The sequence below is a fragment of the Oceanobacillus salinisoli genome, from assembly GCF_009733865.1.
Lineage (GTDB): Bacteria > Bacillota > Bacilli > Bacillales > Amphibacillaceae > Oceanobacillus > Oceanobacillus salinisoli.
In genome coordinates this window covers 1-57,506 of record NZ_WOFB01000023.1, presented here as the reverse complement: position 1 = coordinate 57,506, position 57,506 = coordinate 1, and the positions used below count along the sequence as shown (strand labels likewise).

At 37.4% G+C, this 57,506-nt stretch carries 46 protein-coding genes, 1 pseudogene and 1 riboswitch; of the genes and pseudogenes, 31 read left to right on the top strand and 16 right to left on the bottom strand.

The window, feature by feature from the left end:
- Positions 1–649 precede the first annotated feature (649 nt).
- The 16 genes and pseudogenes from GMJ66_RS16225 (at position 650) to GMJ66_RS16150 (ending at position 24,669) form a co-directional block, all read left to right on the top strand.
- Entirely contained in the window at positions 650–1,426 is a 777-nt protein-coding gene (locus GMJ66_RS16225) for a 2-keto-4-pentenoate hydratase (RefSeq protein ID WP_156291365.1), read from the top strand.
- A gap of 18 nt (positions 1,427–1,444) precedes the next feature.
- Positions 1,445–2,236 carry a 2-keto-4-pentenoate hydratase gene (locus GMJ66_RS16220; protein WP_156291364.1) on the top strand — a complete coding sequence of 264 codons (792 nt, stop codon included), beginning with the start codon at positions 1,445–1,447 and terminating at the stop codon, positions 2,234–2,236.
- 22 nt (positions 2,237–2,258) lie between these two features.
- Positions 2,259–2,453, top strand: a complete 195-nt coding sequence (locus tag GMJ66_RS16215) for a 2-hydroxymuconate tautomerase (protein ID WP_156291363.1) — start codon at positions 2,259–2,261, stop codon at positions 2,451–2,453.
- 1 nt (position 2,454) lies between these two features.
- Positions 2,455–3,927, top strand: coding sequence for an aldehyde dehydrogenase (locus tag GMJ66_RS16210; RefSeq protein ID WP_156291362.1), 1,473 nt, complete (start codon positions 2,455–2,457; stop codon positions 3,925–3,927).
- Between the two features lie 234 nt (positions 3,928–4,161).
- Positions 4,162–5,172, top strand: coding sequence for a helix-turn-helix transcriptional regulator (locus tag GMJ66_RS16205; protein ID WP_197046745.1), 1,011 nt, complete (start codon positions 4,162–4,164; stop codon positions 5,170–5,172).
- 74 nt (positions 5,173–5,246) lie between these two features.
- Positions 5,247–5,912, top strand: a complete 666-nt coding sequence (locus tag GMJ66_RS16200; protein ID WP_197046744.1) for an LptM family lipoprotein — start codon at positions 5,247–5,249, stop codon at positions 5,910–5,912.
- Positions 5,913–6,038: 126 nt separating this feature from the next.
- Positions 6,039–8,597, top strand: a complete 2,559-nt coding sequence (locus tag GMJ66_RS16195) for an AAA family ATPase (RefSeq protein ID WP_156291359.1) — start codon at positions 6,039–6,041, stop codon at positions 8,595–8,597.
- A 1-nt stretch (position 8,598) separates the two neighbouring features.
- The gene (locus tag GMJ66_RS16190) at positions 8,599–8,772 is read left to right on the top strand and encodes a hypothetical protein (RefSeq protein WP_156291358.1); all 174 of its coding nucleotides are present in this window, start codon (positions 8,599–8,601) and stop codon (positions 8,770–8,772) included.
- Positions 8,769–9,032, top strand: a complete 264-nt coding sequence (locus GMJ66_RS20950; protein ID WP_197046743.1) for a 5-methylcytosine restriction system specificity protein McrC — start codon at positions 8,769–8,771, stop codon at positions 9,030–9,032. Before GMJ66_RS16190 ends, GMJ66_RS20950 begins: the two co-directional genes overlap by 4 nt.
- Positions 8,993–9,625, top strand: a complete 633-nt coding sequence (locus GMJ66_RS16180; protein WP_197046742.1) for a 5-methylcytosine restriction system specificity protein McrC — start codon at positions 8,993–8,995, stop codon at positions 9,623–9,625. Before GMJ66_RS20950 ends, GMJ66_RS16180 begins: the two co-directional genes overlap by 40 nt.
- A 448-nt stretch (positions 9,626–10,073) precedes the next feature.
- Positions 10,074–12,467: a DNA phosphorothioation-dependent restriction protein DptF gene (gene dptF / locus GMJ66_RS16175; protein ID WP_197046741.1), complete on the top strand. Its 2,394-nt coding sequence runs from the start codon at positions 10,074–10,076 to the stop codon at positions 12,465–12,467.
- 2 nt (positions 12,468–12,469) lie between these two features.
- Entirely contained in the window at positions 12,470–13,840 is a 1,371-nt protein-coding gene (dptG, locus tag GMJ66_RS16170) for a DNA phosphorothioation-dependent restriction protein DptG (RefSeq protein ID WP_156291354.1), read from the top strand.
- The gene (gene dptH / locus GMJ66_RS16165; RefSeq protein ID WP_156291353.1) at positions 13,821–18,995 is read left to right on the top strand and encodes a DNA phosphorothioation-dependent restriction protein DptH; all 5,175 of its coding nucleotides are present in this window, start codon (positions 13,821–13,823) and stop codon (positions 18,993–18,995) included. The genes dptG and dptH overlap by 20 nt, the downstream gene beginning before the upstream one ends.
- A gap of 449 nt (positions 18,996–19,444) precedes the next feature.
- Positions 19,445–19,939 carry a hypothetical protein gene (locus tag GMJ66_RS16160; protein ID WP_231514963.1) on the top strand — a complete coding sequence of 165 codons (495 nt, stop codon included), beginning with the start codon at positions 19,445–19,447 and terminating at the stop codon, positions 19,937–19,939.
- A gap of 591 nt (positions 19,940–20,530) precedes the next feature.
- Positions 20,531–22,232: pseudogene (locus tag GMJ66_RS16155) on the top strand (McrB family protein).
- The gene (locus GMJ66_RS16150; protein WP_156291352.1) at positions 22,204–24,669 is read left to right on the top strand and encodes a restriction endonuclease-like protein; all 2,466 of its coding nucleotides are present in this window, start codon (positions 22,204–22,206) and stop codon (positions 24,667–24,669) included. Before GMJ66_RS16155 ends, GMJ66_RS16150 begins: the two are co-directional and overlap by 29 nt.
- A 416-nt stretch (positions 24,670–25,085) precedes the next feature.
- On the opposite strand, the gene GMJ66_RS16145 is transcribed toward GMJ66_RS16150, so the two are convergent.
- Positions 25,086–25,424, bottom strand: coding sequence for a winged helix-turn-helix transcriptional regulator (locus GMJ66_RS16145; protein WP_156291351.1), 339 nt, complete (start codon positions 25,422–25,424; stop codon positions 25,086–25,088).
- Positions 25,425–25,543: 119 nt separating this feature from the next.
- Here GMJ66_RS16145 and GMJ66_RS16140 point away from each other — a divergent pair, with 119 nt between their 5' ends.
- The 4 genes from GMJ66_RS16140 (at position 25,544) to GMJ66_RS16125 (ending at position 28,897) form a co-directional block, all read left to right on the top strand.
- Positions 25,544–26,602 carry an LLM class flavin-dependent oxidoreductase gene (locus GMJ66_RS16140; RefSeq protein ID WP_156291350.1) on the top strand — a complete coding sequence of 353 codons (1,059 nt, stop codon included), beginning with the start codon at positions 25,544–25,546 and terminating at the stop codon, positions 26,600–26,602.
- A gap of 25 nt (positions 26,603–26,627) precedes the next feature.
- Positions 26,628–27,683, top strand: coding sequence for an LLM class flavin-dependent oxidoreductase (locus GMJ66_RS16135; RefSeq protein ID WP_156291349.1), 1,056 nt, complete (start codon positions 26,628–26,630; stop codon positions 27,681–27,683).
- Positions 27,684–27,697: 14 nt separating this feature from the next.
- Entirely contained in the window at positions 27,698–28,264 is a 567-nt protein-coding gene (locus GMJ66_RS16130) for an NADPH-dependent FMN reductase (RefSeq protein WP_156291348.1), read from the top strand.
- A gap of 300 nt (positions 28,265–28,564) precedes the next feature.
- On the top strand, positions 28,565–28,897 hold the full coding sequence (locus tag GMJ66_RS16125; protein WP_331279693.1) for a winged helix-turn-helix transcriptional regulator: 333 nt from the start codon (positions 28,565–28,567) through the stop codon (positions 28,895–28,897).
- Between the two features lie 289 nt (positions 28,898–29,186).
- Here GMJ66_RS16125 and trpB read toward each other — a convergent pair whose 3' ends face one another.
- On the bottom strand, positions 29,187–30,353 hold the full coding sequence (gene trpB / locus GMJ66_RS16120) for a tryptophan synthase subunit beta (RefSeq protein ID WP_156291346.1): 1,167 nt from the start codon (positions 30,351–30,353) through the stop codon (positions 29,187–29,189).
- A 515-nt stretch (positions 30,354–30,868) separates the two neighbouring features.
- Here trpB and GMJ66_RS16115 point away from each other — a divergent pair.
- Positions 30,869–31,792 (top strand): Rpn family recombination-promoting nuclease/putative transposase, encoded by a 924-nt coding sequence (locus GMJ66_RS16115; RefSeq protein ID WP_156291345.1) that lies wholly within the window; start codon positions 30,869–30,871, stop codon positions 31,790–31,792.
- Positions 31,793–31,926: 134 nt separating this feature from the next.
- Here the strand turns inward: GMJ66_RS16115 and GMJ66_RS16110 are convergent, their stop codons facing one another.
- Positions 31,927–33,057, bottom strand: coding sequence for a CAP domain-containing protein (locus GMJ66_RS16110; protein ID WP_231514961.1), 1,131 nt, complete (start codon positions 33,055–33,057; stop codon positions 31,927–31,929).
- Positions 33,058–33,478: 421 nt separating this feature from the next.
- Here GMJ66_RS16110 and GMJ66_RS16105 point away from each other — a divergent pair, with 421 nt between their 5' ends.
- The 3 genes from GMJ66_RS16105 (at position 33,479) to GMJ66_RS16095 (ending at position 36,989) form a co-directional block, all read left to right on the top strand.
- Positions 33,479–34,342, top strand: coding sequence for a TetR/AcrR family transcriptional regulator (locus tag GMJ66_RS16105; protein ID WP_156291343.1), 864 nt, complete (start codon positions 33,479–33,481; stop codon positions 34,340–34,342).
- A gap of 21 nt (positions 34,343–34,363) precedes the next feature.
- Positions 34,364–35,785, top strand: a complete 1,422-nt coding sequence (locus GMJ66_RS16100) for a DHA2 family efflux MFS transporter permease subunit (RefSeq protein WP_156291342.1) — start codon at positions 34,364–34,366, stop codon at positions 35,783–35,785.
- 406 nt (positions 35,786–36,191) lie between these two features.
- Positions 36,192–36,989 carry a VLRF1 family aeRF1-type release factor gene (locus GMJ66_RS16095; protein ID WP_156291341.1) on the top strand — a complete coding sequence of 266 codons (798 nt, stop codon included), beginning with the start codon at positions 36,192–36,194 and terminating at the stop codon, positions 36,987–36,989.
- A 240-nt stretch (positions 36,990–37,229) separates the two neighbouring features.
- Here the strand turns inward: GMJ66_RS16095 and GMJ66_RS16090 are convergent, their stop codons facing one another.
- Complete coding sequence (locus GMJ66_RS16090) at positions 37,230–38,183, bottom strand: nucleoside hydrolase (protein WP_156291340.1); 954 nt, start codon at positions 38,181–38,183, stop codon at positions 37,230–37,232.
- A 194-nt stretch (positions 38,184–38,377) separates the two neighbouring features.
- On the opposite strand from GMJ66_RS16090, the gene GMJ66_RS16085 reads away from it, so the two are divergent.
- Positions 38,378–39,856: a protein adenylyltransferase SelO gene (locus GMJ66_RS16085; RefSeq protein ID WP_156291339.1), complete on the top strand. Its 1,479-nt coding sequence runs from the start codon at positions 38,378–38,380 to the stop codon at positions 39,854–39,856.
- Between the two features lie 107 nt (positions 39,857–39,963).
- Positions 39,964–40,668 carry a hypothetical protein gene (locus GMJ66_RS16080; protein WP_156291338.1) on the top strand — a complete coding sequence of 235 codons (705 nt, stop codon included), beginning with the start codon at positions 39,964–39,966 and terminating at the stop codon, positions 40,666–40,668.
- A gap of 74 nt (positions 40,669–40,742) precedes the next feature.
- Here GMJ66_RS16080 and phnE (GMJ66_RS16075) read toward each other — a convergent pair whose 3' ends face one another.
- The 8 genes from phnE (GMJ66_RS16075) to GMJ66_RS16040 form a co-directional block, all read right to left on the bottom strand.
- A complete protein-coding gene (gene phnE, locus GMJ66_RS16075) occupies positions 40,743–41,549 on the bottom strand; it encodes a phosphonate ABC transporter, permease protein PhnE (RefSeq protein ID WP_156291337.1) in 807 nt (268 codons plus the stop codon).
- 14 nt (positions 41,550–41,563) lie between these two features.
- The gene (phnE, locus tag GMJ66_RS16070) at positions 41,564–42,379 is read right to left on the bottom strand and encodes a phosphonate ABC transporter, permease protein PhnE (protein ID WP_156291336.1); all 816 of its coding nucleotides are present in this window, start codon (positions 42,377–42,379) and stop codon (positions 41,564–41,566) included.
- Positions 42,372–43,154 (bottom strand): phosphonate ABC transporter ATP-binding protein, encoded by a 783-nt coding sequence (gene phnC, locus GMJ66_RS16065; RefSeq protein WP_156291335.1) that lies wholly within the window; start codon positions 43,152–43,154, stop codon positions 42,372–42,374. Before phnC ends, phnE (GMJ66_RS16070) begins: the two co-directional genes overlap by 8 nt.
- A gap of 97 nt (positions 43,155–43,251) precedes the next feature.
- Positions 43,252–44,358, bottom strand: a complete 1,107-nt coding sequence (locus tag GMJ66_RS16060; protein WP_156291334.1) for a phosphate/phosphite/phosphonate ABC transporter substrate-binding protein — start codon at positions 44,356–44,358, stop codon at positions 43,252–43,254.
- A gap of 262 nt (positions 44,359–44,620) precedes the next feature.
- Positions 44,621–45,796, bottom strand: a complete 1,176-nt coding sequence (locus tag GMJ66_RS16055) for an aminotransferase (protein WP_156291333.1) — start codon at positions 45,794–45,796, stop codon at positions 44,621–44,623.
- On the bottom strand, positions 45,793–46,296 hold the full coding sequence (locus GMJ66_RS16050; RefSeq protein ID WP_156291332.1) for an Lrp/AsnC family transcriptional regulator: 504 nt from the start codon (positions 46,294–46,296) through the stop codon (positions 45,793–45,795). The genes GMJ66_RS16055 and GMJ66_RS16050 overlap by 4 nt, the downstream gene beginning before the upstream one ends.
- A 787-nt stretch (positions 46,297–47,083) precedes the next feature.
- Entirely contained in the window at positions 47,084–47,584 is a 501-nt protein-coding gene (locus GMJ66_RS16045) for a hypothetical protein (protein WP_156291331.1), read from the bottom strand.
- Entirely contained in the window at positions 47,581–48,057 is a 477-nt protein-coding gene (locus GMJ66_RS16040) for a hypothetical protein (RefSeq protein ID WP_156291330.1), read from the bottom strand. The genes GMJ66_RS16045 and GMJ66_RS16040 overlap by 4 nt, the downstream gene beginning before the upstream one ends.
- Before the next feature lie 275 nt (positions 48,058–48,332).
- Between GMJ66_RS16040 and GMJ66_RS16035 the strand changes: the two genes are divergently transcribed.
- The 5 genes from GMJ66_RS16035 to pabB all read left to right on the top strand — a co-directional run bounded on the left by GMJ66_RS16035 (position 48,333) and on the right by pabB (position 55,316).
- Positions 48,333–50,012 carry an ABC1 kinase family protein gene (locus GMJ66_RS16035; protein WP_197046746.1) on the top strand — a complete coding sequence of 560 codons (1,680 nt, stop codon included), beginning with the start codon at positions 48,333–48,335 and terminating at the stop codon, positions 50,010–50,012.
- Between the two features lie 350 nt (positions 50,013–50,362).
- Positions 50,363–50,510: riboswitch (cyclic di-AMP (ydaO/yuaA leader) on the top strand.
- Between the two features lie 87 nt (positions 50,511–50,597).
- Entirely contained in the window at positions 50,598–51,254 is a 657-nt protein-coding gene (locus GMJ66_RS16030) for a potassium channel family protein (RefSeq protein WP_156291328.1), read from the top strand.
- Positions 51,255–51,270: 16 nt separating this feature from the next.
- Positions 51,271–52,641, top strand: coding sequence for a TrkH family potassium uptake protein (locus GMJ66_RS16025; RefSeq protein ID WP_156291327.1), 1,371 nt, complete (start codon positions 51,271–51,273; stop codon positions 52,639–52,641).
- 304 nt (positions 52,642–52,945) lie between these two features.
- On the top strand, positions 52,946–53,536 hold the full coding sequence (locus GMJ66_RS16020; RefSeq protein WP_156291326.1) for an anthranilate synthase component II: 591 nt from the start codon (positions 52,946–52,948) through the stop codon (positions 53,534–53,536).
- Positions 53,537–53,570: 34 nt separating this feature from the next.
- Positions 53,571–55,316, top strand: coding sequence for an aminodeoxychorismate synthase component I (gene pabB / locus GMJ66_RS16015; protein ID WP_156291325.1), 1,746 nt, complete (start codon positions 53,571–53,573; stop codon positions 55,314–55,316).
- A gap of 300 nt (positions 55,317–55,616) precedes the next feature.
- Here the strand turns inward: pabB and GMJ66_RS16010 are convergent, their stop codons facing one another.
- From GMJ66_RS16010 to GMJ66_RS15995, 4 genes are all read right to left on the bottom strand, one after another.
- Complete coding sequence (locus GMJ66_RS16010; RefSeq protein ID WP_156291324.1) at positions 55,617–55,907, bottom strand: hypothetical protein; 291 nt, start codon at positions 55,905–55,907, stop codon at positions 55,617–55,619.
- Between the two features lie 181 nt (positions 55,908–56,088).
- The gene (locus GMJ66_RS16005; protein ID WP_156291323.1) at positions 56,089–56,424 is read right to left on the bottom strand and encodes a hypothetical protein; all 336 of its coding nucleotides are present in this window, start codon (positions 56,422–56,424) and stop codon (positions 56,089–56,091) included.
- Positions 56,425–56,597: 173 nt separating this feature from the next.
- Entirely contained in the window at positions 56,598–56,918 is a 321-nt protein-coding gene (locus GMJ66_RS16000) for an ABC transporter (RefSeq protein ID WP_231514959.1), read from the bottom strand.
- A gap of 289 nt (positions 56,919–57,207) precedes the next feature.
- Positions 57,208–57,506 (bottom strand): DinB family protein (locus GMJ66_RS15995; protein ID WP_197046740.1); only part of this gene is annotated, 299 nt, incomplete at its 5' end.

Sequence of the window (57,506 nt, the reverse complement as noted above, 5' to 3'; positions counted from 1 at the left end):
AAAAAGGTTTTATCGCTCATAAACGGGGGAGGAGCGCTCATAGATAAGAATTTCCGCTCATAAAAGGGTGGGAGCGCTCATAAATAAGAATTTCCGCTCATAAAAGGGAGTAGCGCTCATAAATAAGAGTTTCCGCTCATAAACGGGTGGGGAGCGCTCATAAATAAGAGTTTCCGCTCATAAAAGGGAGTAGCGCTCATAAATAAGAGTTTCCGCTCATAAACGGGTGGGGAGCGCTCATAAATAAGAGTTTCCGCTCATAAAAGGGAGTAGCGCTCATAAATAAGAGTTTCCGCTCATAAACGGGTGAGTGGCGCTCATAAAAGAAATTTTCCGCTCATAAACGGTGGAGTAGCGCTTATAAACAAGAATTTCCGCTCATAAAAGGGAGAGGAGCGCTCATAAATAAGAATTTCCGCTCATAAACGGGTGGGAGCGCTCATAAATAAGAATTTCCGCTCATAAGAGGGTGAGGAGCGCTCATAAATAAGAATTTCTGCTCATAAACGGGAGAGTAGCGCTTATAAACGGGAGAGGAGTGCTCATATATAAGACTTCCCACTATCGTAGTAGGCTCCAACATTACTTAATGTTAATCCCGAGTATATATCAATTCAGCGAAAAGCCAAAATTTAAAAGGAGGGTATACATGACTGTACAAGAGGCAGCAACTAGATTGTTGGAAGCGGAAAAATCGAAACATGTTATTCAGCCTTTAACAGAAACGTATCCAGGTATAACCGTAGATGAGGCTTATCATACGCAATTGGAATTTATTCAACGAAAAGTAGACGAAGGAGCTATTATTGTAGGAAAGAAGATTGGAGCTACCAGCAAAGCGATTCAAAATATGTTTGGTGTAAACCAACCAGATTATGGTCATTTACTTGATGACATGATGTATGTGGAAGGAGAAGTGATTTCATTAAAAGACTTCATTCAGCCAAAAGTAGAATTTGAGATTGCTTTCAAGTTAAAAAAAGATTTAAAAGGGCCAAATGTGACGGTTATGGATGTACTCGAGGCCACAGATTATATCGCTCCGGCTATTGAAGTGATTGATAGTAGAATTGCGAACTGGGAAATTAAGTTTGAAGACACCGTAGCAGACAATGGATCGTCTGCAGCAGCCATTATTGGAGGAAAACCAGCTAAGTTAGATGGTATCGACCTCACTCATATTGGCATGGTTGCTTATAGAAATGGTGAAATGATAGATTCTGGTGCTGGGGCTGCAGTTTTGGGGAGTCCATTACGTTCTGTAGCTTGGTTAGCTAATTCATTAGGGAAGTACGATGTTTCCCTTCAAGCTGGTGAAATTGTATTATCTGGTGCGTTAACTAGTGCGGTGGAAATAGAGGATCAAGATACATTCACAGCGGAGTTTGACCATATCGGAGCGATAAGCGTTACATTTAAACGCTAGAAAGAAAGAGGTGAGATTATGATAAAGACAGATGTAGTAGATGTCATTGCCAAGGAACTATATGATGCTGAAAAAAATAAAACAGCGGTAGATAAATTTGTGGATCAATATCCTGAATTAGATGAAGCATTAGCATATCAAATTCAAGATAGATTAGTAGAGATGAAAGAGGAAGCTGAACAGACAAAGCGAGTTGGATGGAAACTAGGACTAACGAGTAAGGCGAAGCAAGAAATGATGGGAGTGCATGAGCCATCTTATGGAGTATTACTTGAAAGCATGCAATTAAATGAAGGCGAGCCCATTTCCATTTCCCCATTTATTCATGCCAAAGCAGAACCTGAGATTGCGTTTGTTTTAAATAAAGAATTAAAAGGGCCACATGTTTCGGTAGCAGACGTATTAGCTGCAACAGCATATGTAGCACCAGCGATTGAAATCATTGATAGTAGATTTTATGGATTTAAGTTTACGTTGGCAGATGCAGTAAGTGATAACTCTTCGTCATCGAAATTCATGATTGGGGAACGTTTCTACAATCCGGAAAATGTAGATTTAAGATTAATGGGATTTGTATATAGGCAAAATGGCGAGGTTGCAGCAACTGGTGCTGGGGCAGCCGTTATGGGGCATCCAGCAAGGGCGGTTGCCTGGCTTGCTAATAAACTGTATCAAGTTGGGAAGAGTCTCAAGCCTGGTGAAGTCATTTTAAGTGGATCTCTGTCTGCTGCATTAGAAATCAAACCAGGAGACCAATTTACGGCAAGTTTCGATGGAATTGGTTTCGTTCAAGCAGTTTTTACAGAATAAATTTAGGAGAGGGGAAGAACAGATGCCACTCATTCAAGTGAATATTTTAGAAGGAAGATCTCCGGAAAGAAAAGAGCGGTTTATTCGGGAAGTAACGGATTTAGCGTCTGAAATTTTTGATGCACCAGAGGAAAATGTACGAGTGATGATCAATGAGATGAAAGCAGAACACTGGGGGATTGCTGGTGAATCGGTAAAGAAACGGAGGGAAAAGTAAGATGACAAATGTGAAAACAGATGTGAAAGAAATCGGCCTATACATTAATGGAGAATATGTACCTGCTAGCGACGATCATACCTTTGAAGTCATGAACCCGGCGAACCAGGAATTGATTGCCCGTGTTAGTGAAGCGACAGAAGAAGATGTAGACCGGGCTTGTCGTGTTGCAAGAGATGCATTTGAAAATGGTCCATGGGGGCAAATGACGGTAGAAGAGCGTGCCGCCAAACTTAGAAAAATGGCAGATATCATTCTGGAAAGAAAAGAAGAAATTGCTCGTTACGATGCCATGGATGTTGGCAAACCATATGAAGCAACGGTAAACCATGAAGTGGCACGGGCAGCAAATAATATCCGTTTCTTCGCGGACTTTGCGGAGAAACAAGGTGGAGAAGCTTATCCAATGGGTGAATCGTACATCAATTATACAAGATATGAGCCGGTTGGTGTTGCCGCCTTAATTACACCTTGGAACGTTCCTTTCATGTTAACGACTTGGAAGCTTGGACCATGTTTAGCTGCTGGAAACACAGCTGTGATTAAGCCAGCTGAAAACACGCCATTATCCGTTTCATTACTTGGAGAAATTGCCAAAGAAGCAGGAATTCCTGATGGTGTCGTAAACGTTGTGCAAGGTCAAGGTGGTGTGGTAGGTAACGCACTTACTACTCATCCGGAAGTAGATTTGGTTTCTTTCACTGGTTCTACTGCTACAGGTAAACGGATTTTAAAGAGTGGTGCAGATACGCTGAAAAAGGTTTCCTTTGAACTTGGTGGGAAAGCGGCAAATATTATATTCGATGATGCCAATCTTGAGAAAGCGATTCCTGGTTCGATACGTGCAGCATTCTTTAACTCCGGTCAAGTATGTCTTGCTGGATCAAGAATTCTCGTTCAGCGTTCTATCCTAGACGAATTTTTAGAGAAATTTAAGCAAGCAGCACAAGCTCTGAAAGTAGGAGACCCACAGGAAAAAGGGACAGATATGGGGCCCCTGGTTAGTGAAGTTCATTATAATAAAGTAACGAGCTACCTTGATATTGCAAAAGAAGAAGGTGCCACGTTAATTAGTGGTGGAAAACGTCCAGACCTTCCTGAACATGTACGTAATGGTTTCTATCTCGAGCCTACGATTTATGTACACGATAATCCGAAATCTCGTATTTGCCAGGAGGAGATTTTTGGACCGGTTGTCACGATTATTCCTTTTGACACGGAAGAAGAAGCTCTTCAAATTGCAAATGACACAGACTATGGATTAAATGGTGTGGTTTGGACCGAAAATCTGCAAAAAGCTCACCGCATTTCTCACGGCGTTCGCGCTGGTACGATTTGGGTTAACTGCTGGTTCGTCCGTGACTTGCGCGCCCCATTCGGTGGATTCAAGAAGAGTGGTATGGGTAGAGAAGGTGGCCATCATAGTATGGAATTTTTTACGGAAGCGAAGAATATTTGTATTGCATTGAATTAGATAAAAGACCGGTTCTTCTAAATTGTTTAGGGGAACCGGTTTTGTTATTTTGGAAAGAGCTCTCCTGTTTGTTGAGTGTACTTTATAAAGCCGAATAAAAGATTGTATTCGTAAGTATTGCTTTTTTCAACACTAGTAATAAGAACATTTTCGTTATTTCATACTACTGATTCTGTTAAACTTATAATCAGGAAATAGTTTGTTTAATCTCGTATGATATGGGGGAGCGATTCAATGGCAGAAATAAAAAAGTCCGAACGTATCCTAGGTCTAATTCATGTCTTAACTAAATACACAGATGAGGAAAATGAGTTAACTGCTCGTGATATTCTTGATCGATTACATGATGAGTTTGATGATACTGTAGAGTTTCATGAAAGTGCAATAAAAAGGGATCTAAGGGAATTAGAGGATTCCAGGTATATTGATTTAATCGTGAATAATGAAGGCGATGGTTTGCCAAAGTATTACAGCTATCAAAATCGGCTTTTTGAGATACAAGAGCTTCGATTATTAATGGATGCGATTTCATCCGCCAGATTTATTACGAAAAAAGATAAGGAAAATATGATTGCCAAAATTAAGAAGCTGACCAGTCATTTTTTAGCTAAACATTTGGAGAACCAAATACATATCGAGGAATTTGCAATTGGTGAGGCCAGACAAGTGAAGTATACCGTATTTACGCTGCACCATGCGATTCATGAAAAGCGAGTTATTCGGTTTAAGTATGGAAGGTACAATGTGAAGAAGGAGTTTGTTCTAAGTAATAATGGTGATCCGAGGGAAATTCATCCTTATGGTTTAATTTGGAAAAATGATTATTACTATTTAATCGGAAAATATGAGCATAAGGATAGTTTGATACATCTAAGGGTGGATCGAATGCTGGATGTCCAAATCACAGATCAGAACTTTCAAATGATAGAACACTTTGATATCACGGAATATGTAAATAGAGTATTCAATATGTTTACAGGTGTGGAGAAGGATTTAAAGGTACGTTTCAGCAACCGATTAATTAATGTCATCATTGATCGGTTTGGAAAAAATGTATCGATTGAACGAGATGGGGAAGATATGTTTATATTGCGGACGAAAGCCATTATCAGTGATGGATTAGTCGGGTGGCTGCTGAATTGGGGGAGTGACGCTCAAGTGATTGACCCTCCAGAACTCGTACAACAGATGAAGGAAGAAAGCAGAAAACTGCATGAAATGTATAATGGTAATGAAGGACCTTAACAAAAAATGTTGGGGTCCTTCTTATTTTTCGTACTATACTTTTACATAGAAAAATAAAGAAAGGGGATATGAAATTGAAAAAATTTATTTTACTGTTGATGGCAATCGTTTTAACATCTGTACTTGTAGCTTGTGGAAGTGAAAGTAGTGAGGAAGAAAACAATGAATCAGCAAATGCTGCCGGGGAAAGTCAGGAGGAATCAGTTGAAAGTGGTGAGGATTCCGAAGCTGAAGCTGAAGGAGAAGAGTCTAATTCAGAGGAAGCTGCGGATGAAGGTGATGTTTTAGAAAGTGATGTTGGAACATTAAATGTTGTTAAGAAAAATAAGGACATGGAAGAAGTATTCACTAGCGGACCAATGGAAATCTCCATCCTTGGTGTGCAAACGGCAGATTTGGAACCAAGTGAGTCATATGGTGAATTCTTTGACAATAAAGACAAAGTAACCATCGTAACTGTTGCGATGAAAGCAGAAAATACTTCAGAAGATACCATCTCCATGTATCCGAATCAAGCAACTTTAACGACAAATGCTGGAGATCAAGTGGATGCAGATTTATGGTTATCCGATAGTGTTGGCGGGGAATTCTTTGGTCCAACGAAGAAGGAAGGGGAGGTTATCTTCCAATTAGATACTCCGGCAGAGGAAATTGAATCAATTAAGCTTATTATCAGCGGGGCACATGATGAGAACTTTGAGACGGTTGGGGAGGATTTGCAGATTGAGATAGAATTGTAAAAATTAGGGGTGTACATTCATTTGTACACCTTTGCCTTTCCTTTCTTTTCAATAGAGTGATACTGACTTACAATGGAGTAAGGAAAAAAGTGAAGCGTTGTCAAAATTATCGAAAAGGATGATTCTATGAAAATTGAAGAAATAAAAACCAAAATGCTCCAAAGTAATTACATAGATATTGCATTCAAACGGTACTTAGAGTTCAAGAAAACACCTTCTTATGAGGAAAAATACAAATTTGAAATATTATCCGAACTAAATGTATGGATGCAAAATCAGGAGATTACTGCAGAATCGGTTCTGGAAATTGCCTTGAAACTACAAAAGTCCAACCCTACTAGTGGTAGTTTTGTGCATTGGAGCAATATTGATCATTTGGTGAAATTTGCAGAGGCAGAACCAGAATTAGTAGGAGAATTATGGAATAAGTTATTTGATTTCAATATTTCGTTAACAGATAGAATTGAATCATTTAGAGAGGCTGGAAAAAAGTTTAATCCTAAAATATCCTTAGGTGCACCATTATTTGGCTATATATTTGCAGCCTACGATGCTTCAAAATATCCAATATATAAGGAAGAGATATTCAAGAGTATTAAAAAATCATATGGAATCGATAATAAACTAGGTTCAGTTGGACAAAATTATGCGGATTATATGACAATTTGTGAAATTGCATTAACCCATTTAAGTGAGGAGCATAGAGAAATAAATATGCTTGATATTCAAGACTATTTCTACTGCAGCACAACGTATAATAAAATAATTGTTGAGAGCGGTGTAGAATTTATTTATGAAATGGCAAAGCAATTATATAATTTTAAGGAAAATCCCGCATTACTCCTAGAAACTATTAAACATTATGACCGTAAGACATTAGAGGTAATTCGAGATATATATCGTAACTCAGAAAAAGTAAACCTTATAAGATTTAAATTAATTGATAAGATAATACAAGGAATCTCGGTTACCATAGATGATTTGGAGGAAATTAAGGAAGAAGTCAATAATAAGTATGAAACGAACATCCTAAAGTCTTGGAATAATTTTACTATCATGTTTCAGCTTTTTTATCACTTTAGAAAATTTAAAGTGCATGAAGAATTGAGTAAAATCCATGAGAGCATTCGGAATTTTGATGAGCTCAGTGAATTTGAATTTGTGGAAGATAAAGTGCTGAATGGATTTAGCTGGAATCAGAATTTTGGAGGATCCGAATGCTGGCTAGCGGTTTTTGAAAAGAAATATGGTTCTCATAGAAGTGCTCCTCAGTTATTTGTGAGTATTTCGGAAGCAGGGATACGTTATGGACTGGGCTATGGATTTGACCATGCACAAAGAGGGAATCAGTCAAATCTTACTGTTTGTGAAGATATAGACAACTTTATTTATGAAGATTTTTGGGAGAAGTTTGTAGCAGTTTCTAATTTGTTGTACTTGAATGATGAGATAGATCCATTCAATGGTCAAGACTTGTTTAGTGTTAATCAATGGAATGAACTACTACAAAATAAAGATATTGTTAAAGAGAATGATCTCGAATATTTATTTGCGATGCATGAGCTAGGTGGAGAAGCAACAGCTACTCAATTAGCTCAACGATTAGGTAAACATCCTTCGTCATTTAATTCACCTGTTGTTAACCTAGCAAAGCGTATTCAAAATGAAACTGGGGTTCCTATTCCACAGCGACGAGATACTGGTGAAAACCAATACTGGCATTTATTATTTAATGGCGAATCTATTGGTTCAAATTTTAAATGGAAATTGAAAGAAAATTTAAAGGAAGCAGTTGCATTAAATTATGAGAACCATGAAGATGAAAGTGCACGTATAGATCCTTATACAAAACAAGATTTCCTAAATGAAGTATTTATGGGAGAAGATCAATATAATCAAATGGTCAACTTGCTGAAATACAAGAAAAACATCATTCTTCAGGGGCCTCCCGGGGTAGGGAAAACATTTGTTTCCAAGCAATTGGTATTTTCTTTAATGGGAAGAAAGGATGAATCAAGAGTGGAAATTGTACAATTCCATCAATCTTATTCCTATGAGGATTTCGTAATGGGATTTCGTCCGAATGAAGACGGTGGTTTTGCTTTACAGTATGGTGTTTTTTATGAGTTCTGTAAGCGTGCAGAGGAAAATCCAGGTGAAGATTTTTATTTTATTATAGATGAAATTAATCGTGGGAATCTGTCTAAGATATTCGGTGAATTGTTCATGTTGATTGAACGTGATAAACGTGAAGAATATGTTACGATGGGATATTCGAAGGAAAAGTTTACAATTCCAAGTAATGTTTATATCATTGGAACAATGAATACTGCCGATCGTTCTTTAGCACAGATTGAAGTTGCATTACGAAGACGATTTGCTTTTATGACACCTGAGCCGTTATTTAATCAAAAATGGGAACGTTTTATGATGGATAAGAGAGTATCTCAAGCAATTATATCTCGTATTTTAAATTCAATTGAAAAAATCAATAACAAAATTCGCGATGATTTCCAGCTTGGAAGAGATTATGAAATCGGTCACTCCTTTTTTACTACTATTCCAGATGAAGTGGATGAGAATGCATGGTACGAAGCAATTATTGAGTATGAAATTAAGCCACTTTTAGAGGAATATTTCTTTGATCGACCTGAAGAGGTAACTGATTTGCTTGAGGGGATATAAGATGGAGACAACATTTAAGGTTCCTATACGTAATCTATTCTGTATGCTTAGTTATACCAACGATATGCCAGAATTAGTGAAGCAATTTACGGATATAGATGAAGATATCATTACTTTTGATTTTCTCGCAAAACGATTTAACGAAGAAACACAGAAATTGTTGAGAAGAGGTTGATAAAAAATTACATTAGTCATGTGGAGCAGACCAATCGTTTAAGTGGAAGGTTGCTAATGAATGAATCGATGCCACTGATTATGGAGAAAAAGCCTGTTGTTGTTTGCGAGAAGGACGAATATTCCAGTGATATTTTATTAAATCAGATTATTAAGGCAACGTTGGAATATATTTATCAAAATCGTTTTGTTCATGAAAAAATAAGAAAGGAAAGCTATTATTGTGGGATCAACTTCCCGGAGTGTCCTCAATTAGTTTAACGAGAGAAATGTTTATTCGCTTGACATTTAACCGTTTAAATATCCATTACAAGTCTATGATTCATTTAGCTAGGTTATTTCATGAGTTGAAATTGTTATCACATAAACATGGGAAATGGAGTCTATTTTCTGTAGAATTAGAAGATAGTGCATTGAATAGTATCTTTGAGAAATTTCTGTTGCGCTTTTATCAAATGGAACAAAAGCAACATAGAGTATGGTCGGAAAGGCTGCATTGGAAGTTGGAAGGAAATTCTTCTTTCCTTCCAACTATGCAGACGGATGTTTCTATGTTGCATAAAAATAAACAAGAGAAGATTATTATCGATGCGAAATTTTATAAAAACATGTTTCAAGAGCATTTTGGCAATCAATCATTCCATAGTCATAACCTGTACCAATTGTTTACGTATTTGATGCATCAGCCAGAAGATTTAAGTATAAGAGGAATATTAATATATCCGTATAATGGGTATCTCGTGAATGAAACGTATCAATGGAATGGGCGTGTTTCAATAGAGGTGGTTAGTTTAAATTTAGGTGATGCTTGGGGGGAGATATATAATCGGTTGAAGAGGTTAATTGAAAGGTAATGAAACCTTTAAGAACAAAAATTTAAGGCTTGTGTTTATTTTTATGGTTACAAATGAGCACTGGTTTTTATATGGATGAGATGAAAGAGATAAATGAACAGGAAATAGTTTAATTATATTAGAGGCTATCCTTTTTTGTGGGGTCTCTTTTTGTTGTTTATTTTTAAACTATACAAATAAGTGGAGAAGTAAAGTATGCATATAGTTCATAGAGTGGCAGCGATTAGAAATTAATGGTTAGTAATTGGTTATTATGAATTAATTTTTTGTCATGATATAGAATTATCAAATACAACAAGTGAAGAAACGACAATATTCTACAATGTCAAAATGTACCTTTATGCTTATAGTAGGTCTTTTGTTATAATTGTAATTATATGAAGAAATATGTGGTTTTCGGAAATATATGAAGATAAATACATCAACCACACACAGAGGTGAGAAAGATATGTCAGATTCTACATTTGACTTTTTACAAGAACTAGATGCAGAGCTCGTACAAATTGGACGCAGTATCGAAAAGATATTTTATGAAGATCCACATGGTGTTTTAATTAAGAGCCGTTTATTTGCGGAACATATGTCGAAAACTGTAGCTGAGTATGAAGATCTTCATGAATTAAAATACTTAAAGCAAGTAGATCGTGTTTCACAACTTGATAGAGAAGGGGTTTTTATTAAAGAAGTTGCTCGTTCCTTCGATACCATTCGAACTACAGGGAACCGTGCTGCACATTCAAGTGCACAGGGAGACCTTGAGTTAGCTTTAAAGATACATAAGAATTTATTTAAAATTTCTGTTTGGTTTAGAGAAGTTTATGGGAGCCATGATTTTACAGTACCTAGCTATAGTCATCCTAAAATACAAAAGAATGAAGGTATAGATTCAAGTAAAATTAGTGAACTAATAGAATCAACATTATCCAAACAGCTTGCTAGCATACTTAAAAGTGACAAAAAACAAGAAACAAATGAAGAGAGCGTAGAAGAAGACATTCATGAAGATACGAAAAAACAAGAGAAAGAAATTTCGCAATTACAAGAAGATAAAGCAGTTGATGATGAAGAGGATGATAAAGAATCTATAGAAATGGATAATCTTTTAAATACTTCAGGAAAGCAATTGTATGGGAGTTCACTTTTATATGAGCTATCAAAATTAAAAGAATCTTCTCAGGAAGCGGTAGAAGGTTCTGATGCGTTTAGTTCTTTTAAAAAATACTTACACGTTGATCGTCCTATTCAGCAAGACTTAATAGACACCTTAATGCAAACTGAAAATAAAAATGATAGTCAATTAATTTTTCTTTGCGGAAGTGTGGGTGACGGTAAGTCCCATTTAATTGCCTATATGAATGAAACATTTCCAGACTTAATGGAAAAGTTTACAGTTCATAACGATGCGACAGAAAGTTTTGATCCCCAAAAAAATTCATTAGATACATTAGCGGAAAGATTACGAAATTTTTCTGATGATCAAATTGAAAAATCAAATGAGAAGCTTATTTTAGCTATAAATCTTGGGGTTTTACATAATTTTTTAGAATCAGATTACGTAAAAGAAAGCTATACAAAATTAGCTGCTTTTATTGAGAAGTCCAAAGTGTTTGAGACAGACTATGTATCGGATAATTTCCATGAGTCTCATTTTAACTTGATTAGCTTTTCTGATTATCATCCATACCAGTTAACAAAAGAGGGGCCACAGTCGGATTACTTTACTCGGTTGTTAGAGAAAATTGTACATCCTGATACGACTAACCCTTTTTACGTAGCATATCAACGTGATTTAAAAGAGAAAGTGGAAAGTCCGTTTATGGTAAATTACCGTTTCTTGCAATCAGAATCAGTACGGGAAAAAATATCACAGCTCTTAATCCAGGCAAATGTAAAACACAAATACATTATTTCAACTCGTGCACTTTTAAACTTTATTCATGATATCCTTGTCCCTGCTAACATAGAGGAACATTTAACATCGACATCCGTTATTGAAGATACACAAGTTTTGTTACCCAATATATTGTTTAGTAGTATGGATCGATCGTCGTTATTAAAAGTTATGTCACAACTTGACCCCATCCATATTCGTTCAGGAAAAATTGATCAAATTTTAATTGAGCTTAATAATTCTAATGATATTTCTAAAGTATTTCAAAAATATTTACAATTAGATGGATTAGAAGTTTGGATTGATCAGTTATCTGATTTAGGGGCTTTTTATGAATTAACCATTCCGACACGCCAAGTGTTAAATGCCTCGTTAATTCGTTTTGGCTATTTCTTAGGAAGTAATTTAAAAAAAGTTTATGAAGATGAAACGTATGAAAAGTTTATGAGCTATTTGTATGCATATAATGTCGGTATACCTGCTGGTTTAAAAGACCTTTATCAGGAAACAGAGAACGCTGTATTTGCCTGGAAAGGTGGACCAAAACATAGTTCTTCATATATTTACATTGACGAATCGTTAAGTGCCATGAATATCGCACAATACTTAGAATTAAAACCGTACACGAAGAATTTAATTAAACGGGATGAGGAAATTTTTAACCGCTTTAAAAACACAATAATAGTAGGATTTCAGGACAATAATAAAACAAAGCATGCATTACTAGAAATTGATTATCCACTTTATGAAACGATTTTAAAGGTTTTACAGGGATACAGACCTAATAAGAAGGATAAAGAGGATGCTATTCAATTTTTGGAATTTGTCGATAAATTAATGAGGATAGGCAAGAAGGAAGATGAGCTTGCTGTTTATGATAGTTCGGACGATATTCTTTTTAAACTAGAGTACGATGAAGATTTTGATGAATTTTCATTTAAAAGGGAGTAATTATGAGTTATACAGAACATTTAAACGAGTTGCGTAAATCATTATCTATTAAAAAGGATAAGCAGGGATTAAAGCATACGATAAATAAAAAAAGTCCAATATTGCCATTTCCTACTCGTAATCCAGAACGTGCTAAATTTGCACAAGGATTCAACGGGGTTACTGGTGAATTTGCAAGGACTATTAGCGATAATAAAATTAATGCAGACGTTACAATGGATTCGGTTATCGAAAAGATTACAAATAAAGTAAATCCTAAAGAAGAGGATATGCCCTATTTTGTTCGGTTGGTTCATATGTTTCTTTCTGATGACTTAAAATCTATGAAGGTATTTCATCCACATATTTTTCAGTATACTCCAATGACGTCAGGTAAAGAAGCCAAAGGGGAAGCAAATATAGCTTTGTTTATTAGGGACGTCTTATTAGGAAAAGATGATAATGTTAGAAACTTCTTTGCAAAAACGGAAGCAGATCATCTTGTAGCTAAACTAATTCTAGATCAATTAGACCACCTGGAAAATTCAGAGCGTGAGAATCGCTACCATAACTTAATTCCAATGATATCAGATGTTTTTAAAGAGGATTTATTGTATTTGATGAATCATAGGGAATACTTTATTGAAAATATTCATTTATTCTTGGCGTATTATTATTTCTTTTATATTACACAGGTAACGTTAAAGCTAAACCAGTTCCAAAAAGGGACCTGGGATACGATTAATGAAGTAGTTTATACATTGGACTGGGAAGCTTCTAGTAAGAGTAGAATTGGATACGAACGTGGTTATCAAAGGATTAAAGAATCAGGAAGACATTTGTTAGTGCATGTCAATTGCTTGGAACATTTGAATTTCTTGTTCGGTACAACACATGCTAGTGGTTATTCGGATCTAAAGCAACAATATGAAAAATTAACGGTGGAAGAGCAACGGGACTTGGTACAAGTATTAAGGAAGTGGATAGAGGAATATCGTTACCACACTTCTTTACCTGAATTAGATTTGAATGATAATAGTTATGATAATTTAGTAATGAAACTATATCAAAGCATAAATGAAGGAATTACATTAGAAACGAAAAGCCGTTATTCCTTATCTATTGAGGAAATAGGGAAAAGGTATTTTCTGAAAACTAGAGGAGTGCTTGGATATATGTTAAATATATCCCAGGATTTTCTCTTACTATTAACGACGATTAGTGTGAAAGATAAACGAAAATCATTAAAGGACGTTTTTAAGGAGTTTGAACGACGTGGTATCTTTTTTGATCGCCATTCACAAGAAGCGGTTGTTCAACTATACGATAAATTAAATATTTTGGATAAAAAGAGTGATAGTGGGGATGCACAATATGTTAAACCAATTTTATAACTATCTGTCTGAAAAGCTAACAACATTTTTTAAAGAACAATCATTGGCTGGTGGAGAACGTTTCTATCTCCAATTTGATGATGAAAGTCAGGTAGACGAATTTTATCAAGCATTAAAACAGCAACCAAATGCTGAGGAATTTGAATATCAACATGAACAAGGATCACCATATTATACCTTTTGTTTGGTTGTAGGGGATATAAAGGTTGTTGTAGCAGCAACCGTAGATAATGTGACACCTGATTTTCTTGTAACACTTCGAAATAAGGTTGGAGAACAGACAGGAAAACTGGAAAATACGGCGTTACTTAGCATTTGTCACGAAACACTGGATAGTATCAGAGGTGGAAGTAGTGACCTACAAAAAGAAGGAATGCCCTTACATGTTAAGTCTATTACGAAAACACTGAAGCAAGAAATCGAACAATCTGATTTAACGAAAAAAGAAAAGGAAGTAGCTAATTTCTATTTACGGAAAAAATTAGAGAACATGATTTTACAACCTTCTCTATCTGATTTTGCAGAAGTATTAGCTCTTTTATCTCAAGGGACGATTAATAAATATGATTATCCAGCTCTAGGTTTATTCTATGATGATCAGCTAGAACAATATACACCATCACAAATGCGAAAACGATTAGAAGAAAATCATGTTTTTTTTGAGAAGGTTCAACATATTCATGAATATGAAAATTTAGATCAACAGCTAGAAAAGTCATTTGATGATAAGGGTGTAACACGACTTAAGAAAGATGACTGGAAAGATGTGGATTATTCTTTTGTTAAAGATTCAAATGAAAAACTAATTGTGCAAAGTAAAAAGTCATTAGAATACCTAGAATCAAACAGTAAGAAAACAGAAGAAGGCTTAATTTATTGGGAGAAACCGTTTCGTGAAACAAAAGCAGGAGAAAGAAAACGTCATATTATCATCTTTAATGCAGATAAAAAAGGTGAAATAAATATTACATTTGAATTTGATGAGCGTTTAAGAAAGGAATTTATTCATAAAAAGAGTAAAGATATAGCTTCTACATCAAATAAAAAGTTAAAAATTAAATTGGAGCATTCTCCAGGAGAGACAACTTTTTATAAAGTCGTGTATAAACATAATAATGAAACGAAATCCACATTTGAATTTAATATAGCCATTGTAGAGTGTTCTCCTGAATTTCTCAAATCCATTCAAACACAATATGAAATAAAAGAAAATGAAAGAAGAATTGTTATTCATAATGATGGAGATAACATTTACATTGGCCCGGAAAAGCAACAAGTAGATGAGTGTTATATTGAAGAACAAGATGAAACAGTTGATGTATCTTCGGAAAAGGAAGGTATAGAAATATCAACTGCATCTCCTGCATGGTCAGATGAATCTTTACTCTTTCAGCTGAAAACGGCTGAGTTTACATTGCCTTTCAAAATCAAAGATCAAATATCTAAGAGTACTCCGGTAGTAGGTAAACAAATTTGGAAACTTAAAAGAGAGAAGCAAGGGCACTTTCTTTATGACAATGGGAAACTTCAAATTGGTACACAGGAATATTATCCACGAGAAGAATTTAAGTATTATTTATTAGCAGAAGAAAAGTGGATTACGGAAAACATGTTCTATGCAAATAAGACGGCATCAGGAATTGAAGCCAAACATCTAGAACTTCCTGAACCTCTTAAAGAAAGTTATCAACAATTAGTAGAATATTATCAAAGCAATAACTTATTGCCTAGTTTGGCATACATGGATGAGAAATTGCGAACATTAGCCCAATCATATGTTAATGTTTTTAATGAATCGATTCGTTCTATTGAAGAAAATGTAATTATCACCGAACAACAGAAGAATTTATTAAAGCTAGGAATGATAAAAGAAAAAAAACGAATCTATCTAACACCATTACATCCATTAAATGTTGCTTATCAGTTAGCAATTTATAATCAATTAAGCACTGAATATATTGAACAACATATTTTAGATCGTTTGCGTCCGAATAATTTACTGCCATTTATTTATGGAGAAAATGATATGCTCTATCGTCCGGTTGTACAATACGATGCTAGTGAATGGATTTTATACCAACCGATGAAACAAGTCACTGTAGGCGAATCGAATGCATACTTAGCAAATGTGGTAGAGGAGAAATTACATCAATTTGTTGATCATTTTCAATATTTATTTTTAGAGGGTGCTAATTCTCCTTTGAAAATTAACGTTATTAATATTACCAATGACCTAGAGGTTTTAAAGGGATTATTTAACTTTGTAAAAGAAAGAATTGAAAAATATGGTCCGAACCATGTCCTCCCATTAGAGGTCGCGTTATATCAGGATACAGATATTTTAAGTTCGTTTGAAACATTTTCAATTTACGACGATATTGATCTTATTGAAGAGAAATTAGATATATCACTCGATTCGAAGGTGCTTGACCCGAGTGATATGCTCCGAATAATTCGGGAAAATATACGTTATTATAAAATTATCGATAATGGTGAATACAATTATGCCCATATATCGTTTTATAAGATGGCCTCTCAAGATAGTCATGCCAAAGACAATATGGAAGAAATGGAAACAGGTTTGTCACTTAATGGGTTATTGTCTTCGGTTACATCCGTAACTGGAAGACAGGATTATCGAACAGGATTTGGTAAAAAAAATGTATTAAATAACCATGATTCATTAATTGAAACATCATCTTTACTAAATGAGTTAGCAGGTAATCTTCAAAATGAAGGAAGTAATCCATATCGGAAAAACGAATCGATTGTAACAAGAACAAGTTCCTTAAAAGAAGAACTATTGAACTCACTATATGATTCTTCTTACTGGGTAACGTTTATCGATCCAAATGTTGGTTTAGATTTCTTCCAACGATCTGAACGTAATTTATTAATTATACATTATAGTGATCAGTACACATCCTCTAGTCAGTTTGATGCCATAACCGTTACCGATAAATCATCACAGTATCGTCATGTAATTAAGCAGTATTTGGAGGAAGAATATATTAGTGCTGATGACGAGAAGATCAACTCTGCAATACGTGCATTTAATGCGATTAACGGTGAATGGTTACTTCGTATTATTGGCAGTAAGGGGCAATTTTCGAGGGAAAAGTTAAGCATTATTTCTGCAATTAAGTACACGTTAAGTTTCTTAGATATGGACAATATTGTGTGGATACCTATTTCGTTGGAAGAAATTTTAAGAGTTGCAGGTGTAGTCAAACTAACCAAGAGTGAAGGTATTTTCTCTGCGAAAAACCTAGGGGTTAAAGGCTCAACAAGTGATGATCTCTTACTTGTAGGAATGGAGTTAATAGAGGATAAAGAAGTCTTTCTTCATTTCTATCCAGTTGAAGTAAAGGTTGGATTAAACTCTGTTTCAACCATAGGAAAAGCAAAAGATCAAATTACAACAACGAGGAAGCTATTGGATGAACAATTAAGAATAGAAGATGAAGATGGAAATATTAAATTTAAAAATAAGTTCTTCCGTAACTTTTTTGTTCAAATGTTTTTAGCAAATGCTCAAAAGTTTATCGCCAATCAATTGTGGCCAGAAAAATCTTTTGATGTAATTGATAAAGTGAAAGCAAAGTTACTGAATGATGATTACCAAATTGGCTACCATTTCCGCCCATATATTGGTAAGGGCATGATACTGTCCTTTAAAAAAGAGGCAACATGGAGATCTGCTGTAATCGAGAATGATACTCTAATTTTAGAATTATCCGAAGAGGATGCTTATTCCGGTGTGATTGAGGAAATTGAAACAATTCGTACACGTATTCATAAAGGGAAAACGGATATAAATACATCTATTCTATTGGAAAATAGTTACCAAAGTAATGGCGAAAGATTGGATGACTCCCTGAAAGTAGCTGAAGAAAAAGAGAAATATGGTCAAACAAGTAACGATAATCAAGGTGAAAAGTTAGTAGATGCACCTGAAGAGGGCAAGAAGCCAAATGTTTCTCCTGAAATAAAGGTGTCTAAGAAGAAAGATGTAAAGGACGTCCGGGTATTACTTGGAAGTGTGCAAGGTTCAACCCATAAAATTTATTGGGAATATGGCAACCAAGAACTAGCAAATCGTCATATATTAATATCCGGTAAGTCTGGACAAGGGAAGACGTATTTTATTCAATGTCTATTAATGGAACTAGCAACAAATGATGTATCAAGTATAATTTTTGATTATACTGGTGGATTTAAAAAGTCTAAATTGGAGCCAGAATTTAAAGATTATCTAGGAGATAGGTTAGAGCAAATTCTTGTTGCAAGGGATAAATTTCCAATTAATCCATTCAAGCTAAATCAAAAAGAATTGGATGAGGGCGAATATATACAAGAAGATTTTTCGGATGTAGCAGATCGAATGAAAAGTGTGTTTGCAGCCATTTATAAAGATTTAGGAATTCAACAGCTTAATGCAATTTATCAAGCAATTATGAATGGGTTGCGTAAATACGGTGATGGAATGAACATGGAGATGTTGCGTAGTGAATTGGCAGAAGACACTTCTGGTCCAGCAAAAACAGCTTTGTCCCAATTAAATCCAATGATTGATAAAGATCCCTTTGATAATTCTCGTGCAGAATTTAACTGGGGGGAATTAGATAAAGGGAAAGGAAAAGTATTCATTATTCAGCTTACGGGGTTTGCCACAGACATCCAAAAAGTAATTACTGAATTTATTCTGTGGGATTTATGGTATTACAAACTCCAGCACGGAGACCAAAGTATTCCATTACCTGTAATTTTAGACGAAGCTCAAAACTTAGACCATAGTGACAAGTCACCGAGTGCTAAAATATTAACAGAAGGAAGGAAATTTGGCTGGTCAGGTTGGTATGCGACACAGTTCCTTAAGGGTCTACTATCCACCGATGAAATTGCCCGATTGCAAAACTCCAGCCAGAAGGTTTATTTCTTACCACCAGAGAATGAAGTGAATTCCATTGCTGGAAATCTATCCCATGACCAAGCCTCGAAGAAAGAGTGGGAAAAGAAATTAGTAGGACTTAATAAAGGCCAATGTATTTCCTATGGTCCTACTATTGGAAGAGACGGAAAACTTACACAAGGTGAACCCGTTGTAGTTAATATTACTTCATTGAGTGAACGGATTCGGTTGTTAGAGGAATAGAACCATGTGAACCAATATAAAGGATAAATATTTTTTATAAGTCAATATTTTTCAAGTACTCATATTTGAGTACTTGATCTTTTATTATCATTAGTAAATTGTTGAGACAGGTTCTTTTGATAATCTGTAATTATCTCTATTGGTGGTCATATTACATTGCAGTGATGAAGATTGAAAATATTTAATGAAATTTAGGAATATTGCCCCTGAATTTGTTAAGATATGGGATAATATGATTATTGCTAATGACATAAAACTTCATAAACTAGGATGTGTTTCGAAATGATTATAAGAAAAAAGAGAACGGAAAGAAGGTAAAATCTATTTTCTTCGAGTTCATAAAATCCAGGTTTAAAATGAATCCAATATTATCTGAGTTAGGCTTCATCCAAAAAGCAGTAAAGGGTTGGACAGTTACTAAATAAGGATTAAGTGTTGGTGGAAGGCAATTGGAATACGATAAAACTGGAGTACCGTATGATAATTGGCCTGAGAGCATTTTACAAAATAAAAGGCTAATAGAAACTGTTAATGAGATCAATGGTGTGGAAACTAAGTCAGAAAGCACTAATGAAGAAGATTCGCTAGGATTTAGAGAAAAATTTGTTGCAACTCATAGAGCTGCGGACGGACATTATGTGCGATCAAGAGCAGAAATGTTAATAGATAATTGGTTGTATATGTCAGAGATTGCTCACGCATATGAGCGAAAGCTACCGATTGAAGAAGATGTTTATTCTGATTTTTATTTACCTGTAGGGAAGGTTTACATAGAATACTGGGGATTAGAAAATGATCCAAAATATTCACAAAGAAAACTAGATAAGCTGAAAATTTATGAGAAGTATGGATTTAACTTAATCGAATTACAGGATGCTGATATTCAAAACTTAGATGATATTTTACCAAAGAAGTTGCTGAAATTTGGTATACAAGCATATTAGTGTTTCATATACAGAAGATAGAAAAACAAAGGTGACAATCATCTATTATCTTCATCTAAAAATCTATTTATATTAATAATACTGTAGCTCAAGTGCTTTTATGTACAAATAAACTGTAAATAATGATAATAAGTGAATTTACATTATGAAATTCAATAAACATTTGGCCTAATATAATACTATAAAATATTAAATCAGTGGTGAAATAATTTGAAAAAACAAGTGCGCAGTTGGTACAAGGATTCCTATTTAAATAACTTAATTGGTAGAAAAAAAGTAGATTGGTCCATATTTCAACACGGAACCACCATTCCAAAGGAGTTTTACGAGGATTTTGAGAAAGCAAATAACAACCATTCTTTAACAATTGGTGAAAGGGTCGATGTAGACTTAATCATTGAAGATAAAACATTTCAAGCAAAATTATTTTATGTACCTAGGAAAGAAAACAATAGTGGATCACTACAAATTCGCTATGATGAGAATACTGCTTTAAAAGATCTACTAAAAGAAACCTTTTCAACAACATATCAATACTTAACCGAAAATCGCCAAGAAAAAACAAAGAAGCCCGTCTATACTCCAGATGATATGGCAGAGTACATCGATTTCTACCAAACGGATAAACCTTATGTATATAAGGTGGAGTTTCAGCCAAAAGGAAACCCGGTTTCTAAACCTTCCTTTTGGTGGGTGAACCAAGGACAAACATATAGACAGGAAAAAGATGGAGGATTTCTTTGGGCTCCTCAACAGTCTAAGCAGGGAAGATCGATCAACCATCATGTTAGATTACTGGAAGCAAATGTTGGCGATGTTGTATTTTGTTACTCTTCTACACAGCTTAAATCGGTAGGGATCGTGAAGCATACGGCGGTTGAATCTCCAAAACCATCAGCAATCGCTAACCATGATTGGCAGCGGGATGGGTATCTTCTTGAAGTAACATATTTTGAGTTAGAGCCTGTTATACGTAAAGAGGAAATTCCTGAAGTGTGGAGGTTGGAGGAAGGTGGTCCATTTGATGTAAATGGAAATTTAAAGCAAGGATACTTTTTTCAGTTATCTGGGGAATTTGCAAATAAACTATTCCAGCAATTTAGACAAAGGTTTGCTCCGGAGGTTAAAACAAAAATGTCAGCATATGAACCAAAACATGAAAACCCTGAAGTACACAATCCTTCACAAGATTATTTATCAAGTAAAGATGTTATTAATCATATTGATTCATACATAAAATCAAAAGGCTTTTATTATCCAAAAGAAGAGATTATCAACCTTTTTTTAGCACTTAAGACGAAACCATTCGTTATTCTCTCTGGCATTTCTGGTACAGGAAAAACAAAAATAATTCAATGGTTTGCAGAAAGTGTTGGGGCTACGGAAGAAAATGGGCAATTTGAGCTGATTCCAATTCGGCCTGACTGGAATGATGGATCGGATTTACTAGGATATGTTGACATTAAGGGAGATTTTAAAATGGGACCGCTGACAAAGGTGATAAAAAGAGCGGTGGGCAATCCGGACCTTCCTTACTTTGTCCTATTGGATGAGATGAACCTGGCGAGAGTGGAGTATTACTTTAGTGATATCTTATCTGTCATGGAAAGCCGGAAATGGCAGAACGGGAAAGTTGTTTCTTCTAAGCTGCTAACAGAGGAGGTAGCAGGTGAAGACCTGATACTTTCCTAATAATCTTTATGTTATCGGAACAGTAAACATGGATGAGACAACACATCCGTTTAGTAAAAAGGTGCTTGACCGGGCAAATACAATCGAGTTTAATCGCGTGGATCTTAGTAATCTAGCTTTTCTTAATGAACAGGATGGTGTTCATCCAGTAAGTGTCGGTCATAACACCTTCGCGTCGACCTATCTGCACTTGAAAGATCTATATCAGGAGAATAGTGAACTTGTGGAGCGGGTAACAAATGAGTTAGTTAAAATAAATGGGGCCTTGCAACTGGCTAACGCACATGTGGGCTATCGTGTTCGGGACGAAATTTGCTTTTACATGGCCTATAATAATGAACAAGATTTGTTTCGATTTGAAGAAGCAATGGATCATTGTATTTTGCAAAAGATATTGCCAAGAATTTCAGGCAGTGATGTACGGGTTGATCAGCTACTTCGAAATCTATATCAATTGTTTACCAATAAACAGTTTGAAGAAGATCTGGATATGCTGGAATTGGATCTGAACAGTGCCATCTACCCTAGGAGTGCTGAAAAGGTCGTTGAGATGCATAGGAGGTTAAGAGAGGATGGCTTCACTTCCTTCTGGATATCGTAATAATGCGGACGTGGAATTAGTAAAAATTGAAACAGCAGATTTGTCACTTATTCTGAAAGGGAAGCCTTATCATGAGCGATATGAAGGGTTAAACCAGTACCGAATGATGGACTTCCATGATGTTATGGAATTTTCAGTTGAAGGTGTGGATATCCAGGAATTGAAGGTTTATGACATTGGTGAACGAGAGCTTGTTGAACCGACAAATCTTCGGCCTGTTTTTTTTGAAAATGGTATTTATTCCTTGATGGTCATGCCGAAAAGCGAAGAAGAATTGACCTTTTATCATGAGCATCCGCTCCTGAGAAATGCTGTTAATGTTATGGATTTTGGTGATAAAAAAGTACTCTCAGGAAATCTCCAATTTCAAAATGAAGTTGGTTTAACAACATTTGAGATTCGAAACAGGAACAAATCGCTTCTTGAGGTTACGCTGGAAATTTTCCCATCCAAGCTCGATTATAAAAATGATTATAAAAAACTTTTGGAAGAAGTGAATGATGAAATTTACAATTTGGCATATCACTTTATTCGTAAAACATATCTAAAAGCAGGCCTGAAACTGGAAGGAAATCCATCAAGGACAGAATTTTACCGTTTAATGAGTTATCATTTTAAAAAGTTTTTGCAGTCCATCACTCGAATTGAGCAGCAGCCTCATCATCAATTGTTTAACGTGCATGAAAAAGCAAGAGGGGATCAGCTGAGAAAGTTGGATTCCAGAAGTCGGTCCTATTTACGGAAACGTCCGAGTCTGTTTGTGGAAGTGAATAACGGGATTTCTTTTGGAAAGAAACAGATCATGCCAACAGAAGGATTAAGGAGTAAGAAGGAATTAACCTTTGATACGGTTGAAAATCGGTATGTGAAATGGATGATCGAACGGTTAATCCATAAGCTCAAGGATTTACTGCAGTCCATTTTGCAGCAAAATAAACGATATCCACAAGATCCGGATCGTGATTTAATAGAGAAGATAGAAAAAATGATCAAGCAGCTTGAAGCTCGGTTAAAGCATTCTTTTTGGACTAATGTCGGAAAGTTGGATCGTTCGGTGATGAGTCTTGTAATGCAGATGGCTCCAGGCTATCGAGATGCTTTTCAGATTTTCTTAACGGTTTCGAAAGGATTGGCGCTACAGGGTAAGCTTTATCAAATGTCGGTAAAGGATGTTGCCACTTTATATGAATATTGGACATTCCTTAAACTCGGGCAAATTCTTGATCGAAACTATAAGCTGATGAGTCAGGATATTGTGCAAGTGAATAGGGAAGGCCTGTATGTTAACCTGGAAGCAAATAAAACAGCAAAGAGGATTTACCAGCATCCTGTTACAAAAGAGGAAATTATCTTAACCTACCAGAAAAGGGAAGGGAAGCTGCCAACTGTTCCCCAGAAACCTGATACGATGCTAACCATCGAAAAAAAGGGGAATGATTACACATATAACTATATTTTTGATGCAAAATACAGGATTGATTATGCACAGGAGGACAGTTACTATAAAAACCATTACGTAAATCCGGGCCCGATGGAGGATGATATCAATACGATGCATCGCTATAGGGATTCGATCGTAGCGGCCAACGACGGTCCATATGAACGAACCGCTTTTGGTGCCTACGTATTATTTCCATGGTTTGATGAACAGACGTATCAAAACCATCATTTTTATGCAAGTATTGATAAAGTAAATATTGGTGGTCTTCCATTCCTACCTAATGCAACTACTTTAGTCGAACGATTTGTAAATAGGTTGATTGATAAAAGCCCAGAGGAAATTCAGAAGGAAGGAATCCTGCCGCGTGGGACTCTGGAAGAATGGAAATCGAGTCTGGCTGATATTGTTCTTGTTGGACTTGTTTCAAGTAAGGAAGATTATGACCAGTTCGTAAGGAAAGGATATTATACTTTACCGGCAGAGAAATTAAGGAAGGGCTGGCAGGGAGCGAGGTACATTGCTCTGTATGTGAAGAGCGGTGTTATGTCTCAGCACGGTGTTTTAGTTTATGGGGAAGTTCAAGATGTTGGGGTTCAAGATGATTTTGTGAGATTTGAAGTGGGGTATTGGGTCAATCTGCCTCAAGCGATTAAACCTGTTCGGTATGGAATCTCCAGCTATATTCTTACAACTTTGGATAACTTAAAAGAAGCAGCCGAGCTTCCAGAATTGTTTATGAAATCTATTGAGGAAAAGACTATTTGGAGAATGCTGCGGAGGGTATCTGATCGCATCAAATTGAATTTGGATGATTTTAATATGGATCAGGCTTCTAAAGTTAAGGAATATCGGATAAAAGATATAACTGTGAAAATGAATAAGGTGGAGAATTCTGTTGTTTTTGTTAAAGACGGTTATAAAGAGGCTGTTTCTGCTGAAGAATTGGAGCGAAATCCAGCTGGTGTGTTTCGGGTGCTGATTGGGATGATGGAATGATAGTTATTTATTAAAGCCTCTGGAATTTAATTCTGGAGGCTTTTTATAAAAAGTATAAAAAGATTTAACTGACTGATGTTGATAAAAGTGAAGAAGAGATTAAGCAAACAGAAAGGAAGGGTGTTCCAACGAAAACGTGAACCAAAAGGTGGGTTTGAAATTGGAGGGTAACACGAGTGACAATAAGACTGTGGCCGGTAAGTTGAACCACAAATCGAACAACAATAGTGACGGGAAGTCGGATACATTAAACGAAATGAAGTAAAAGAAAAGCTGTTATTAAAGAATTTGAATTGTAAGAGATAAAAGGGACAAGCTAATTCTGATTTGTGGAATTAGCTTGTTTATATATGGAGTTCTTATTGAGCTAACTGGGTAGCAATAATTAAACAAGAAGGTAGTCAGCCTTAGCTTTTTCACATATTTTTTTGCTTCATTTTATGCATGGTATGATTCATTCCCCATTCATGCATTGCTTCTAAAATTGGTTCTAATGTTTGTCCATATTTGGTGATAGAGTACTCTACTTTAGGAGGAACTTGAGGGTATACAACTCGATCAATAATATCTTCATCCTCTAGTTCCCTTAATTGCTTAGTTAACATCTTTTGTGTGATTTCAGGCATTATGCGCCTTAACTCATTAAAGCGCAGAGTACCTTTTTGTAGTAAATGCAATAATATAATTGGCTTCCATTTCCCCACTAATATTCCTAAGGCATCCTCTACTTTACAATATTCTGGTATCTTTTCCATTTTATCTCCTCCATAGTATCATTTTGTGTACTATACCACTTTAAAGTGCGTACTTATTATCTTAATTTATATGTCCTATAATAGCATTGTGGAGGGATAAATGAAAGGAGAAAGTAAATATGAATGAATTTCGTATCAACCCAACAAGGGGGATGGAAATTGGATTATATACACTTGGTGACCACGTCTCTAATCCAAAAACTGGAGAAATTCAGAGTGAACACAGTCGGATGAGAGAAATGGTTACCATGGCAAAACTTGCGGAAGATGCTGGATTTGATGTTTATGGTGTTGGTGAGAGTCATCAGAAGCATTTCATCGCTTCATCAACTCCTACAATCCTTGCTGCCATTGCTTCAGCGACTGAAAAAATAAAACTAATTAGCTCTTCAACTGTATTAAGTGCAGATGATCCCGTACGCGTATTCGAGGATTTTTCCACATTGGATTTATTATCCGATGGTCGTGCGGAAATTGTTGCTGGACGAGGTTCACGCTATGGTGTGTATGAGCTATTTGGTTATGATATGCAAGACTTTGAAGAATTATTTGAAGAAAAAATTGATCTTCTACTGAAGTTAAATCATGAACGACAAATTACATGGAGTGGTAAATTTCGACCGCCTTTAAAGGAAGCAGAAATTTTCCCAAAGCCACTAACAGGAAAGTTACCTATTTGGCGGGCGGTGGGAGGAAAACCTTTTAGTGCAATTAGAGCGGGGATAGTCGGAATGCCAATCCACTTAGCTGCTTTATATGGAGCATCAAGTGTATTTAAACATACGGTTGATGCATACAGGCGTCATGCAACTGAATCAGGTCATGATGTGGAAAAACTACCAGTGGCACTGGCAACCATGATGTATTTGGACAAGGATTCTCAAACTGCAGTAAAAGAGTATTATCCATACTTGAATAATACATTCAAACAATTACGTGGAACACCATTTCCAAAGGACAGATACATGGAAGCAAAGAGTGAGAAAAACGCCATTATGGTGGGAAGCCCACAACAAATTATCGAAAAGATTCTATATCAGTATGAACTATTTGGCCATCAACGATTTATCGTACAAATAGACCATGGAAGTATGCCATTTAACAAGATCCAAGAGATGATAGAGCTATTTGCAACTGATGTAGTACCAACTATAAGAAAAGCTACCAAAACTAACTAAATATTTAAAAAGGGAGTAATGTTTTATGGAAAACTATCGCATTGATCCAAGTAAAGGATTAGAATTTGGAATTTATACATTAGGGGATCATATCCCAGATCCACACACAGGAAAACGCATTTCGGCACAACAACGAATTCACGAGATTATTGAGTTGGCAAAATTAGCTGAGCAAGCTGGGATTGATTTCTTCAGTGTAGGGGAAAGCCATCAAGATTACTTTACAACACAGGCACATTCTGTAGTTCTTGCTGCCATTGCTCAGGCTACAGAAAAGATAAAAATTGCAAGTTCTTCCACTATAATTAGCACATCTGATCCTGTTCGCGTCTATGAGGATTTCGCTACAATAGATTTAATTTCAAAAGGTCGTACAGAAATTATTGCTGGTCGTGCATCAAGGGTAGGTCTATTTGATCTTTTAGGTTATGATCTTCGAGACTATGAAGAATTATTTGAAGAAAAATTTGAATTATTATTGAAGATTAATAAAGAAGAAGTTGTAAACTGGGAAGGGGAATTCCGTAAGCCATTAAGAGATGCTAAGGTAATCCCTCGTCCCAAGAATGGTTCTCTACCAATATGGCGTGCAGTAGGTGGACCGCCTGCAAGTGCAATCAAGGCAGGATATGCGGGGGTTCCTATGTTCCTAGCTAACTTAGGAGGACCAGCTCAGAGTTTTAAGATATCGGTAGAGGCATATCGTGAGGCTGCAAGGCGAGCAGGCTATAATCCAGCTAAACTCCCAATTGCGACTGCGGGATTCTTCTATACGGCAGAAACTACACAACAGGCATTACAAGAAGCATATCCTCATATTAATCAGGGAATGCAGTTAATAAATGGTCGGGGGTATCCAAAACAACAGTTCGCTCAAGGAGCAGATACTAGAAATGTTATGAATATCGGTAGTCCACAGCAAATCATTGAAAAGATTTTATATCAGTATGAAGTGTTTGGCCATCAACGATATATTGCTCAAATGGATTTCGGTGGTGTATCGTTTGAGAACCTAAAGAAAAATATTGATCTAATCGGAACGGAAATCCTACCGGCAATTAAAAAATATACTAGAAAGTAGTAGGAGTTGAGAATATGAAGATTGTATTATTATCAGGGTCAAATGTTGGTACAAAAACAAGGACTGCAATAAATTACACCCAAACCTCTATTGCAGAAAAGTACCCGGAAGTAGAGGTCTCTTTAATCGATTTAGCTGATTACGATGTTCAGTTTAGTGATGGGCGAAATTATTTGGAATATGAGGGAGATACAGCATTTGTCATAAAAACAATCATGGATGCAGATGCAATCATTATTGGTACACCTATATTTCAAGCATCTATCCCAGCTACATTAAAGAACGTTTTTGATTTGCTTCCAGAAAAAGCATTCGTCGATAAAGTAGTTTCGATGATTGTTACTGCCGGTTCTCCGAAGCATTATTTAATTGCCGAACAACAATTAAAACCTATCCTGTCCTACATGAAAGCACAGGTTGTACAGACGTATGTATTTATAGAAGAACAAGACTTCTATCGAAAAGAAATTACAAATGATGACGTGCATTTCCGTATTGATCGACTAGTAGAGGATACAGTTGTATTAACGGAAACTTATCAAGAAATTCGTCGTGCTAAAGAAGCGGAATATGGCTTTTAATTAAAGTATTCAATAAAATCGTTCAAAAACTTCATTACTGTAATATAAATATTAATATAAGTAGCAGGGCTTATCTATGAAGGAAGCCCTGCCGCTTTTTGATTCCACGTTAGGAAAGTATAAAATTTTAGCACGAAGAGGATTCGACGTAGTTAAAATTTAAATGTACCAAGTATAAGAAAGATAAATTTGCGCTTTGGTGTCTAGCTCCATCGCCCAGTGACTAGCGGACTTCCCTCACCTCCGTACGTCGTTAAAAGGGCGCTTGAGCTTTTCTAATGTTAATAGGAGTGAATGTCAATGCAAGAGATTGAGTTGAGGTATAATCAATTTAATATCATCGATTTACTTACTACAAGATGGAATGTGCAGATAATTTGCTTTTTAATGTATGGACCTAAACGTTTCAGCACTATTGTAAATTCATTGGGCATTAGTGGGAGAGTGTTGTCGGATAAATTAAAAGAGCTAGAGAAACAGGGAATTGTTAATCGAGAAATAATCCCAGAATTTCCTGTACGGATAATGTATTCATTGACAGATACAGGCTACTCGTTAAAATCTATTCTTATAGAGATCGACAATTGGTCTGGAAGGTGGGGAAATTCATGTAGTGATATAAATAATCATTAGGTTTTAGTGACAGAAAGGCTTCTTTTTATAACATAAATATCGAAATCGATTTTTTATGCCAGATAGATCCTATGAAATAGTTACACAAGAGGTATCTCTACAAGAAGTTAAGGAGTTACTAGCTAAATTTATAAGTTCATAAAGTTAAATAAGAAGAACAGTAAATAATCACGTTAAAAAACGCTCAGATTTAATCTGAGCGTTTTTGCTTGTTATTTATATTGCTATTAGCATTTTTCTCTCCCAAAACTGAAAACCGTTAGGACATCATATCCCTGCTCCAAACACCTTACTTATTCAACATCTCGTAGACCTGATTAACATCCTTATCTCCTCTGCCGGAAAGGTTCACGATAATGACGTCATCTTTATTAAGCTCTTTTGCCAGTTTCATAGCATGGGCAACAGCATGGGAGCTTTCCAATGCTGGAATGATTCCTTCCACTTTCGATAATTCCTGGAATGCTGCTAATGCATCCTGACCGGTTGCTGTGACATACTCGCCTCTACCGGTGGAATGCAAGTAACTATGCTCTGGTCCAACCCCTTGGTAGTCGAGGCCTGCTGCGATGGAATTGGTAGGTTTCAGTTCACCATTCTCATCGAATAAGGTGAGTGATTTGTATCCATGAAAAACAGCCGGAACTCCTTCTGAGATGCTTGGAGCCTCTGCTGGTTCCACTCCAATAAGGCGAACTTCTTTGTCTTCCAAGTAATTAGCGAATGCCCCAATTGCATTACTTCCACCACCTGCACAAGCAACAATAGCGGTTGGCAGTTTTCCTTCCTTTTCAACAATTTGTCGTTTGGATTCCTCACTAATCACAGATTGGAAATATTTAACGATCCCCGGATATGGGTACGGTCCAACGGCAGAACCGATTAAATAAAATGTATCTTGATGGTTTTTAACCAAATCTTCAAACGCTTCATCCACTGCCTCTTTTAACCGGCCACGGCCTTTATCCACTGCTACCACTTCAGCACCAAGAAGTTCCATACGAAATACATTGAGTGCCTGTCTTTCGGTATCGACTTTTCCCATATAAATGGTGCAAGGCAATCCGACCATTGCCGCTGCTGTTGCAGTCGCCACCCCATGCTGGCCTGCTCCAGTTTCCGCAATAATTCGTTTTGCACCCATGCGTTTAGCCAGAAGTATTTGTCCAAGGGCATTATTGATTTTATGTGCCCCTGTATGGTTCAAATCTTCCCGCTTTAAGTAAATTTTGGCTCCACCTATTTTATCTGTAAGGTTCTTAGCGAATGTAAGGGGATTCTCACGACCAACATATTCTTTTAAATAGTAACGATATTCTTCCAGAAATTCCGGGTCATCTTTGTATTGATCAAACTGTTCACCGATATGGTTCAAAATTGCCTTCAATTCATCCGGTACAAAGCTTCCCCCAAACTCTCCAAAATAACCTTTCTCAGCTACACTTTCTTTACTCATTCTAAACTCAGCTCCTAAACTAGTAATGTCATGTTAATATTATAAAGGAAAATTGTAAGGAATTTAATATGTTTTAAGAATTTTGTGTTTGGAAATTTCAGTTATCGCGAAACTGGGATAGGTAGTGAACAGGTACTAGTACCGCCCTTTATTGCACGTTAACAGGAAAGTATAAAATTTTAGAAAAGACGTAGCTAAAATTTTAATGTCCTAAGCATAGGAAAAGTAAACGTTCAAAATACGAGTTTTTCTAACAATCTAACGGGAACACTTGTTTCCTCCTTTTGGTTCTGATATATTTTATATAGGGAACGCATCTCAGTAAGTCCTCACAAAATATAAGGGATGTGTGTTAAAATGTTGTTAACTAAATTACCTCGAGAAAATACTCACGAATCCACTGCACTTTATACAGTAAGAGAAGAGCCCACAGATTATACGAACCACGAATCACAGGAAAATAGGAAAACCAGGCTACTTAAACGAATACCGCTGGAAAGACTAATGGATCTGAAATTGATTATGCCTTTAAACAGCTGTTTGGAAATGAGAAAAACAAAGACATTACCGTTGTGTTTTTGAACGCTATTTTACGGAAAACTGGAAGGAAGCAAATTAAAGATATTTCCTTTGCGAACACGGAATCTGGTGGAGAATATGCGGATGATAAACAATCAAGACTGGATTTATTAGTTGTGACGATTGATGACGAATGGATTAATGTAGAGATTCAGTTTACGAATCAGTATGATATGATTAAACGTTCTTTATATTACTGGTCCGGTGCATATCGTGGTCCTTTTAAGCGGAGCATGGCGTATAAACAATTAAGGCCGGTTATCGCAGTGAATATTCTTAATTTTAATCTTTTTCAGCAGACTGAGCGATTTCATACAACATATCACCTGTACGAAGACGAGGAAAGGTTCCAATTAACAGACGTGATGGAATTTCACTTCATAGAAATGCCCAAACTAATTAAGGATTGGAAAGAGGATAGACTGAACCCATGGAATAACACTCTGGCAAGATGGCTATTAATGCTTGGTTTGGTTGATACTAAAAACAGTAAAATTTACCATGATATTTATAGAGAATTGGAGGTAATATCCATGAAGGATAAATCCTTACGTGATGCTTTTCAACATTGGGAGGAATTAAGTATGAGTCAGGAACAATATCTGGCTTATGAATCACGTTTAAAACGTGTTATGGATGAGGAAGCAGCTCAGCGCGAGGCGGAACTTCGAGCACAGGAAGCGGAGAGAGAAGGAAGGGAAAAAGGAATAAAGGAGGGGAGAGAAGAGGGAGATAAAAAGGCAAGGGAAGCAGTTGCGAAACGTCTTTTAGCAAATGGTGAAGAAATTGATTTTGTCGTAGAAACAACCGAACTTTCAAAAGAAAGAGTGATTGAACTTCAACAGGAGGTACAAAACTAAAATTCATAAACAATATACAGAAATTCTAAAGAAGCCTTCTAATATAGGGAAGTATGTTCCTGTATTAGAAGGCTTCTTTATATGCTAAATCCATTCGACAAAATTCGGGAAGTGACAGGCACCTGCTTCGGCACTTACTTTGTCAAAAAGTTTTCGGTGTAGAACGGCTGGTTATCTGCGCCAAATGCAACTCCAACAGCAAGGCCTTCAAATTCTGTTTTTAATATATTTTCCCGGTGACCGAGGGAGTTCATTAATCCTTCATGGGCAAAGATGCTGCTTGGCTGTCCTGCTGCAAGGTTTTCTCCGGCCATTTTGAAGGCAATGTCATCTTCTGCCATCCGATCAAATGGCGATTGCCCATCCAGATTCGTGTGACTGAAATAATTGTTGTCAGCCATATCTTGACTATGGTTACGGGCTGTCTGTCTTAAGGACTCTTCCCAGGTTAACACCCTTAGACCATGGTTCACTCTGGCTGCATTGGTTAAATCAAATAACTGATATTCAAAGCCTTCTTTTAATTCCTCACTTGGCTCAGCAAAGTATTTTTCCTTTTGCTGTTCCAGTTCACCGCTAATAATCTGAATCGCTGTGACAGTATTATTTTCATGTTTATCATAAAAGATTGTTACATAATTGTTGTCGATTAAAAACATGTTATATTCCTGATCATCTTGCAGTTGGTATTGGACGAGTCCTTTTCGTATGGCTTTAAGCGGCTCATCTAACGTATTCAGTACAGATTCTCTTGAACTATCAAAAGTGATTCCATGGGTAGAAGTCAACAAGTCCTGGTTGGTGTATAGTCCGGCGACTTTTTCTTCTTCATTATATGCAACCATGAAGAAGTTTTGATAGTTTTCATGATACGTAACCCATCCCACCCCATATTCATTCATGGAGGAGCGCTCAGGTTCGCCTACCTGTGCTTCCACCTCAGACCGTTCATCCCCAATTTCCACATTATAAATGGAAAAGGACTGTTCAGCTGGAGCATCCAGTTCAGGTTTCTCTGGAGCAGGTTCAGCCTCTAGTTCATTATCATTTTGCTCCTCTTTCATCCTTCCAGCTAATAATTGAATTTCCTGTTTTATTGTATCAATGGTAGCAATGACCTTTGGATTCTCTCTTATTTCATTCACATCTGTGCGCATTTCATTCATAACGCCCTGAAAACCAGAATGCTCGAACGTCTCTCCATAAAAATGCCAAAGTGTACCAGCAATCAGCAATAAAACAATGATATTTCTTAGCCTTGGCACCAATCTCACATCCTGTCTTAACATTCCATTTTTCTTAAAAGATAAGAAAGTATAAATTTTTTTGCTCCGATGTCTAGCTCCAGCGCCCAGCGACTAGCGAGACTTCCCTCACCTCCGTACGATAAGTCAACATCGACTCACTCCGTTCGTCGTGTTTCCTTTATCTCCTGCGGCTCAGTCCAGTCCGTACGTCGCTAAACGGGCGCTTGCGCTTTTCTTATTTTAGCAAGTATCTACAGTATGAACAAATGTGAAGGAGAATAGTAGTTTTTAATCTTTCTATTCCTTCGACAAATAACGACAAAATCCGGGAAGTGACAGGTACCACCTGGGTTGACATTATGGTTTTTGCGGAGTATGATTCACATTGTGACTTGTTGGTCACATATTATGACTGTTTGGTTTCAAGGAGGTGGCTCATGTGGATAAAAAAGTGGAAATAATGAGCAGGGCGGTTCGATTATTCTCAGAAAAAGGCTTCCATCAAACATCTGTACAGGAAATTGCTCAAGCGGTGAATATTTCAAAAGGTGCCTTTTATAAATATTATGAATCAAAGGAAGGCTTGTTAATTGAGATTTTAAAATTGCACTATGAAAATATGATCAAACAAGCTAATGAGATGAATAATATGGAAGGGATACCGAAAAGAGAAGCTTTAGTAAAAAAACTGGAAAATGAACTGGAACAGTGGATCAACCACCGGGATTTTTTTACGGTTCTATTTAAAGATTTCCCGCCCAGCAAAAACGAAAAAGTTTCAGAAATCATGAAAAATCTTAAGTCCTCCATGATTGAATTACATAAGGAAGCACTTTTTGATAGGTATGGAAATGAAATAGAACCATTTATTTCTGATATGGTAATCATGCTGGAAGGAATTCTTAAGGAATATATCCTTACTGTTATACTTAAGCAAAAGGATGTGGATATTGAACGATTAGCTAGATTCATTGTTTCGAGTTTTGATGCCATTGTTAAATCTCTGCCGGATATGGAACCTGTTCTGACAGATGATAGGGGTGGGGACAAGTCTATTAATTTTGTAGAGAGAATGAAGAATTGTTTTTTGATTATGGAGGAAAAATTAAAGGGTCTGGACATACAGGATGCTAAGAAAGAAAAACTGCTGGAATCCCTTGGTTTGCTTCAGGCTGAATTCAAAAAGGAAGAGCCAAAACCCTTTTTAATGGAGGCGTTAATCACCTATTTGAAACAAGAACCGTTCATCGTGGAAGAAGTGCTTCTGCTCGAACGATTATATACGAAACTTCATGACCAATAACAGAAAGAAAGGAGATAATATATGAGCAATCGGCAAAATTCAGAACCAACAGAATTACCTACCTATAATAAATGGGTTATTATGCTCGTACTATTATCAGGGGCTTTTTTAGCTATTTTAAATCAGACATTATTAGCAACTGCCCTGCCGCATATTATGGACGATTTACAACTGGAATATTATGTTGCCCAATGGATTCAATCTATTTTTATGCTGGTCAATGGGATCATGATTCCAATAACGGCCTTTTTGATTGGGCGTTTTACGACGAGAAGACTGTTTATTACTGCCTTGGGTCTTTTTGCTATAGGTACAATCATATGTGCATTGACACCGAATTTTTCCTTACTGATCGTAGGAAGGATTTTGCAGGCAAGTGGGGCTGGAATTATTATGCCGCTAATGCAAACGATACTTTTTCTTATTTTTCCTAGTGACAAACGGGGAACAGCGATGGGGATGTTTGGTTTAGTTATTGCATTTGCTCCAGCGATTGGTCCAACTTTATCCGGCTGGATGGTGGAGCATTACCCATGGAGAAGCTTGTTTTATATTATTTTACCTATTGTTATTATTGATATTGTTGTAGCTTATTTTATTCTTAAAAATGTTACGAAACAAACTTTTCCAAAACTCGATATGCTGTCGATTGTCCTATCTACTTTAGGCTTTGGCGGCTTGTTGTACGGATTTAGTGCTGCTGGGGGAGACCAAGGATGGGCGAATCTTTCTGTTATCTTATCCTTAATTGTTGGAGCGATTACCCTTACTTGGTTTATCTTCAGACAGCTAAAACTGGAAGAACCGATTCTGGAATTTGGGGTGTTTAAGTATAAAATTTTTACCTTAACTACCATCTTAGGAATGGCCGTCTTTATTGCGATGATTGGATCCATGGTTATCCTGCCATTACTGATGCAGGATATGCTGGGTTTCTCCGCGATAGAATCGGGCTTGGCGCTACTACCGGGTGCGGTTGTGATGGGATTAATGAACCCTATTACTGGTAGACTATTTGACCGGTTTGGTGCTAAATGGCTGTCGATTATTGGGCTTTCCATTCTGGTGATTACCACCTTTATGTTTACCATTTTGACAACAGAAACGACTTTTACTTATATTGCAGGACTAAATGCTATTAGAATGTTTGGTATTGCGATGGTCATGATGCCGGTCACCACTGCCGGACTGAATGAACTGCCAATTGGTATTATCCCGCATGGAACGGCAATGAGCAACACGATGCGGCAAGTAGCCGGTGCAGTCGGAACAGCGTTAATGGTGACGGTGATGTCCAACAGCAGCAATCCTGCAGAAGGACTGCAAGGCTTGATTCACGGTGTAAATGTCTCTTTCATCGTAGCCGGAATCTTTTCGATCATTGCTCTGTTATTATCTTTCTTTATTAAAAAATCTGGAGCTGTTGCTGCGGAGTCTAATTGATTTTGTGAACAAGGGGACGTTCTTCTCCTGCTTCCTATTTATTAGGAAGAGAGAGGGCCGTCTCTTTTTTTACACGTTAGGAAAGTAAGAAGTTATTCGACGTAGCTAAAATTTTAAAGTCCTAAGTATAAGAAAAACTACCCATTCCCTAAAGGACGATCGAATGCGAGCTTTTCTAACGTTCAGAAATCAGAGATAAATATTAGTCAGGAAGTGACTTCGACGCACTAAAATTTTAACGTCGAAAATATAAAAAAACGAAAAGCCCCCGTATAAAAACGTGCAAAGACAAGTTTTTTCAATAAACGATTCGAATCATGTCGAAATTCCAAGTTTGAGTGAATTGATTTACGGTTACATATTAGTAAGCAAGGAGTTTTTCATAAAGGAGAGTAGATGAATACTAATGGATATGACTAAAGAAATAGCCAAGTTGGAAAGTGTTTATCTCGACCAGCGTGTTTTTAGCATGTATTTAAATACCGATCCATCTGACCCGGAGCAGCAGGGCGGAGAATGGAAAATCCATTTGAAAAACGGGTTAAATGGTTTTGAAAATTATATAAAAAAAGATGGAAATCCCGATGAAAAACGAAATTTTAAAGCCGTAAAAGAAAAAGTTCTGCATTATGTTCATGAAAACGAGCAGAATCTTACTAAAAGCATGGTTATTTTTGCAACTGCGGATGACACAGTCTGGTTTGCGGAACGTTTTCAGATTCCTGTAGAGACAGAATTTTCCTGGGAAGAGACAGCGAAAGTAAATCAATTAAAGAAAATGTATGAGAAGTTCCCTAAAACGGGAATTATTTTGACGCAAAAAGAAGCGATTAAAATGATAGATACAGAACTGGGAACTTTGAAAGACACGAAAACATATGAATTAGACTTGGATACGGAAGATTGGAAACAGCATACAGGTCCACATCATACCCAGGCGTCGATGGGAACAGGAGGGAGGAGCACCAAACAGGATGAGTTCCAGGAACGCTTTGAAGCAAATCGCTATCGCTGGTATAGAAATATAGCACCTAGGCTGGACAAGCTTGCTAAGGACAAACAATGGGATTATATTTACCTGGTTGGAGATAAAGAGGAAGCATACGACCTTAAGAATAATATGAATCAATCCGTGACGGAAATTGTGAATAAAAATATGCTGGATCACGATGAGATGAAAGTCATTGATGTGGTAATGGCTTGAAATGTAAAAAGCTTGCAGGTGAGTTGCCTGCAAGCTTTTCTGCACGGAAAGTATAAAATTTTTAGCCAAAAAGTCGGGTCGACGTAGCTGGAATTTTAACGTCCCAAGTAAATAAAAACTCTCATTCGCTAAAGGACGAGCAAATGCGAATTCTTCTAACAACGGCCTAGTATTTACTCGCTTAGCACATTCAATAGGGTTTCTTCATCTCCGGCTGTATCGGTGTCAATAATAATTCGTCTATTTCATTCCTTCGCTATTTTGCCTGGACAAATCTGTTATGTAGTTGAAAAAACCATCCCGTTCCACTTTATAAACAAGCTGAACAGGCCTTCCATTTTCCGAAATCTCCGTTTTTCCCTGACTTGGTCCGCCAGCATGAACGATGCTTTTCACTTCTCTTTTCTTCACTAATTCTTCATTTCCAATGGTTGCTGTGGTCAGTACATCCCAAAGGAAGTATGTGGAATTGGTTTGAAAATGCACGAGTGGAGGGACCATGGCATAGCATTGTCCAAGAAAATCAATTCCTAAATCGGTTCTTTCTGCAGCCCAGCGATTTCTGACATCCATCGTTAACGGCACCATATTCGTACTTTCCAGTGCAACAAGATCAATGGAGATGTTGCTGTCCCATACGGTTTTGGCAGCATCTGGGTCCCAAAATGCATTCCATTCTGCTGTTCCATCATGTTCAGGCTCTTCTACATTTCCTTTTTCTAAAAAGGTTCCGCCCATCCATGTCAGTTTTTCAATTTTAGCCTCGATATCTGGTGCTTCTGTTAACGCGCGTGCAAGATCAGTTAAAGGTCCAACAAATACTAAATGGACTTTATCTCCACTATTTTGAAGTGCTTGAATCAGGTCCTGGTGTGCAGGTAATGCGGATTCTTTTGTTTTTACTGGAAGGTATTCATTTAAAATTGGCAGTGCATCGACAAAGAAAGCATGCATGCGCCAGTCTTTTGGAAAGGGATTTTTCCCGCGAGATGTCGAACTGGCCACTTTGATTTGCTGTCCATGGCCAAAACGGTCTATGATTTTTTGGCTTGCAGACACAGCAGGTTCCAAATAACTGTCTGCAGGTATGACACCTACACCAATTAATTCAACCTCCTTCATTTGCAGCAGTAAAAATAATGAAACTAAATCATCAACACCACCATCGTGATTTAAGTATACTTTTTTTGTCATGGCTTTAATCTCCTTTAGAATTTCTTATTTCATCATAAAGAATCGGTGGATGACGGTCAAGCAAACGCAGGACAAAATTCGACAAAAAACGGGAAGTGACAGGCACCATTATGGCATAATAAGATGGAAAGAGTAGACACTATGGTGGAAGGGTTTGAGTGGATTTGACAATTCTAAAAAAATGAGGAGATAAGATGACGAAGATAAATGAATCGATTGATACAGGATGGAACTTTGATCATAGTTATGCTCGTCTGCCTGATAAGTTCTATTCCCGAATTGAACCAGAACCTGTCCGGGAACCGGAGTTAGCTGTTTTTAATCAGTCCTTGGCAGCCTCTCTTGGATTGAACACCAATAGTCTAAAAAACGGTGAGGTTGCTGCGGTGTTCGCTGGTAACGAAATTCCTGAAGGTTCCGAACCGCTAGCTCAAGCCTATGCCGGACATCAATTTGGTCATTTTACAATGCTGGGGGATGGCCGGGCAGTATTGCTTGGTGAGCAGATTACTCCTTCAGGTGAACGGTTGGATATTCAGCTGAAAGGTTCAGGTCAGACACCATATTCGCGGGGGGGCGATGGTAGGGCAACACTTGGACCGATGCTGCGTGAATATATTATGAGTGAAGCAATGCATGCACTTCGGATTCCTACAACGCGCAGTTTAGCAGTTGTGACAACCGGTGAGACGGTTATTCGGGAAAAGCCTTTGTCTGGTGCAATTTTAACGCGAGTGGCAGCGAGCCATATTCGTGTTGGAACCTTCCAATATGCTGCTAATTGGGGTACAGATGAAGAATTACGCGCCCTAGCTGATTACACGATAAACCGGCACTATCCAGAAGTAGAGGCAGAGGAAAATCAGTATCTTTCGCTGCTGCAGGAAGTAATCAAGCGTCAGGCGAAGTTAATTGCGAAATGGCAGCTGACAGGTTTTATCCACGGGGTCATGAATACGGACAACATGACGATTAGTGGAGAAACAATTGATTATGGTCCTTGTGCTTTTATGAATGATTATGATCCAGCAACTGTATTTAGCTCGATTGATAGGAAAGGGCGCTATGCATATGGGAATCAGCCAGGGATTGGTGCGTGGAATCTCGCCCGGTTTGCAGAAACGTTATTGCCGCTATTGCATGAAGACAGGGACAAGGCTGTGGAACTGGCTGAGGATGCGATAAAAGATTACAGCCAGCAGTTTCATCATCATTGGCTCGCAGGAATGAGAGCGAAACTGGGGATTTTTAACGTGGAAAAAGACGATCAATCCCTAATGGAAGATTTCCTTCATTTGATGGAAACGCACAAGGCTGACTTTACCAATACTTTCCTTGCATTAACTTTCGATAAATCAGACGGCGTCGCAGATCTGTTTGAGAAAGAAGATTTTAAACAGTGGCAGGAACGGTGGCAAAAGAGACTTAGCAGACAGGAGGAATCAAAGGATGATTCCCATCAGTTGATGCGAAACAGCAATCCAGCTATCATCCCGCGCAATCACCGAGTAGAGGAGGCGCTGGAAGCTGCAGTGGAAAGGGAAGATTATAGTGTAATGGAGAAACTTCTTGATGTACTTTCCAATCCCTATGCCCATTCACCTGAACAGGAGGAATACACAAGACCACCTGAGCCGTCAGACCAACCTTATCAGACATTTTGTGGCACGTGATTTACAAGGCTATAACATGATTACTGAAAAATATAAATGTGGGCTTCCTGTTTTTAGAAGAGTCGCGGAGGCTGGATAGCCCACATTACATAGAGGGAGTTGAAATCATGAAAAAGAAAATGGTATTGATTTTTTTGGTATTAGTGATTGGAATGATGTTATCTGCCTGTGGAGGCGGTGATGAGGAAGAGTCTAAGGATAAAGAGAAAGAAGAAGCAAGTGCGGAGAATAAAGATAAAGAGGAGTCCGCCGATGCAGATGAAAAAAATGCGGAAGTAGAGACAAAAGATAAAGAAAAAAACAGTGATCACCCGGATTCCGAGGAAAAGAATGAAGCAAAAGTAGGTTCCCGTCTAAACCCGGTTCCATTTGATCAAACAGCAATTGTAGAAACGACAATGAAGAATACAAGCGAACCTTCTGAAAGCTATAAAGCAAAGCTGGAAATATCCATCGAGGAAGTACTTCGAGGTAAAAAGGCAGAGGCTATGCTCACGAATGAAAATCAGGTAAAACAACAGCCAGATGCAGCGGGAAATGAGCTGGTTTTAGTTAAAGTAAAGGGGAAGGTAGTAGAATCGGAAACCGAGGACTATGCTTTAAAGCTGTCAGGAAATGATTTTGACTTCGTTTCCAATGATGGGAATGTTTATCATGAAGGGGATTCGGTAAAAGTTCCGGATGATTTACAGGAAGAATTATATAATGGTGCAGAAGGAACAGGATATGTTGGTGGCTTTGTTGAAGTGGGAGATAATTTCAAAATTCGGTATGAGGCGGAAAGTGGGCCGGTGTTTTTTGAATCGGAGTGAAGGGATAAACTTGAATTTTTCAAAACAAATAAAAGCGCCAGCCCTACAACGCCTGTAAGACTGACACAAACGATTTAACCTCTCACTAATTTTGTACGAATACGATTCGAAAAAAGTTCCACAATCAAAATCAAAACGACTAAACCAATAAGTATCGAACCTACTTCAGTCCAGCGATAGGCATTCATTGCAAAAATCAGTGGTGCACCAATTCCGCCTGCACCTACTAACCCTAGTACAGCGGCTTCTCTTAAGTTCATGTCAAAACGATAAATCATAATCGACAGGAACATGGAAAATAGCTGCGGCAAAATACCGTAGCGAACTTTTTCAAAAGTAGTGCAACCAATCGATGTCATGGATTCTAAAATACTTGTATCCAAATCTTCAATGGCATCCACAAACAGTTTGGCTAACATTCCAATGGAAATAAGGGCAATGGTTAGGACACCTGCAAAGGGCCCTGGACCTGTTACCCGAATAAACATTAATCCATAAACGAGAGCAGGAACAGTGCGAATAACAATCAATAAAAATCTCGTGATGGAAGCAACTGGTCCTGGAACAACATTAGAGGCGGATAAAAAGGCAAGTGGTATGGCCAAAATAGAGCCAATAATGGTGCCCAAAAAGGCAATAGCAATTGTTTCAACGAGCAAGTACATGACACCTTGAGAGGTGAAATTAAACAACAAATTCAAATCGGGATTTAAAATTCCCTTCATAATATTCGAAGCAATTAACAAACCGCTTTCCTCGACGTTTTGTAAATTGATTGCAGAAATCGACCAATTGAATAAGATAGCAATAATTGCAGTGACGGTTAATAAATAACGGTTATTTCTTGGTGAAGCATAGAGTTGTTTTTCGATTACATCCATAAAGTTGTACCCCTTTAGATTAATTTCTTTCGGAAGTGCTCACTTACCGTTTCGATTAAAAATACGGTAATAACAAGCATCAATAAAATCATGCCAACACTTGCATAATCTCGCCATCCAAGTCCTTCATTTAATAATAATCCGATTCCGCCAGCGCCAACATAACCTAATATTGCGGCATAGCGGACATTCCCTTCAAAACAGAATAAGGAAGTGGACAAATAATTAGGCAGGATTTGTGGGAAAATCGCATAGCGAAATGCTTGCATTCTCGTCATTCCAAGTGATTCCATAGCTTCAAATGATCCCATATCGGCATTTTCAATTTGTTCATACAGTAATTTTCCTACATAAGCAAGGGTGAATAAAAAGATGGCAACAGTCCCTGCAAGTGTTCCTAATCCAAAGATAAAAGTCGCAATCAGCGCGGAAACCAATGTTGGCATCGTGCGGAGCATACTTAGGAACACCTTGGTGACAAAAGCAATCCATTTGCTATTTATGATGTTCGACGCCGCTAAGTAAGCGGTCGGAATCGCCGCGGCTGAACCAAGGATGGACCCTAATAACGACATTTTGATGGTGTCGAGTAGTGGTTGCCAAATATGTGGCAAATACTCCCATTTAGGAGGAATCATCTGTCCAACAATTACGAAAAACTCCCGCCAGCGTTTGATTAACATACTCAAATCAAAATCAGTAAATTTAATGGAAAAAAACGAGGCAACGATAATTAATATTAGAATAACAGGTGTGCGTGACTTTTTTTCATGTACTATTTTTCCATTCGGAAGGGAAAGTTTGGTAGGAGGGAAGATTTTATCATACATATGCTTTCTCTCCTTCTGCATTTTCCTGTATGTCATCGAGCTGTCCGTTATAAATATAATCAAGGACCTCTTGTGTCACGTCCTTTGCCTGTCCATCGAAAACAATTTTCCCTTCCCGAACACCGACAATCCGGTCCGCATATTCCAAAGCGATTTCTACATGGTGAATATTCATGATCACGGAAATCTGCATTTCTTCATTTATTTTTTTAAAATCATCCATCACTTGCCTGGAAGTAACTGGATCGAGAGAAGCAATTGGTTCATCGGCTAAAATAATGTCGGGATGTTGTGCCAGCGTCCGGGCAAGTGCTACACGCTGCTGCTGTCCACCAGATAATTGATCGACCCGAACATATGCCTTGTCCAGGATTCCCACTTGGTCTAATGCGGTCAATGCTTTAATTTTATGCTCTTTGGAAAATAAACCGGTGACCTTTCGCCAAAATGGGAGTTCAGGAACAAAGGATACGAGTACATTTTTTAAGACAGACGTACGTGTAACAAGATTAAAGGATTGAAAAATCATTCCGATACGTTTGCGAAACTTGCGTATTTCCCTTCCCTTTAGTGAACCAACATCAACACCGTCTACAATTAAATCTCCACCAGTAATATCATGCATCCGGTTAATGCAGCGGATTAATGTGGATTTACCTGCACCAGAAAGTCCAATGATGGCAACAAATTCACCTTTTTCTATTTTGAGGTTAATGTTTTGTAAGGCTTTTACATTGTTTGGATACGTTTTTTCAACATTTATAAATTCAATCATATAAAATCTCCATTCTTGTCAAAAAATGAGAACACCCAATAAGATGCTCTCATTTTTTTAAAGTTTTCTCATATGGCCCGCCCGGATTAGGCTTGGACTAGTTTAGGCTTTGTACCATTTCCTGAGCTTCTCTTTCGTTATCATAATCAGATGAAGTGGCTTCTTGGTAGCCTTCATGATTATAGATGGAAATGACTTCCTGTCCTTCTGGAGTCTGGGCAATATTGATGAATGCTTCTTGAATAGCTGCTTTTAAATCTTCATCCATAATTTCTGAGTTTTTGCTAACACTGATGGTGTCATTATAAATACCAGGTGTAACACCGATAACATTCGTTTCATCCCAAATTGATGCTTCACGTTCAAAATCGCTTTCCCAAGCTTCTTCATTGTCACGTCTAGCATCTGCATAAGTAACCATCACATCAATTTGCTCTGCTGCTAAACGGGCAAAGGCACTTCCGTAAGAATCTGCCTGTACGACATTGTCGAGATCTGTAATGGTTTGGTCAAAGTTATTTTTTAACCATAGAGCAGGGTAAATATATCCTGCTGGAGATGAAGAGGACATGACAGCCCAGGAAGCACTATTTACATCTTCAAAGGTTAACTCTTCTCCATTATTTACTTTTTCTGCCAGCTCTTGTCCTTTTTCGGACGGTCCTGCGATCATTAAAGCACGGTAGTATGTAACTTGTTCATCTGAATCTTCGGTTGGCTTATTTTCGTTCCAATCCTTTGCATCATCGGAATCATTATTTAAGCCTGCACGTGTAGATGTTAAAACAACCTCTGCACCATCATCATATAATACATACGTACCTCCAGGGATTAGACCGATATCAATGGTCCCCGCAGAAAGTCCTTCTCCAACTGCTTCATAATTCGTTCCAACTGTAATGTCTACTTCCCCGATATCATAGCCTAATGCAGATAATTCCTCTGTTAATAATCCTTTCAGTGGTTCGGTTGCTGTAATAATTTCTTCCGGTTCTCTTGAGGGAACGAATCCAATAGAAAGCTGGTCAATAGACTGGTTTTCTGCAGCCTCTTTTTCTTCTTCTGAAGACTCACTTTCTGAAGTGGTTTCTTCTTCGGTTTCATCAGACGGCTCTGTAGCGCTTTCTTCTGTTTCTCCACAAGCTGCTAAAATAGCAACAAGCATAAGAACAAATAAGACATATAATAATTTCTTCAAACTCATCTTCCTTCCAAAGTAAATTTTTGTCGAATCTAGTACCTATCTTAAAGAGAGTTTATTAAGAGAATTTAAATTAATTGTAAATAATTGTTAAGATTAAATATTTTTTGAAAAAAGGATAGGGCAGGGGCACCATAATCAGAGCAGTTCACTTTTTATCCCAATAAATGAATAAGGCTCTAATCCCTTATCAGTAAAGGAATTAGAGCCTCTCATATTATTCGACAAAATGCGGGAAGTGACAGGCACCCCAAAAGGCAGTTCGTTATTTCTGCAGTGAATCCATAAACTGCTCAATCCGATTCATTGCTTCCTGCAGTTGCTCAATGGATGTTGCATAAGAACAGCGAACATATCCTTCTCCAGATGCACCAAATGCATTGCCAGGAACGACAGCAACTCTCTCTTTCTGGAGCAGTTCCTGCGCAAATTCCTCGGAAGAAAGTCCTGTCCGTTTAATAGAAGGGAATACATAAAACGCACCGCCCGGGGTGTGACAATCCAGCCCAGATCTATTCAAAGATTGGACCGTAAAATTACGCCTTCTCCAATAATGTTGCCTCATGTATTCAACTTGCTCCGAGCTGTTGCGCAATGCTTCAAGGGCACCTCTTTGCAGCATATGTGGTGCGCACATCGTTGTATACTGATAGATTTTTACCATAAGACCGATCAATTCACTTGGTGCTGCCAGAAATCCTAAGCGCCAGCCAGTCATGGCAAATCCTTTGGAAAAGCCGTTGATTAAAATGGTTCTTTCGTACATTCCGGGAATCGCGGCCATGCTGGTAAATGCCTGATCATAGGTTAACTCTGCATAAATTTCATCGGAAATCACAAGAAGGTCGTGTTTTTTAATAACATCTGCAAGTTCCGTTAGCTCATCTTTATTCAAACAAGTACCAGTTGGGTTATTTGGTGAGCATATTAATACAGCTTTAGTTCGGTCCGTAATAGCTGCTTCAATTTGTTCCGGTGTGACTTTAAAGCCGTTTTCCGAGTTTGTAGCGATTCGAATTGGCACACCGCCTGCCAACGAAACAAGGGAGGCATAGGAAACAAATGCCGGTTCAATAATGAGTACTTCATCTCCCGGATTTAAAATGGCACGGAAAGCCAAATCGAGGGACTGACTCGCCCCAACCGTAACAATGACTTGGTTTTCTGCGTTGTATTCGACATCAAACCTTCTTTTGACATACTTGGAAATTTCCTGCCGAAGCTCCAGCAATCCGGCATTAGCGGTATAGGATGTGTAACCATCCTGCAATGCGCCAATCGCCTGGTCGCGAATATTCCATGGTGTAGTAAAATCCGGTTCACCGACACCAAGGGAAATAACATCTTCCATACTTGCTGCCAAATCAAAAAACTTTCGTATCCCGGATGGTTTCAACTCCATTGCTGTCTTGGATAAATATTGCTGATAATCGATGCTCATGGAGAAACCACCATTCTGCGGTCCTCATCGTCTTTTCCTTCAATAATGACCCCATCGTGCTTGTACTTTTTCAGCATGAAATGGGTGGTTGTGGAAAGGACGTTTTCAATTGTCGCTAATTTATTGGATACAAACAAGGAAATTTCTCTCATCGTTTTTCCTTCCACGGTTGCGGATAAATCATATGTACCCGACATTAAATAGAGAGAAGTCACTTCAGGGTAACGGTAAATTTGCTCGGCCACCTCATTAAATCCAACACTGCGCTGTGGGGTTACTTTTACATCAATCATCGCCACAACCGTTTCTTTTCCTTCTATTTTATTCCAGTCAATGAGAGTCGGATAGCTGACAATTACTTTTTCATCTTCTAATTTTTTTATAAGATTTTTCACGTCATCCTCCGAAATCGCTAATTGCATTGCCATCGATTCTGTGGAGACGTTATGATTTTCTTCTAGTATCGCTAAAAGATTTAATTCTTCGTTGGATAGTTTCATGGAGATTCTCCTTTCAGAACATCACTTCATTTTAGTAATTCTTTTCATGATAAACTGTTACTAATTTATATTAATTTACAGAATTAATCAACTATAAATTCGTGTTTGTTCACTGTTTTCATAGAAATACCAAGTGATTCATTGGCTATAAGACCCTTAAGGAAAAAATTCGAGATACTAAGAATAATACGTGGGGGTCGGGCAGCCAGTAAATTCCTGAATCGTTCATCTAACATTTAGTGGGGTAAAAAAACGCTGATGGAAGATTCACGTTATTTTACACGGAACGTTAGGAAATTATAAAATTTGCCAAGGAGTGGGTTTGACGTAACGTAATTTATAAGAAAAGCGAACATGCGAAAAGATGAGCGAATCCGAGTTTTCTAAGCAAATGAATAAATTCAAATGCATTCCCTAATGGACGAGTAAATATGGTAATTGAAATGTTCCCATAAATCTTTTTCGGCCTGATTTTCACAAATTGACAAAGGCTAATTTAATGACAATTTCGGAAACATATGTTCATTACTTATTTGGATCGTTAGTTGAAAGTGGATTCCATACATCATTCTGGAGAAATCAAGGGAACGAATAAACAGGAATAAGATTTACAAATAGGAATGAAAGATAGGGAACCCTACAAAAATGAGCCTAAGAAAAGGAACAGTATACCGCTCTTCTATTACCGTCGTTTAGGAGAGGAGGCTTTAACTTAAGGTGGAAAAGGGTTATGGGAAGTACCACCTTTGCCAGGACAGACATTATACCTCCTCGTTTGGAATTTCTCTTAACTTTTTACAGGCAGATGCTTTTGCAAGAGATGGTAGAACACAATGGTTAAGGACTGTACAAATAAATATACGGGATAGGAATAAATAGAACGCCATTTCTCAAATGTGAATACGTTAAATAGAACCGTAATCCATTCATAGGTTACAGCTAGTACGGAGGAGGCTGCAATATAAAGCAATAGATATAAGCCTTTTATACTGTATTTTTGATAAATGTAGAGAAAAACATAAGCAAATGGACCATATAGTAAATAGGAAAGAAAATCGAACAGCTCATATTTGCCACTATCCATTAGATTGTACAAGTTGAGATTTGGGCCAGCTAAGGAGTGATCGAAAATTCTCGCTATCGTAGCGGAAAAAAGAATGATTAGAATGAGTATACTAGCTGGGAGTCTGTTCGGTAATAAAAAAATTCCTATATAACTGATTCCTAAAGATAGAATGACAAACCACTCATTTATGTTAAAGTCTACTGGGAATGGTAGTGGATTCATGATAGAATTCCTTCTTTTCTAAGTAATATCCTGAAGAGTTTTTGAGCGAATAAGGCACCGAGAAATGTGATAACCCAGACAATCAAGGACATCCATTGATTCCATTGACGGTATTGATATACTTCGTCGTTTCTAAGGAGAAAGTCCCCTAAAAATAAAGTAGCTATCAAACAGATTATTAGTACTGCAGAGCTGTAGAAACTTCTTTTTGCTGTCTGCCATAAATCAATGGCCCATAGTAGGGTGATGGGAACAAACAACATTCCATAAAGTCGAAAAGCGATAAGATGCTGGGACTTTTCACTAAGTTTCCATAGTTCCAGATTGACCGTTATAATAGAAAGAAAGCTTGTATAGCAGACGAGTAAAAGGAAAAATAGAAAGCATTGTTCAAAAATATGCAGGTATTTCTTCGTCGAGAAATAGGCTATCAACATGAACATAATAATCGTTATCATCATCGTAATAGACAATAAAGATACCTCCGTCCAGATATATCACCATTTGTAGTTTCTGTCCGAAATGGAATAATTATACAACCAGAACGCATTCGACAATATCCGACAAAAACCGGGAAGTGACATGCACCACATCGGCACCACTTTCGAAAGACTTTGTAGTATTATAAATAATAAGATGGTTCATAACTAAACGCCAAATTCGATATTTCAGTGTTTGTCGGGGCGTGGTTAAACATACAATTAAAAGAATATTCACCTATAAATGATAAAAAATAGGGGGGATTCCCATTTTTGAAAGAAGAATTCGGCATATTCAGCGCTATCGGGAAATTGCGATTTCTTTTACTCGCAATGGTTTTGGTTTCCTGGTCAAAGAACTTGGACTTCATGAAATTCTGTCCCTGCCAAAGCGAATATTTGTCAAAAATCGGCAGGAGGTACATAAAAAAACGACTGGTGAGCGAATAAGGCTGTTCCTGGAAGATTTGGGTCCGACTTTTGTGAAGATTGGACAAATCGCAAGTACAAGGCCGGACATCATACCGGAAGACATTATTCATGAATTGGAAAAACTTCAAAGTCAGGCATCTCCTCTTTCCTATGAGGAAGTAAAAGTCAGTGTAGAAGAAGAGTTTGGTGCACCACTGGAAGAGATTTTTCTTGAATTTCGTGAAGTGCCCCTAGGTTCTGCATCTATTGGTCAAGTCCATTATGGAGTACTTAAATCAGGGGAACAGGTGGCTGTTAAAGTTCAACGGCCAAATATAGAAAACATCATTAAAACGGATCTGGAAATACTACAGACCTTGGCGGTATTGGCAGAAATCCGTTTAGAATGGGCGGCGAGATACCAGGTTACAGCCATTATTGAAGAATTTTCAAAGTCCTTGCTTGCAGAATTAGATTATAGAGTAGAAGGTCGAAATGCGGATAAGATGGCTAAACAGTTTGAGGATAAGCGGCATATTCGCATCCCAGAGGTGTTTTGGGATTATACAACGAAGAAAGTTTTAACGATGGAGTATGTCGAAGGTACTAAACTAAATGATATAGAAGTCCTTCGTGAAGAAGGGTATGATTTGAAAGTATTTTCAAATCGGATTGCAAATGCCATTTTTCATCAAATTTTAATCGAAGGGTTTTTTCATGGCGATCCACATCCCGGGAATATCTCGGTGCTGCCGGGAGAGGTCATCGTTCTCATGGACTTTGGGATGGTTGGTCGGTTAACTTCGGATATGAAGGATAATTTTGCCTCCTTGGTGATTGCATTAATGCGGCAAAGTACGGATGGTGTGGTGAAAGCAATCATGAGGATGGGACTTGTACCCGACGAGGTCCATATGCAGCGGCTGAGACTGGATGTAGAAGAACTGAGAGAGAAGTACTATGATATTCCATTTAGTGAAGTTAGTATTGGAGAAGCGGTAAAGGATTTATTCTCGGTGGCCAATCAGCATCAAATTCGGATACCAGCTGATCTGACGTTAATGGGAAAAACCTTATTAACAATGGAAGGACTGGTGGAAAGATTAGATCCTGATATTAGTATTATTAAGATTGCAGAACCTTTTGGACACCGGCTGCTCCGGGAACGTTATCGTCCGAAAAATGTAGCCGAGAATGTTCTTAATCAGTGGCAGGAATATGGAGAAATTTTGATTGATATTCCGAGAAATATTCAAGAATTGACTGGGATGCTAAAAAAAGGGAAGTTGCCATTGGAAATATCGACACCGAAAATTGAATTGTTTTTAACAAAACTGGATCGAATCAGTAACCGGTTGTCCTTTAGTATCGTTTTGCTTGCCTTTAGTATTATTATGGTTGGACTGATCATCGGTTCTGCTATACGCGGGCAATCCTCTCTGCTTTGGAACGTCCCCGCAGTAGAAATCGGATTCGTTGTTGCACTATTAATGTTTCTATGGCTACTATTCTCCATATTCCGATCAGGCCGATTCTGATTCCGGGAGTCCGGGGGTGCCTGTCACTTCCCGGAATATGACGAAATTTGTCGAGGGCTTGTGCTCGTGTTGGTGACGGATGTGGAGAGGATTTCTTAGCATTGCGGGAAATTTCCCTTAATTTAGGGTAGACGGAGTATATCGATTTATAAAAAATTAAAAGATTGCTGGTTTCCAACAACATCAAAGGAAACCAGCATTTTTGTGTAACTGACCATCGTTTGACAAAATTCGGGAAGTGACAGGCACCAAAAAGGCCCCCAAAGGCAGGCCCAAACCACCAAAAAAAATGTTGACAAGATAAGTCAGCAGGAGTAGATTAATTGTATTAAATGAATATAGATCCGAACACCTTTTATTCGCTGAATCTTTTTGAGCGGGGGAACCATAATGGATAGGATAAAATTCTATCCTGGGGTGAATCTTAAGTTAATTAAGAAGGGGTACTCTCAATCCCTAATCCGACAGCTAACCTCGTAAGCGTTATATCATATTTGGGAGAAAGGTCAAAGGTTTAGCCTGAGACCATGTTTGTTTAGACTGGTCTTTTTTATTTGGTGTTTAGGAAGAAAGAAGAGGGCAAAAATGAAAAAAGAATTTGTTGTTATTGGGTTAGGAAGTTTTGGCAGCACGGTATGCAAGGAACTCCATCAGTTAGGCCATGATGTACTTGCAATTGACGTAAGTGAGGACAAAGTGAAAGAGTTATCTGATTACTCATCCTATGCCGTAACAGCGAATGCTACGGATGAAAATGCATTGAAATCCTTAGGTATCCGAAACTTTGACCATGCGATTGTAGCAATAGGGGAAAATATTCAGCCAAGTATTCTTTGCACATTAATATTAAAGGAACTCGGAATCAAACGGGTTTGGGTAAAGGCAAAAAATGTAAAGCATCATAAAATCCTTGAAAAAATCGGTGCAGATCGCATCATTCATCCAGAGCAGGAAATCGGGGTCCGCATCGCGCATCAGCTGGATTCCGGAAAAATCATCGATTATATTGAGCTTTCAGAGGACTATAGCATAGTTGAAATGAAAGCAACTAAAAAAGTAGCGAATCAATCCTTGTTGGAATTGGACATTCGATCCAAGTTTGGCTGTACAATACTGGCTATTAAACAGAAAAATCATATGAATATTTCCCCTCTTCCTGATGATATCATTCGTTTAGATGATATACTTGTTGTTATGGGACATGTAGATGATTTAAAAGTATTTCAGGAAAAAGGATTGTAGGTAAGAAGGTGCCCTGATGAAGGAGTTATTTAATAAAACGTTTAGGATAAACTATTTATCAACCGTTCGATTAATTGTTTTATTTTATGTTGTTGCTGTTGCTATTGCTATGCTAATACTGGGAATGCCCTTTTTCCATCAGGAAGGGGTAGAGCTATCATTTATTGACTTATTGTTTACTGCAGTAAGTGCGGTAAGTGTTACTGGATTAACTGTTGTATCCACTGCGGACACCTTTAATGCTGCAGGAAAAATAGCATTAACCTTTGTTCTGCAGTTTGGCGGTATTGGGATTATGACGCTTGCTACCTTTATATGGATTACGCTGCGCAAAAAAGTTGGGATCCGAGGAAGACAGCTGATTCAAATTGATCAAAATAGGGCAACATTATCTGGATTAGTACAATTAATTTTGCAGATTCTAAAAATAATCTTGCTAATTGAATTGATTGGAACGATTATCTTAAGCACCTATTTTTTAAATTATTTTGATACGTGGCAGGAAGCGCTGCTGCAAGGTTTCTTTGGAGCGGTTAGTGCCACGACCAATGCGGGATTTGATATAACTGGAGAGTCATTGGTGCCATTTGCAAATGACTACTTTGTTCAATTTATTAATATGATCTTATTAACCTTAGGTGCCATTGGATTTCCGGTTTTAATAGAATTAAAGGATTTCATACGAGGAAATTCTCTGGAAGTCAATCGTCACCATAGCTTTTCCTTATTTACGAAATTAACGACCATTACTTTCTTTGTACTAATTGTAGCAGGAACAGTTTTGATTTTGATTCTGGAACGGAACGACTTTTTAGCAGATAAAGTCTGGCATGAGCAATTTTTCTATAGCCTGTTCCAATCGGTTACGACTAGAAATGGTGGCCTTGCTACGATGGATGTTAGTGAATTTACAACCCCGACCTTAATATTGTTGTGTGTGCTAATGTTTATTGGGGCTTCTCCCAGCAGTGTTGGTGGGGGAATTCGGACGACAACGTTTGCGATTATGCTTCTAGCGATTTACAACTTTGCAAAAGGAAGGACAAGTGTGAAGGTGTTTGGAAGAGAACTGGATAATGAGGATATTATTCGTTCGTTTATGGTCATTACAACAGCTGCCATGATCTGCATCACTGCGATTATCCTGTTGACCAATTTGGAGCCATCATTTTCCATTATGTCTATTACCTTTGAGGTGGCCTCAGCCTTTGGAACAACAGGCTTATCGATGGGGATTACTCCAGAATTAAGTACAGCAGGAAAGGCTATTATCATTGTTTTAATGTTCGTAGGAAGGATTGGCATCTTTTCATTCTTATTCGTAATCAGAGGAAAAGTAACGCAGGATGGTTATCATTATCCGAAAGAGCGTGTAATTATTGGGTAAACTATGTTGATTCCTGTTTTCAGTGTGGGAACCAGTTACATGCTGAAGACAGGGGTTTATATTTTATACGAGCCCTTCACAAAGACAGCAACATTCCTCTATAATAAGGTAGACTGGTTTAAAACATTTTTTTACAAAATCAATAAACTGGAGAGGGTATTTTCATTCCCCTCGCTAGTTAGAGGAACAAGTCGCGAGCTTACAGGCTGCCTCGTCCTCTACTTATCTTTAAAGTTTACACGTTAAGGGTCTTACAGCCAGTTAATGGCATGATAAATAATAGAAATGGAGCTAACAATTTACATTGATACTAGTAATCGATAACTATGATTCTTTTACATACAACTTAGTACAATACATTCAGGAGATTGGAGAAACGGTGAGGGTAATACGGAACGATCAAGTATCTTTAGACGATATAGATAAATTAAATCCGGATTACATTCTTTTATCCCCTGGACCGGGAAATCCTGATACAGCTGGCATTTCTTTAGATGTCGTGAACAATTTTTATCAGAAAGTCCCCATGATAGGCGTTTGCCTTGGTCACCAGGTTATCGCCCAAGCATTTGGCGGTGTGGTAAAAAAGGCAGAAAAGCCCATGCATGGGAAAGTTTCTCTCATTCATCATGATGAACGTTCGATTTTCCAAGATATTTCATCGCCAATGCAGGTAACACGGTATCATTCATTAATCGTGGACGAATCCAGCCTGCCAGATTGTCTCGAAATTACCACAAGAAGTGAAGACGGAGAAATTATGGGAATTCGTCATAAGAAATATAGAGTCGAAGGAGTACAATTTCATCCGGAATCCATTTTAACGGAGAATGGATTACAGATGCTGCGGAATTTTTTCATACAGCAATGCTCCTTCGCTAAGATGTGTTTTTAGACTTGGGAAAAATAATCAATAAAGGAACATGAACATGCAATCCAAACATTTAACTAAAAATCCACGTTTATCTTTTGAATTCGCCTCTTCTACTGGGGAAGTCCATCCACTTACGTTTGAAAATCCAATCGAAGTAATCGAAGCGAGTACGGTTGAAGAAGTGTTATCAGGTCTTCATCGTATTCAGGATGCCATTCAAGACGGTTATTATGCTGCTGGATTTTTATCATACGAAAGTGCTCCAGCATTTCATCCTGCCTGTAAAGTAAAGGAAGGACATCACATGCCATTAATATGGTTTGGTATTTTTTCCGAACCGGAGCATCGGGCATTAAGCACCAGTGGCAACTTTGAGCTTACAGAATGGACTCCGTCTGTGCAAGTGGATGAATATAATAGAGCGATCCAAACCATTAAAAACGAGATAGAAGATGGCAATACATATCAAGTAAACTTTACAACCCGTCTATATTCTAAGTTTCAAGGAGATGATATTGCTTTTTTTGAAAAACTGAAACGTGCACAGGTTTCCAATTACAGTGCTTATATCGATACGGGAGAATATCGTATTTTGTCTGCCTCTCCAGAGCTGTTTTTTCATGTGGAAGGGGAAAACATTACCACCCGGCCGATGAAAGGGACGATAAAAAGGGGACATGCCTTTGCAGAAGATGAAGCAAACGCGAAATGGCTCTATCATTCGGAAAAAAACCGTGCTGAAAATGTCATGATTGTCGATTTGCTGCGTAATGACTTAGGGATGATTGCTGAACCAGGTACGGTTCATGTCCCGAAACTGTTTAAAATTGAACAGTACCCAACCGTCCATCAAATGACCTCAACTATAACCGCTAAGCTAAAAGAAAATACGGAGCTTATCGATATTTTTAAAGCACTATTTCCGTGCGGTTCCATCACTGGAGCACCAAAAATCAGTACGATGGAAATCATTTCCGATTTAGAAGCTACTCCTCGTGAAGTATACTGTGGGGCCATTGGATATATCACTCCAATGAACGAAGCGATCTTTAATGTGCCGATCAGAACAGTAGTTATTGATGAAAAATCCGGCATGGCTACATATGGTGTTGGTGGTGGAATAACTTGGGATTCAACAGCAGAAGGGGAATATGATGAATTGCTGGCCAAGGCCAGTCTGCTTAAGGAAGATCGACCGGAGTTCCATGTGCTGGAGAGCCTATTATTGGACAATGGTGAGATATTCCTGCTTGAGGAACATCTTAACCGGCTAACCAACACAGCGAAATATTTCGGTTTTCCTTTTAATTTAGCTTCAGCTCATGAAAGCTTACAGGATTTAGCTAGGAAAAATCAAGATGGGGAGTATAAAGTTCGTCTACTTTTATTCAAAAACGGTCTTATTACTATAGAGGCACAGCCTATTACGCAGCCTGAAACACCTTTAAAGGTTTCATTGGCAGAGGAGCCGTTGGATAAAAATAATCCTTTTTTATATCATAAAACGACCCATCGCGCAGTCTATTCTCCTTTTCAAAAGAACGAGGTTTATGATGTGCTCCTAAGGAATGAAGATGGGGAGCTAACGGAATTTACCAACGGGAATGTTGTCCTGGAAATAGACGGCAAGCTATGTACACCACCCATTCAAAGTGGGCTGCTGGCTGGTACTTTCCGTGAAAGGTTAATCAATAACGGTGAAATTTTTGAAAAGAGATTAATGGTAGAGGATTTAAAAAGATGCACGAAGATATGGTTTATCAATAGTGTCCGAAAATGGCTGCAGGTGGAGATGGTATAGTAATAAGCTGATCTTGTTTCCCGATAGAAATAAAGAAAGCCACTCGTATGGTAACGGCTTTAGGTTTCATTTAATCTGAGCGTTTTTATCGCAGGTTAACTGGCTGTAAGACCCCACTTCAAGATTTCAAGAGAATCAATGAAAGGTAAGTAGGGGACCAACAGCCAGTCGCCCGATTCGTTCAACTAACATTCAGTGAGGAGGTAAGGAACCCCCACTAAATGAAGTTTCACTTTATATTTAATATTACTTTCCTTCTTCAACTAAAGCACCAGATAGTTGAACAAGCAAATAGGTCCATTAAGGTTTTTCGTTTTCAGAATAAGGCATTTTTGTAATTATAATTGGGTCATTTAAATTTACGTTTGGAATTTGTTGAGGTTCACTCTTGCTTGGCATTGATTGGACATTTTTAGCCTCTGGTGGCAACGGATCATCAACAGAATCCATAATAATAAATTTCTGTTCATACTGCCCATTTTCTGCAATCGATTTCCCTTCAATTTGTTCTTTATCTTGTGATTCTTGTTTGTTATTACAACCAAACAATACAAAACTCAAAATTAAAAAAACGATAGTAAACTTTTTCATTCATAACACCCCCTAAAATTATTTTATGATATAAACAAATTTGTACTAATAATTGTTTCAATCACGGAAAATAAAACCCATTTCTTATCATTAAACGTCCCGTTACTTGAATAATGAAGGAGCATTACCCTTCTTTCAGTAATGGTTTAAGTGGGATATCTCACAAGTTACTATTCAAGAATTACACTTTTAAGTTCCAAAGCCTACGTAAACCAAAAATTAGACAAATAAATGCAATCAATACAATAATTTTTGGAATATATGATAGGAATGCTACAAATTCTCCCAACGTCATACCCATTATTGGTATTTTATTTTCAGTCATAAGCATATCAATATACTTTTGTATCAAAGGTGGTGCTATAAATGAATAAACTTCATGAATTATTAAAAGGAGAAAAAAATATACACCATGCTTAAAAGAATTGATTTTACTAAGCCAAAGTCCAATTATAAATAATACAAACATTAAAATGGATATCATTACCCCCGCAATTCCGATAACTATACTTACCAATACATCACTCCTCTTTATTCAACAATCCTGCCAGTTAACTCAATAATCTTTTAATTAACCTTAACATAATATTCCATATGGTTTTCAAAAAAGAAAGGACAATCAATTTTGATGATCGCCCTCTTAAACTCTCGCACCCATTAGTTCAACAAGGTTATATCTCATTTTCTTATTCAAAGGTGATTTTTAAGTTCGTTAAAAGGAGTAGCATAGGAATCATTAAATTTCTTAATATGGGTTGTTAATACAGACCAATTACTTTCGAGGGATGGGTGTATCTGAGTGGTATCTGCAATGCCATAAAGTTCAATTAAGAAATAAAGGGTTTCCCATACCAAATAGTCATCGTCTAACCTAAATAATATCTCAATGACATTGGGAATATAGTTAAATGCTTCTTCCGAAGTCATTTCCTTAGTAATTGATTCAAAAGAATTACTGAAATACCACTCGTCCTTATCTAATTTATCTTGCCATTCTTCATATACTTCCAATAACCTTTTATCCGTTTTAATCACGTCCTAATGTGTAATTTAGCTATAAATATTTTATCATTCCTTATTCCACTAACCTGCCAATTACTTCAATAAAATCAACCTCTCGATAATAACATAATATTCCAAATAAATATTGCGATTTTTTATATAAGAAAAGACGATCAATTTGACGATTGCCTTGTTAAACTCTTGCTGCCCTTTAGTTAAATAAAACTTCCGTAATTATTACTTATATTTTTAAAAATGTCTTATCAAGGTTCGATAATCCACTCCCATATATATTGTATTATTTTGATAATGCAATTTTTATATGAGCTAAGTGATGTTCTTCATGCCAAGCTAATTTTGCAACTTTTGTTGCAACTGTTATTTTACCGTTTATCTGGTGAGTAAAAGCCCGATCTAATTGCTCTTCAGTTAAGCTATGTCCTAAAGATTCGATGCGCTCATTTATACCTTCTAACATTTTAATAGAACTTTCTACAGGAAGCTTTGTATCCGGTTGAATAGCCCACTTTTCTTGATCAAAAGCTGGTACTGTTGGATTCTCATCTGTTAAAGCCAGCTTCAAACGTTGATACATGT

Excerpts from the sequence above, each read along its gene's own strand:
- GMJ66_RS16205 (WP_197046745.1), top strand. The coding sequence starts at position 4,162 with ATGGCAGAAATAAAAAAGTCCGAACGTATCCTAGGTCTAATTCATGTC.
- phnC (WP_156291335.1), bottom strand. The coding sequence starts at position 43,154 with ATGATTGAATTTATAAATGTTGAAAAAACGTATCCAAACAATGTAAAA.
- GMJ66_RS16030 (WP_156291328.1), top strand. The coding sequence starts at position 50,598 with ATGAAAAAAGAATTTGTTGTTATTGGGTTAGGAAGTTTTGGCAGCACG.
- phnE (WP_156291336.1), bottom strand. The coding sequence starts at position 42,379 with ATGTATGATAAAATCTTCCCTCCTACCAAACTTTCCCTTCCGAATGGA.
- GMJ66_RS16130 (WP_156291348.1), top strand. The coding sequence starts at position 27,698 with ATGAAGATTGTATTATTATCAGGGTCAAATGTTGGTACAAAAACAAGG.
- GMJ66_RS16135 (WP_156291349.1), top strand. The coding sequence starts at position 26,628 with ATGGAAAACTATCGCATTGATCCAAGTAAAGGATTAGAATTTGGAATT.
- trpB (WP_156291346.1), bottom strand. The coding sequence starts at position 30,353 with ATGAGTAAAGAAAGTGTAGCTGAGAAAGGTTATTTTGGAGAGTTTGGG.
- GMJ66_RS16140 (WP_156291350.1), top strand. The coding sequence starts at position 25,544 with ATGAATGAATTTCGTATCAACCCAACAAGGGGGATGGAAATTGGATTA.
- GMJ66_RS16215 (WP_156291363.1), top strand. The coding sequence starts at position 2,259 with ATGCCACTCATTCAAGTGAATATTTTAGAAGGAAGATCTCCGGAAAGA.
- GMJ66_RS16090 (WP_156291340.1), bottom strand. The coding sequence starts at position 38,183 with ATGACAAAAAAAGTATACTTAAATCACGATGGTGGTGTTGATGATTTA.
- GMJ66_RS16190 (WP_156291358.1), top strand. The coding sequence starts at position 8,599 with ATGGAGACAACATTTAAGGTTCCTATACGTAATCTATTCTGTATGCTT.
- GMJ66_RS16080 (WP_156291338.1), top strand. The coding sequence starts at position 39,964 with ATGAAAAAGAAAATGGTATTGATTTTTTTGGTATTAGTGATTGGAATG.
- GMJ66_RS16195 (WP_156291359.1), top strand. The coding sequence starts at position 6,039 with ATGAAAATTGAAGAAATAAAAACCAAAATGCTCCAAAGTAATTACATA.
- GMJ66_RS16150 (WP_156291352.1), top strand. The coding sequence starts at position 22,204 with ATGGCTTCACTTCCTTCTGGATATCGTAATAATGCGGACGTGGAATTA.
- phnE (WP_156291337.1), bottom strand. The coding sequence starts at position 41,549 with ATGGATGTAATCGAAAAACAACTCTATGCTTCACCAAGAAATAACCGT.
- dptH (WP_156291353.1), top strand. The coding sequence starts at position 13,821 with ATGTTAAACCAATTTTATAACTATCTGTCTGAAAAGCTAACAACATTT.
- GMJ66_RS16220 (WP_156291364.1), top strand. The coding sequence starts at position 1,445 with ATGATAAAGACAGATGTAGTAGATGTCATTGCCAAGGAACTATATGAT.
- GMJ66_RS16025 (WP_156291327.1), top strand. The coding sequence starts at position 51,271 with ATGAAGGAGTTATTTAATAAAACGTTTAGGATAAACTATTTATCAACC.
- GMJ66_RS16050 (WP_156291332.1), bottom strand. The coding sequence starts at position 46,296 with ATGAAACTATCCAACGAAGAATTAAATCTTTTAGCGATACTAGAAGAA.
- dptG (WP_156291354.1), top strand. The coding sequence starts at position 12,470 with ATGAGTTATACAGAACATTTAAACGAGTTGCGTAAATCATTATCTATT.
- GMJ66_RS16095 (WP_156291341.1), top strand. The coding sequence starts at position 36,192 with ATGGATATGACTAAAGAAATAGCCAAGTTGGAAAGTGTTTATCTCGAC.
- GMJ66_RS16085 (WP_156291339.1), top strand. The coding sequence starts at position 38,378 with ATGACGAAGATAAATGAATCGATTGATACAGGATGGAACTTTGATCAT.
- dptF (WP_197046741.1), top strand. The coding sequence starts at position 10,074 with ATGTCAGATTCTACATTTGACTTTTTACAAGAACTAGATGCAGAGCTC.
- pabB (WP_156291325.1), top strand. The coding sequence starts at position 53,571 with ATGCAATCCAAACATTTAACTAAAAATCCACGTTTATCTTTTGAATTC.
- GMJ66_RS16055 (WP_156291333.1), bottom strand. The coding sequence starts at position 45,796 with ATGAGCATCGATTATCAGCAATATTTATCCAAGACAGCAATGGAGTTG.
- GMJ66_RS16060 (WP_156291334.1), bottom strand. The coding sequence starts at position 44,358 with ATGAGTTTGAAGAAATTATTATATGTCTTATTTGTTCTTATGCTTGTT.
- GMJ66_RS16045 (WP_156291331.1), bottom strand. The coding sequence starts at position 47,584 with ATGAATCCACTACCATTCCCAGTAGACTTTAACATAAATGAGTGGTTT.
- GMJ66_RS16010 (WP_156291324.1), bottom strand. The coding sequence starts at position 55,907 with ATGAAAAAGTTTACTATCGTTTTTTTAATTTTGAGTTTTGTATTGTTT.
- GMJ66_RS16145 (WP_156291351.1), bottom strand. The coding sequence starts at position 25,424 with ATGGAAAAGATACCAGAATATTGTAAAGTAGAGGATGCCTTAGGAATA.
- GMJ66_RS16210 (WP_156291362.1), top strand. The coding sequence starts at position 2,455 with ATGACAAATGTGAAAACAGATGTGAAAGAAATCGGCCTATACATTAAT.
- GMJ66_RS16100 (WP_156291342.1), top strand. The coding sequence starts at position 34,364 with ATGAGCAATCGGCAAAATTCAGAACCAACAGAATTACCTACCTATAAT.
- GMJ66_RS16225 (WP_156291365.1), top strand. The coding sequence starts at position 650 with ATGACTGTACAAGAGGCAGCAACTAGATTGTTGGAAGCGGAAAAATCG.
- GMJ66_RS16125 (WP_331279693.1), top strand. The coding sequence starts at position 28,565 with ATGCAAGAGATTGAGTTGAGGTATAATCAATTTAATATCATCGATTTA.